54 protein-coding genes are annotated in these 57,671 nt (G+C 56.6%); 22 read left to right on the forward strand and 32 right to left on the reverse strand.

All coding sequences use genetic code 11. The features are described from left to right. Nucleotides 1-362 precede the first annotated feature (362 nt). Nucleotides 363-845 (forward strand): cold-shock protein, encoded by a 483-nt coding sequence (locus ACI2JR_RS16675; protein WP_462479011.1) that lies wholly within the window; start codon nt 363-365, stop codon nt 843-845. 79 nt (nt 846-924) lie between these two features. Then, entirely contained in the window at nt 925-1,170 is a 246-nt protein-coding gene (locus tag ACI2JR_RS16680) for a YmjA family protein (RefSeq protein ID WP_132726743.1), read from the forward strand. Between the two features lie 151 nt (nt 1,171-1,321). On the opposite strand, the gene icd is transcribed toward ACI2JR_RS16680, so the two are convergent. Continuing rightward, a complete protein-coding gene (gene icd / locus ACI2JR_RS16685) occupies nt 1,322-2,572 on the reverse strand; it encodes an NADP-dependent isocitrate dehydrogenase (protein WP_132726746.1) in 1,251 nt (416 codons plus the stop codon). A 264-nt stretch (nt 2,573-2,836) separates the two neighbouring features. Here icd and rluE point away from each other — a divergent pair, with 264 nt between their 5' ends. From rluE to ACI2JR_RS16730, 9 genes are all read left to right on the forward strand, one after another. Then, the gene (rluE, locus tag ACI2JR_RS16690) at nt 2,837-3,472 is read left to right on the forward strand and encodes a 23S rRNA pseudouridine(2457) synthase RluE (protein ID WP_132726748.1); all 636 of its coding nucleotides are present in this window, start codon (nt 2,837-2,839) and stop codon (nt 3,470-3,472) included. Beyond that, on the forward strand, nt 3,469-3,798 hold the full coding sequence (locus ACI2JR_RS16695) for a lysozyme inhibitor LprI family protein (protein ID WP_132726751.1): 330 nt from the start codon (nt 3,469-3,471) through the stop codon (nt 3,796-3,798). The genes rluE and ACI2JR_RS16695 overlap by 4 nt, the downstream gene beginning before the upstream one ends. 11 nt (nt 3,799-3,809) lie before the next feature. Beyond that, entirely contained in the window at nt 3,810-4,268 is a 459-nt protein-coding gene (locus tag ACI2JR_RS16700; protein WP_132726754.1) for an NUDIX hydrolase, read from the forward strand. Nucleotides 4,269-4,324: 56 nt separating this feature from the next. Next, nucleotides 4,325-5,431: a tRNA 2-thiouridine(34) synthase MnmA gene (mnmA, locus tag ACI2JR_RS16705; RefSeq protein ID WP_462479012.1), complete on the forward strand. Its 1,107-nt coding sequence runs from the start codon at nt 4,325-4,327 to the stop codon at nt 5,429-5,431. A gap of 60 nt (nt 5,432-5,491) precedes the next feature. Next, nucleotides 5,492-6,133 (forward strand): high frequency lysogenization protein HflD, encoded by a 642-nt coding sequence (hflD, locus tag ACI2JR_RS16710; protein ID WP_004860640.1) that lies wholly within the window; start codon nt 5,492-5,494, stop codon nt 6,131-6,133. Nucleotides 6,134-6,136: 3 nt separating this feature from the next. Next, nucleotides 6,137-7,507, forward strand: a complete 1,371-nt coding sequence (gene purB, locus ACI2JR_RS16715) for an adenylosuccinate lyase (RefSeq protein WP_462479013.1) — start codon at nt 6,137-6,139, stop codon at nt 7,505-7,507. A gap of 519 nt (nt 7,508-8,026) precedes the next feature. Then, nucleotides 8,027-8,701 (forward strand): two-component system response regulator PhoP, encoded by a 675-nt coding sequence (gene phoP / locus ACI2JR_RS16720; protein ID WP_132726764.1) that lies wholly within the window; start codon nt 8,027-8,029, stop codon nt 8,699-8,701. Then, nucleotides 8,698-10,164: a two-component system sensor histidine kinase PhoQ gene (gene phoQ, locus ACI2JR_RS16725; RefSeq protein ID WP_462479014.1), complete on the forward strand. Its 1,467-nt coding sequence runs from the start codon at nt 8,698-8,700 to the stop codon at nt 10,162-10,164. The genes phoP and phoQ overlap by 4 nt, the downstream gene beginning before the upstream one ends. 122 nt (nt 10,165-10,286) lie before the next feature. Further along, complete coding sequence (locus ACI2JR_RS16730) at nt 10,287-11,408, forward strand: ribosomal protein uL16 3-hydroxylase (protein WP_132726770.1); 1,122 nt, start codon at nt 10,287-10,289, stop codon at nt 11,406-11,408. Between the two features lie 118 nt (nt 11,409-11,526). Here the strand turns inward: ACI2JR_RS16730 and pepT are convergent, their stop codons facing one another. Beyond that, on the reverse strand, nt 11,527-12,756 hold the full coding sequence (pepT, locus tag ACI2JR_RS16735) for a peptidase T (protein WP_132726773.1): 1,230 nt from the start codon (nt 12,754-12,756) through the stop codon (nt 11,527-11,529). A gap of 255 nt (nt 12,757-13,011) precedes the next feature. Here pepT and potA point away from each other — a divergent pair, with 255 nt between their 5' ends. The 4 genes from potA to potD are packed head-to-tail and all read left to right on the forward strand — an operon-like array spanning nt 13,012 to nt 16,814. Beyond that, nucleotides 13,012-14,148 carry a spermidine/putrescine ABC transporter ATP-binding protein PotA gene (gene potA, locus ACI2JR_RS16740; RefSeq protein WP_132726775.1) on the forward strand — a complete coding sequence of 379 codons (1,137 nt, stop codon included), beginning with the start codon at nt 13,012-13,014 and terminating at the stop codon, nt 14,146-14,148. After that, nucleotides 14,132-14,989, forward strand: coding sequence for a spermidine/putrescine ABC transporter permease PotB (gene potB, locus ACI2JR_RS16745; protein ID WP_132726778.1), 858 nt, complete (start codon nt 14,132-14,134; stop codon nt 14,987-14,989). Before potA ends, potB begins: the two co-directional genes overlap by 17 nt. Continuing rightward, nucleotides 14,986-15,771: a spermidine/putrescine ABC transporter permease PotC gene (gene potC, locus ACI2JR_RS16750; protein ID WP_132726781.1), complete on the forward strand. Its 786-nt coding sequence runs from the start codon at nt 14,986-14,988 to the stop codon at nt 15,769-15,771. The genes potB and potC overlap by 4 nt, the downstream gene beginning before the upstream one ends. Then, a complete protein-coding gene (potD, locus tag ACI2JR_RS16755) occupies nt 15,768-16,814 on the forward strand; it encodes a spermidine/putrescine ABC transporter substrate-binding protein PotD (RefSeq protein WP_462479015.1) in 1,047 nt (348 codons plus the stop codon). Before potC ends, potD begins: the two co-directional genes overlap by 4 nt. 87 nt (nt 16,815-16,901) lie before the next feature. Here potD and ACI2JR_RS16760 read toward each other — a convergent pair whose 3' ends face one another. The 6 genes from ACI2JR_RS16760 to lolC all read right to left on the reverse strand — a co-directional run bounded on the left by ACI2JR_RS16760 (nt 16,902) and on the right by lolC (nt 23,779). Further along, the gene (locus ACI2JR_RS16760) at nt 16,902-18,539 is read right to left on the reverse strand and encodes a long-chain fatty acid--CoA ligase (protein ID WP_462479016.1); all 1,638 of its coding nucleotides are present in this window, start codon (nt 18,537-18,539) and stop codon (nt 16,902-16,904) included. A gap of 305 nt (nt 18,540-18,844) precedes the next feature. Beyond that, nucleotides 18,845-19,669, reverse strand: a complete 825-nt coding sequence (gene cobB, locus ACI2JR_RS16765) for a Sir2 family NAD+-dependent deacetylase (protein WP_462479017.1) — start codon at nt 19,667-19,669, stop codon at nt 18,845-18,847. 14 nt (nt 19,670-19,683) lie between these two features. Then, nucleotides 19,684-20,595, reverse strand: a complete 912-nt coding sequence (gene nagK / locus ACI2JR_RS16770; protein ID WP_462479018.1) for an N-acetylglucosamine kinase — start codon at nt 20,593-20,595, stop codon at nt 19,684-19,686. 46 nt (nt 20,596-20,641) lie between these two features. Beyond that, complete coding sequence (lolE, locus tag ACI2JR_RS16775; protein ID WP_132726793.1) at nt 20,642-21,886, reverse strand: lipoprotein-releasing ABC transporter permease subunit LolE; 1,245 nt, start codon at nt 21,884-21,886, stop codon at nt 20,642-20,644. Further along, nucleotides 21,886-22,587 (reverse strand): lipoprotein-releasing ABC transporter ATP-binding protein LolD, encoded by a 702-nt coding sequence (gene lolD, locus ACI2JR_RS16780; RefSeq protein WP_132726796.1) that lies wholly within the window; start codon nt 22,585-22,587, stop codon nt 21,886-21,888. The genes lolE and lolD overlap by 1 nt, the downstream gene beginning before the upstream one ends. Continuing rightward, nucleotides 22,580-23,779: a lipoprotein-releasing ABC transporter permease subunit LolC gene (gene lolC / locus ACI2JR_RS16785; RefSeq protein ID WP_462479019.1), complete on the reverse strand. Its 1,200-nt coding sequence runs from the start codon at nt 23,777-23,779 to the stop codon at nt 22,580-22,582. Before lolC ends, lolD begins: the two co-directional genes overlap by 8 nt. 433 nt (nt 23,780-24,212) lie before the next feature. Between lolC and mfd the strand changes: the two genes are divergently transcribed. Both mfd and ACI2JR_RS16795 read left to right on the forward strand, forming a co-directional pair. After that, on the forward strand, nt 24,213-27,659 hold the full coding sequence (gene mfd / locus ACI2JR_RS16790) for a transcription-repair coupling factor (RefSeq protein ID WP_462479020.1): 3,447 nt from the start codon (nt 24,213-24,215) through the stop codon (nt 27,657-27,659). 172 nt (nt 27,660-27,831) lie between these two features. After that, nucleotides 27,832-28,794, forward strand: a complete 963-nt coding sequence (locus tag ACI2JR_RS16795) for a L,D-transpeptidase family protein (RefSeq protein ID WP_462479021.1) — start codon at nt 27,832-27,834, stop codon at nt 28,792-28,794. Between the two features lie 493 nt (nt 28,795-29,287). On the opposite strand, the gene bhsA is transcribed toward ACI2JR_RS16795, so the two are convergent. Beyond that, complete coding sequence (gene bhsA / locus ACI2JR_RS16800; protein WP_004860548.1) at nt 29,288-29,545, reverse strand: multiple stress resistance protein BhsA; 258 nt, start codon at nt 29,543-29,545, stop codon at nt 29,288-29,290. Between the two features lie 253 nt (nt 29,546-29,798). On the opposite strand from bhsA, the gene ACI2JR_RS16805 reads away from it, so the two are divergent. After that, entirely contained in the window at nt 29,799-30,434 is a 636-nt protein-coding gene (locus ACI2JR_RS16805; protein ID WP_132726804.1) for a TetR/AcrR family transcriptional regulator, read from the forward strand. 259 nt (nt 30,435-30,693) lie between these two features. Then, nucleotides 30,694-32,880 (forward strand): TonB-dependent siderophore receptor, encoded by a 2,187-nt coding sequence (locus ACI2JR_RS16810; RefSeq protein WP_462479022.1) that lies wholly within the window; start codon nt 30,694-30,696, stop codon nt 32,878-32,880. Between the two features lie 48 nt (nt 32,881-32,928). On the opposite strand, the gene ACI2JR_RS16815 is transcribed toward ACI2JR_RS16810, so the two are convergent. From ACI2JR_RS16815 to hinT, 8 genes are all read right to left on the reverse strand, one after another. Beyond that, nucleotides 32,929-33,468, reverse strand: a complete 540-nt coding sequence (locus ACI2JR_RS16815) for a glycine zipper 2TM domain-containing protein (protein WP_132726809.1) — start codon at nt 33,466-33,468, stop codon at nt 32,929-32,931. A gap of 261 nt (nt 33,469-33,729) precedes the next feature. After that, nucleotides 33,730-35,034, reverse strand: a complete 1,305-nt coding sequence (locus ACI2JR_RS16820) for an NAD(P)/FAD-dependent oxidoreductase (protein ID WP_462479023.1) — start codon at nt 35,032-35,034, stop codon at nt 33,730-33,732. 234 nt (nt 35,035-35,268) lie between these two features. Beyond that, complete coding sequence (gene ycfP / locus ACI2JR_RS16825) at nt 35,269-35,811, reverse strand: alpha/beta hydrolase YcfP (RefSeq protein WP_132726818.1); 543 nt, start codon at nt 35,809-35,811, stop codon at nt 35,269-35,271. A gap of 35 nt (nt 35,812-35,846) precedes the next feature. Beyond that, on the reverse strand, nt 35,847-36,857 hold the full coding sequence (nagZ, locus tag ACI2JR_RS16830; protein ID WP_462479025.1) for a beta-N-acetylhexosaminidase: 1,011 nt from the start codon (nt 36,855-36,857) through the stop codon (nt 35,847-35,849). A gap of 23 nt (nt 36,858-36,880) precedes the next feature. After that, complete coding sequence (gene thiK / locus ACI2JR_RS16835; RefSeq protein WP_462479026.1) at nt 36,881-37,708, reverse strand: thiamine kinase; 828 nt, start codon at nt 37,706-37,708, stop codon at nt 36,881-36,883. After that, nucleotides 37,689-38,324, reverse strand: a complete 636-nt coding sequence (gene lpoB / locus ACI2JR_RS16840; protein WP_165905672.1) for a penicillin-binding protein activator LpoB — start codon at nt 38,322-38,324, stop codon at nt 37,689-37,691. The genes thiK and lpoB overlap by 20 nt, the downstream gene beginning before the upstream one ends. 21 nt (nt 38,325-38,345) lie before the next feature. Beyond that, a complete protein-coding gene (locus tag ACI2JR_RS16845; protein ID WP_132726830.1) occupies nt 38,346-38,720 on the reverse strand; it encodes a YcfL family protein in 375 nt (124 codons plus the stop codon). A gap of 3 nt (nt 38,721-38,723) precedes the next feature. Next, nucleotides 38,724-39,080, reverse strand: coding sequence for a purine nucleoside phosphoramidase (gene hinT, locus ACI2JR_RS16850; protein WP_041144975.1), 357 nt, complete (start codon nt 39,078-39,080; stop codon nt 38,724-38,726). 359 nt (nt 39,081-39,439) lie between these two features. Here hinT and fhuE point away from each other — a divergent pair, with 359 nt between their 5' ends. Continuing rightward, complete coding sequence (fhuE, locus tag ACI2JR_RS16855; protein ID WP_462479045.1) at nt 39,440-41,614, forward strand: ferric-rhodotorulic acid/ferric-coprogen receptor FhuE; 2,175 nt, start codon at nt 39,440-39,442, stop codon at nt 41,612-41,614. 132 nt (nt 41,615-41,746) lie between these two features. On the opposite strand, the gene ptsG is transcribed toward fhuE, so the two are convergent. From ptsG to yceD, 14 genes are all read right to left on the reverse strand, one after another. Then, nucleotides 41,747-43,180 (reverse strand): PTS glucose transporter subunit IIBC, encoded by a 1,434-nt coding sequence (gene ptsG / locus ACI2JR_RS16860; RefSeq protein ID WP_132726836.1) that lies wholly within the window; start codon nt 43,178-43,180, stop codon nt 41,747-41,749. Between the two features lie 304 nt (nt 43,181-43,484). After that, the gene (locus ACI2JR_RS16865) at nt 43,485-44,270 is read right to left on the reverse strand and encodes a metal-dependent hydrolase (RefSeq protein ID WP_132726839.1); all 786 of its coding nucleotides are present in this window, start codon (nt 44,268-44,270) and stop codon (nt 43,485-43,487) included. A 10-nt stretch (nt 44,271-44,280) separates the two neighbouring features. Then, entirely contained in the window at nt 44,281-45,285 is a 1,005-nt protein-coding gene (gene holB / locus ACI2JR_RS16870; protein ID WP_132726842.1) for a DNA polymerase III subunit delta', read from the reverse strand. Beyond that, on the reverse strand, nt 45,282-45,923 hold the full coding sequence (gene tmk / locus ACI2JR_RS16875; RefSeq protein ID WP_462479027.1) for a dTMP kinase: 642 nt from the start codon (nt 45,921-45,923) through the stop codon (nt 45,282-45,284). The genes holB and tmk overlap by 4 nt, the downstream gene beginning before the upstream one ends. After that, nucleotides 45,913-46,935 (reverse strand): cell division protein YceG, encoded by a 1,023-nt coding sequence (gene yceG / locus ACI2JR_RS16880; RefSeq protein WP_462479028.1) that lies wholly within the window; start codon nt 46,933-46,935, stop codon nt 45,913-45,915. Before yceG ends, tmk begins: the two co-directional genes overlap by 11 nt. A gap of 2 nt (nt 46,936-46,937) precedes the next feature. Next, nucleotides 46,938-47,747 carry an aminodeoxychorismate lyase gene (gene pabC, locus ACI2JR_RS16885; RefSeq protein WP_462479029.1) on the reverse strand — a complete coding sequence of 270 codons (810 nt, stop codon included), beginning with the start codon at nt 47,745-47,747 and terminating at the stop codon, nt 46,938-46,940. A 132-nt stretch (nt 47,748-47,879) separates the two neighbouring features. After that, nucleotides 47,880-49,121, reverse strand: a complete 1,242-nt coding sequence (fabF, locus tag ACI2JR_RS16890) for a beta-ketoacyl-ACP synthase II (RefSeq protein ID WP_462479030.1) — start codon at nt 49,119-49,121, stop codon at nt 47,880-47,882. 88 nt (nt 49,122-49,209) lie between these two features. Beyond that, nucleotides 49,210-49,446, reverse strand: coding sequence for an acyl carrier protein (gene acpP / locus ACI2JR_RS16895; protein ID WP_000103754.1), 237 nt, complete (start codon nt 49,444-49,446; stop codon nt 49,210-49,212). 210 nt (nt 49,447-49,656) lie between these two features. Further along, the gene (gene fabG, locus ACI2JR_RS16900; protein ID WP_132726856.1) at nt 49,657-50,391 is read right to left on the reverse strand and encodes a 3-oxoacyl-ACP reductase FabG; all 735 of its coding nucleotides are present in this window, start codon (nt 50,389-50,391) and stop codon (nt 49,657-49,659) included. Between the two features lie 12 nt (nt 50,392-50,403). Beyond that, nucleotides 50,404-51,333: an ACP S-malonyltransferase gene (fabD, locus tag ACI2JR_RS16905; RefSeq protein ID WP_462479031.1), complete on the reverse strand. Its 930-nt coding sequence runs from the start codon at nt 51,331-51,333 to the stop codon at nt 50,404-50,406. A 15-nt stretch (nt 51,334-51,348) separates the two neighbouring features. Further along, nucleotides 51,349-52,302 (reverse strand): beta-ketoacyl-ACP synthase III, encoded by a 954-nt coding sequence (locus ACI2JR_RS16910; RefSeq protein ID WP_132726862.1) that lies wholly within the window; start codon nt 52,300-52,302, stop codon nt 51,349-51,351. 53 nt (nt 52,303-52,355) lie between these two features. Further along, on the reverse strand, nt 52,356-53,453 hold the full coding sequence (gene plsX, locus ACI2JR_RS16915; protein ID WP_462479032.1) for a phosphate acyltransferase PlsX: 1,098 nt from the start codon (nt 53,451-53,453) through the stop codon (nt 52,356-52,358). Between the two features lie 204 nt (nt 53,454-53,657). Then, the gene (gene rpmF, locus ACI2JR_RS16920) at nt 53,658-53,831 is read right to left on the reverse strand and encodes a 50S ribosomal protein L32 (protein ID WP_462479033.1); all 174 of its coding nucleotides are present in this window, start codon (nt 53,829-53,831) and stop codon (nt 53,658-53,660) included. Nucleotides 53,832-53,847: 16 nt separating this feature from the next. Further along, nucleotides 53,848-54,369, reverse strand: coding sequence for a 23S rRNA accumulation protein YceD (gene yceD / locus ACI2JR_RS16925; protein ID WP_132726868.1), 522 nt, complete (start codon nt 54,367-54,369; stop codon nt 53,848-53,850). Nucleotides 54,370-54,510: 141 nt separating this feature from the next. Here yceD and ACI2JR_RS16930 point away from each other — a divergent pair, with 141 nt between their 5' ends. Both ACI2JR_RS16930 and ACI2JR_RS16935 read left to right on the forward strand, forming a co-directional pair. Then, nucleotides 54,511-55,095: a Maf family protein gene (locus tag ACI2JR_RS16930; protein WP_462479034.1), complete on the forward strand. Its 585-nt coding sequence runs from the start codon at nt 54,511-54,513 to the stop codon at nt 55,093-55,095. A gap of 114 nt (nt 55,096-55,209) precedes the next feature. After that, nucleotides 55,210-56,445 carry an MFS transporter gene (locus ACI2JR_RS16935; protein WP_462479035.1) on the forward strand — a complete coding sequence of 412 codons (1,236 nt, stop codon included), beginning with the start codon at nt 55,210-55,212 and terminating at the stop codon, nt 56,443-56,445. Nucleotides 56,446-56,479: 34 nt separating this feature from the next. On the opposite strand, the gene rluC is transcribed toward ACI2JR_RS16935, so the two are convergent. After that, nucleotides 56,480-57,433 carry a 23S rRNA pseudouridine(955/2504/2580) synthase RluC gene (rluC, locus tag ACI2JR_RS16940; protein WP_132726874.1) on the reverse strand — a complete coding sequence of 318 codons (954 nt, stop codon included), beginning with the start codon at nt 57,431-57,433 and terminating at the stop codon, nt 56,480-56,482. Nucleotides 57,434-57,671 lie beyond the last annotated feature (238 nt).

Consider the following 57,671-nt stretch of genomic DNA (forward strand, 5'->3'; position numbering starts at 1 on the left):
CTGGTGGGTTACATTAAGTTTTACTTTGCCATGACTCAGGGCTTCCTGGTGGTCGGCCTGATCTCCATCCTCTCCGTCGTGCTGATCCACCACGTTATCCGTATGGTTGAGGCCCGTCGCGAACCGGATTCCATTAACCTTATTGCCGACTGAATTCCGGCGCACGGGATAATCAGCGCCAGCGCTCATCCGAGGTAACGGGATACCTCCCTCCCTGCACCGGGTCCTCCGTTAGAGGATAATCCCTCGCGCATCGGAAATTTATCATCCAGACTTAAGCCAAAGACGTAGTCTGCGCAGGCATTGTGCTTTACACTGCGCGCTGCAAAAAACTGAGTAGATAAACGATTAACCAGGCGGTAATGGCGATGAACGGAACGATCACAACGTGGTTTAAAGATAAAGGTTTTGGATTTATCAAAGATGAAAATGGGGATAACCGTTATTTTCATGTGATTAAGGTTGCCAACCCTGAGCTGATTAAGAAAGAGGCGGCGGTGACTTTCGAGCCCACTACCAATAACAAAGGCTTGTCTGCCTATGCTGTAAAAGTGATACCGGAAAGCAAATATATCTATATCGCGGGCGAGCGCCTTAAGCTCACGTCAATCAAGTCTTACCTGGTTTACCGCGAAGAGGTGCCTGCCAACGCCCGCATTGATAAAGAAAATGCGGTGCTGTCTGTCGGCATACTGATGAGTAGCATCAAGCCGAAAGCTGCTGCTCAGCCGGGTGAAATGCGTTCGTTGAAAAAACTGGCGATCACTACCTTCCAGGGAACGACGTTAATCTTCTCGGAAGATGAGATAGACATCGCTGCTACGGTAAAACTGCTCAAAGTCTGAAATCATGCAGGCAGCGCGCCGTATATATGTCCTTCCCCCGCCGGCAAACTGACGTAAACCTGAATCCCGGAGATGACGAATGAATAATGAAGTACCGCTGAAATATTATGATATTGCCGATGAGTATGCGACGGAAGCCGCAGAGCCGGTGAGCGAGTCAGAACGTTCCCCCCTGGCGCGCTATTTTCAGCTGCTGATTACCCGTTTAATGAATAACGAGGAAATCAGTGAAGATGCGCAGCAAGAAATGGCCCTTGAGGCCGGGATCGACGCGCGACGTATTGATGAGATAGCGACGTTTCTGAATCAATGGGGCAATGAGTAGTTCCTGTTTTGGATACCGCGCAGAATAGCGCGGGAAGCGGTGCCGCGGTCAGGCCTGAGTACGGTTTCGCGAGCAGCATGCTGGCGAACAACGTCGGCGAAAAAAACGGGAACCGATCGGCTCCCGTTTGTGGTTAATCAGCGATCGCTGATTACATGTTTTCGATGATCGCGTCGCCAAACTCGCTACATTTCAGCAGTTTAGCACCTTCCATCAGACGTTCAAAGTCATAGGTCACGGTCTTGGCGGCGATAGCGCCTTCCATGCCTTTAACGATCAGGTCTGCGGCTTCGAACCACTGCATGTGGCGCAGCATCATCTCGGCGGAAAGGATAATGGAACCTGGGTTCACTTTGTCCTGTCCGGCATATTTCGGTGCGGTACCGTGGGTCGCTTCAAACAGCGCACATTCGTCACCGATGTTAGCGCCCGGAGCAATACCGATGCCGCCAACCTGCGCCGCCAGGGCGTCAGAGATGTAGTCGCCGTTCAGGTTCATACAGGCAATAACGTCATATTCCGCCGGACGCAGCAGAATTTGCTGCAGGAAGGCGTCAGCGATAACGTCTTTGATGATGATCTCTTTACCGGTGTTCGGGTTCTTGATCTTCTGCCACGGGCCGCCGTCAATCAGTTCGCCGCCGAACTCTTCGCGAATCAGCTGGTAACCCCAGTCTTTAAACGCGCCTTCGGTGAACTTCATGATGTTGCCTTTGTGTACCAGGGTCAGCGAATCGCGATCGTTGGTGATCACGTATTCGATAGCCGCGCGAACCAGGCGTTTGGTGCCTTCTTCAGAGCACGGCTTGATGCCGATACCGCAATGTTCCGGGAAGCGAATTTTCTTCACGCCCATCTCATCACGCAGGAATTTGATCACTTTTTCTGCATCCGCAGAGTCCGCTTTCCACTCGATACCCGCATAGATATCTTCGGAGTTTTCACGGAAGATAACCATATCGGTCAGTTCAGGGTGTTTAACCGGGCTCGGGGTACCCTGGTAGTAACGCACCGGACGCAGGCAGACATAGAGGTCCAGTTCCTGGCGCAGCGCAACGTTCAGAGAACGGATGCCGCCGCCAACTGGCGTCGTCAGAGGGCCTTTGATAGCAACACGATAGTCACGAATCAGATCAAGCGTTTCGGCTGGCAGCCAGACGTCCTGACCGTAAACCTGGGTCGATTTTTCGCCGGTGTAAATTTCCATCCAGGAAATTTTACGCTCGCCTTTATAGGCTTTCTCAACGGCGGCATCCACCACTTTCAGCATCGCTGGGGTCACGTCAACACCGATACCATCACCCTCGATAAACGGGATGATCGGGTTATTAGGGACGTTCAGTTTGCCATCTTGCAGGGTGATTTTTTGACCTTCCGCCGGAACTACTACTTTGCTTTCCATTAACCTCTCCTTCGAGCGCTTCTGGTTCTGCTCTTCCTTTTCACACTAACCGAGCGTTGGCTTTATCCGCCCACTCCCGCCACCGGGTCATCCCGTTAACCGGAGATTCGCGTCCGTGCCGCCTTCTAGTAGCGCGAATCAGTTTGAGCAATATTTTTGTTAAAAAATTGTGATGAGCATGTCAATACTACCTGAATGTTTGCGTCCATGAAAGGCATTCGTAATTAGGCTATAATGCGGCAATTGCCATGATCTGAAAATACCATGCACAAAACTTCATTTAGAAAACATCGCGTTGAGCGATTCAGCTCACAACAAGTCGCCAGACAACGCAAAGAACACCGGCCAAAACGCGTGATCTTGTTCAATAAACCCTATGATGTGTTGCCGCAATTTACTGACGAAGCCGGGCGCCGCACGCTGAAAGATTTTATTACGGTTGCCGGCGTCTACGCGGCGGGTCGCCTGGATCGCGATAGCGAAGGATTACTGGTGCTGACCAACGATGGCGCGCTGCAGGCGAAACTCACCCAACCGGGTAAGCGTACCGGCAAGATTTACTACGTGCAGGTCGAAGGCGAACCCACGTCGGAGGCGCTGGCCGCGCTGCGTGACGGTATCACCCTCAACGATGGCCCCACCCTGCCCGCCGGGGTTGAACGGGTGGCGGAACCCGACTGGCTATGGCCGCGCCATCCGCCTGTCCGCGAGCGAAAAGCGATTCCCACCAGCTGGCTGAAAATCACCCTTTACGAAGGCCGCAACCGTCAGGTACGGCGCATGACCGCGCACGTGGGCTACCCCACGCTGCGCCTGATCCGTTACGCCATGGGCGGCTATACGCTGGACGGCCTCAACAACGGCCAATGGCGGGAGATCCCGCAGGAGAATAAGCCATGAAGCCCCTGCTCTTGACCCTCGCGCTGCTTATCCCACTCGCCGCCGGCGCGGCGAGCTTTGATTGCCAGAAGGCCCGCGCGGCGGATGAAAAGGCCATTTGCGCCCATCTTTCGCTAAACGATAAAGATGTTGAAATGGCCACCAAATACCAGTTTCTGCAAGGACTGCTCGCCATGGGCGGTCGCGGCGCCATTCAGGACGCGCAGCAAAGCTGGCTCAAGAAACGCCAGCAGTGCGGCGGGAACGTATCCTGCCTGACAACCGCCTATGACCAGCGTCTGAAACAGCTGGATGCGATGTACGCCCACATAAATAAGCCGCTTTAATAAGGATGCCTATGTTTAAACCACACGTCACCGTCGCCTGCGTGGTACAGGCGAAAGGCAAATTTCTGGTCGTTGAGGAAACCATTAACGGCAAAGCGCTGTGGAACCAGCCCGCGGGCCACCTGGAAGCGGATGAAACGTTGGTCGAGGCCGCAGAGCGCGAACTGTGGGAAGAGACCGGCATCCGCGCCACGCCGCAGCACTTTATCCGCCTGCATCAGTGGATCGCCCCGGACCAGACGCCGTTTTTACGTTTCCTGTTCGCCATTGAACTTAACGATATGTGCGCCACACAACCGCACGACAGCGATATCGATCGCTGCCTGTGGCTGACCGCCGATGAGATCCTCAATGCCCCGAACCTGCGTTCGCAACTGGTTGCCGAGAGTATCCGTAGCTACCAACAGGACTCACGTTATCCGCTGTCGTTGATCGGTGCGTTCAACTGGCCGCACCAGGGGGGTGCCTGAGCCGCTAGTGCGTGCTAGAATATGCCGCCTTGAAGTTCAATGTGGTGAATATTCCAATGTCAGAAAGCCAAAAAAAAGTGATCGTCGGCATGTCCGGCGGCGTCGATTCCTCTGTTTCTGCCTGGTTGCTGCTTCAGCAAGGCTATAAGGTAGAAGGCCTGTTCATGAAGAACTGGGAGGAAGACGACGGTGAGGAATACTGCACCGCCGCTGCCGACCTCGCCGACGCGCAAGCCGTCTGCGATAAGCTCGGGATTGAGCTTCACACCGTTAACTTTGCCGCAGAATACTGGGACAACGTGTTTGAACTGTTCCTGGCGGAATATAAAGCCGGGCGCACGCCGAACCCGGATATTCTGTGCAACAAAGAGATCAAATTTAAGGCCTTCCTCGAATTTGCCGCCGAAGATCTCGGCGCTGACTATATCGCCACCGGCCACTACGTGCGCCGTGCCGACGTTGACGGTAAGAGCCGGCTGCTGCGCGGCCTGGATGGCAATAAAGATCAGAGCTACTTCCTGTACACCCTAGGCCATGAGCAGATCGCCCAAAGCCTGTTCCCGGTTGGCGAGCTGGAAAAGCCGCAGGTGCGCAAAATTGCCGAAGAGCTGGACCTTATCACCGCCAGGAAAAAAGATTCCACCGGTATCTGCTTTATCGGTGAACGCAAATTCCGCGAGTTCCTTGGCCGCTACCTCCCGGCTCAGCCTGGCAAAATTGTCACCGTCGACGGCGACGACATCGGCGAGCATCAGGGCCTGATGTACCATACCCTTGGTCAACGCAAGGGCCTCGGCATCGGCGGGACCAAAGAAGGAAGTGAAGACCCATGGTACGTTGTCGATAAAGACGTCGAAAACAATATCCTGGTTGTGGCTCAAGGCCACGATCACCCGCGTCTGATGTCCGCGGGCCTGATTGCTCAGCAGCTGCATTGGGTCGATCGCGAGCCGGTGACAGGCACCCTGCGTTGTACGGTGAAAACCCGCTATCGCCAGACCGATATCCCATGCACCGTGAATGCCCTGGATGATGATCGTATCGAAGTCATCTTTGATGAACCGGTCGCGGCGGTTACGCCGGGCCAGTCAGCGGTCTTCTATAGCGGCGAAGTGTGCCTCGGCGGCGGCGTCATCGAACAGCGCCTGCCGCTGCAGTCCTGACAGACGGTTTTTACCGCCGGCGCGGCTCAGCCCATCGCCGGCGGTCTACAAGGAGTATGTGTGGCGAAGAATTATTATGACATCACGTTGGCGCTGGCAGGTATTTGCCAGGCCGCCCGTCTGGTTCAGCAACTGGCGCATCAGGGACATTGCGATAGCGACGCCCTGCACGTTTCGCTGAACAGCATCATCGATCTCAACCCGGATTCAACGCTGGCGGTGTTCGGTGGCAGTGAAGCCAATCTTCGCCTCGGGCTGGAAACGCTGCTCGGCGTGCTCAATAGCGGCAGTCGTCAGGGCCTCAACGCCGAGCTGACCCGCTACACTTTAAGTCTGATGGTGCTGGAACGTAAGCTTGACGGCAGCAAAGGGGCGATGGATACCCTCGGTAACCGCATCGCCGGCCTGCGTCGTCAGCTGGAGCATTTCGATCTGCAATCAGAAACGCTGCTCAGCGCCATGGCGGGGATCTACGTTGACGTCATCAGTCCGCTGGGCCCGCGTATTCAGGTAACCGGCTCCCCCGCCGTGTTGCAAAGCCCGCAGGTACAGGCGAAAGTGCGCGCCTCGCTGCTGGCAGGCATTCGCGCCGCCGTGCTCTGGCACCAGGTAGGCGGCGGGCGGATGCAGCTCATGTTTTCTCGTAATCGTCTGGTTAACCAGGCCAAACAAATTCTTGCTCATTTAACCCCGGAGTTGTGATCTATGGAATTATCCTCACTGACCGCCGTTTCCCCTGTCGATGGACGCTACGGCGATAAAGTCAGCGCGCTGCGCGGTATTTTCAGCGAATTCGGTTTGCTGAAATTCCGTGTACAGGTTGAAGTACGTTGGCTGCAGAAATTAGCCGCGCACGCAGCGATCAAGGAAGTTCCTGCTTTTGCTGCCGACGCAAACGGTTTCCTTGATAAAATCGTTGCTGACTTCAGCGTTGAAGATGCGCAGCGCATCAAAACCATCGAGCGCACCACCAACCACGATGTGAAAGCGGTAGAATATTTCCTCAAGGAAAAAGTGGTCGATATCGCCGAACTGCACGCGGTCTCCGAGTTCATTCACTTTGCCTGCACCTCCGAGGATATCAACAACCTCTCCCACGCCCTGATGCTGAAAACCGCACGTGATGAAGTGGTGCTGCCTTACTGGCGCCAGCTGATTGACGCGGTGAAAGCGCTGGCGATTCAGTATCGCGACGTTCCGCTGCTGTCCCGTACTCACGGCCAGCCGGCGACGCCGTCGACGATGGGTAAAGAGATGGCAAACGTCGCTTATCGCATGGAGCGTCAGTATCGCCAGCTGAACCAGGTGGAAATTCTGGGCAAAATCAACGGCGCGGTCGGCAACTATAACGCCCACATCGCCGCGTACCCGGAAGTGGACTGGCATCAGTTCAGCGAAGAGTTCGTCACCTCGCTGGGGATCCAGTGGAACCCGTACACCACGCAGATTGAGCCGCATGATTACATCGCCGAGCTGTTCGACTGCATCGCGCGCTTCAACACCATCCTGATCGATTTCGATCGCGACGTCTGGGGTTATATCGCGCTTAACCACTTCAAGCAGAAAACCATCGCCGGTGAAATCGGTTCTTCCACCATGCCGCATAAGGTTAACCCGATCGACTTCGAGAACTCCGAAGGCAACCTGGGCCTGGCCAACGCCGTGATGCAGCACCTCGCCAGCAAACTGCCGGTCTCCCGCTGGCAACGCGACCTGACGGACTCAACCGTCCTGCGTAACCTCGGCGTGGGTATTGGCTATGCGCTGATCGCATACCAGTCCACCCTTAAAGGCGTCAGCAAACTGGAGCTGAATGGCGATCGTCTGCTGGACGAACTGGACCATAACTGGGAAGTGCTGGCGGAGCCGATTCAGACCGTGATGCGCCGCTACGGCATCGAAAAACCGTACGAGAAGCTGAAAGAGCTGACCCGCGGTAAGCGCGTTGATGCCGAAGGTATGCAGCAGTTCATCGACAGCCTGCCGCTGCCGGAAGACGAAAAAGTTCGTCTCAAAACGATGACCCCGGCCAACTACATCGGCCGCGCGGTCACCCTGGTTGACGAACTGAAGTAAGCCTCTCCCGACCCTCTTTCCCCCGGAAAGAGGGTTACTTACCGCCATCAACGGCGAGACTGACGCTGACCATCGCCGACTTCGCATCGCCAATGCCCTATGGGCTATCCGCATAGCCTCGTCCACTCCAGCGCCGCCTGGCGTTCTTTCCCATGTCATCTTTTTTCACGCAGTCTCGGTTTGGCCGGTTCTTAAGCCGCTACGAAGGGGCAAAATACGCAGGTAAAACACGTTGCCAGGGCCAGCCAAAAGCGCTGGCACATATTCCGTCTCATCCCTGACGCCAGGCGCATCTTCGATGGTTTATTCGGCCGGGCGCTCGTATGGCTGGCAACGTGGGGCTAAACTTGCCAATATATCCCCACCGCAGGCATCCCTTTTTTGTTGTCGAATGAAAGGATGACCGAAATGGGGCGGCTGGCTGAGTGACAAAGAAAGCCGTTCATTAACAGCTGTTTAAACTCAGTATAGATAATCAGCGCTACACTACTCAAAACGAAAATGAAAGGGAGAAAAGGCATGCGCGTACTCGTCGTTGAGGATAACGCTTTACTGCGCCATCACCTGAAAGTTCAGCTCCAGGAGTTAGGCCACCAGGTCGATGCCGCAGAAGACGCCAGGGAAGCGGATTATTACCTGGGCGAACACGTGCCGGATATCGCCATTGTCGATCTGGGCCTGCCTGATGAAGATGGCCTGTCACTTATTCGCCGCTGGCGTAGCCACGAGGTCTCGGTTCCGGTGCTGGTGCTGACCGCGCGCGAGGGCTGGCAGGATAAAGTCGAAGTGCTGAGCGCCGGGGCGGACGATTACGTCACCAAGCCGTTCCACATTGAAGAGGTCGCCGCCCGAATGCAGGCGCTGCTGCGTCGTAACAGCGGTCTGGCATCGCAGGTGATCTCCCTTCCCCCTTTCCAGGTCGATTTATCGCGCCGCGAGCTGTCGATCAACGATCGGCCGATTAAGCTGACGGCGTTTGAATACACCATTATGGAAACGCTGATCCGCAACCGCGGCAAAGTGGTCAGTAAAGATTCGCTGATGCTACAGCTGTATCCCGATGCCGAGCTGCGCGAGAGCCACACTATTGACGTGCTGATGGGGCGACTGCGGAAAAAAATCCAGTCCCAACATCCGCATGACGTCATTACTACGGTGCGCGGCCAGGGCTATCTCTTTGAACTGCGCGGATGAAAGGTCCGCTACGGCATATTTTGCCGCTTTCCCTGCGCGTTCGCTTTCTGCTGGCGACGGCTGCCGTGGTGCTGGTGCTTTCGCTGGCCTACGGCATGGTGGCGTTAGTCGGCTACAGCGTCAGCTTTGATAAAACGACATTCCGCCTGCTGCGCGGCGAGAGCAACCTGTTCTATATGCTGGCGAAGTGGGAAAACAACCGCATTGACGTCGATATTCCTGAAAATCTCAACATGCAGAGCCCGACGGTCACGCTGATTTACGATGCCAAAGGCAAACTGCTGTGGATGCAGCACGATGTCGCGTGGCTGGCAAAACGCATTCAACCCGAATGGCTGAAAAGCAACGGCTTTCACGAGATCGAGTCCGACGTCGGCAGCAGCAGCATGCTGCTGCGCAATAACCACCAGGTACAGGAGGAGCTCGACGCCCTCCGCCAGCAGGACGACGGTTCGGAAATGACCCACTCGGTGGCGATCAATATCTATCCGGCAACCGATAAGATGCCGCAGCTGAGTATCGTGGTGGTCGACACCATTCCGGTCGAGCTTAAACGTTCCTACATGGTCTGGAGCTGGTTTGTTTACGTGCTGGTCGCCAATCTGCTGCTGGTGATTCCGCTGCTGTGGGTCGCGGCATGGTGGAGCCTGCGTCCTATTGAATCGCTGGCGAAAGAGGTTCGCGAGCTGGAGGAGCACCATCGTGAAATGCTCAATCCGGACACCACCCGCGAACTGACGCGGCTGGTCAGCAATCTCAACCGGCTGCTGAAAAGCGAGCGTGAACGCTATGACAAGTACCGCACCACGCTGACCGATCTCACTCATAGCCTGAAAACGCCGCTGGCGGTGCTGCAAAGCACGCTACGCTCCTTGCGCAGCGAGAAGATTGGCGTCAATGAGGCGGAGCCGGTGATGCTCGAACAGATCAGCCGCATCTCACAGCAAATCGGCTACTATCTGCACCGCGCCAGCATGCGCGGCGGCGGAACCCTGCTGAGCCGCGAGCTGCACCCGATCGCTCCTCTGCTCGACAAGCTAACGTCGGCGCTGAACAAGGTTTATCAGCGCAAAGGGGTTAACATCACCCTCGATATCTCGCCGGAAATCAGTTTTGTCGGCGAGCAGAATGATTTTATGGAAGTGATGGGTAACGTGCTGGATAACGCCTGTAAATATTGTCTGGAGTTTGTCGAAGTTTCCGTGCGCCAGAGCAACGACAATCATCTGCATATTCTGGTGGAAGATGACGGTCCAGGCATTCCCCGCAGCCAGCGTAGCGCCGTGTTTGACCGCGGGCAACGTGCCGATACGCTACGTCCCGGTCAGGGGGTGGGGCTGGCCGTCGCACGGGATATCGTCGAGCAGTACGATGGCGATATCCTCACCGGAGAAAGCCTGCTTGGCGGAGCCTGTATGGAGGTGATTTTTGGCCACCAGCTGCCGGATGATGCGGAAAGCTAAGCGAGCCGTTCCCATAGCAAGCGGCAACTTGTGAGCGGGGAGCACAATCACCGCCAACAAAGAGGCAGTTTGAAGGATGACGTGTATAATCCCAAACAGACACCTGCTGTGGAATAAAAAAAATGGATTATCAATTAACGCTTAACTGGCCTGACTTTATCGAACGCTACTGGCAAAAACGCCCGGTGGTACTGAAGCGCGGCTTCGCCAATTTCGTCGATCCCATTAGCCCGGACGAACTGGCCGGGCTGGCGATGGAAAGTGAAGTCGACAGCCGCCTGGTCAGCCATCAGGACGGAAAATGGCAGGTCAGCCACGGTCCGTTTGAAAGCTACGATCACCTGAGCGAGAACAACTGGTCGCTGCTGGTACAGGCGGTCAATAACTGGCATGAGCCGACGGCGGCGCTGATGCGCCCCTTCCGCGCCCTGCCGGACTGGCGCATTGACGATCTGATGATCTCCTTCTCCGTGCCCGGCGGCGGCGTGGGGCCTCATCTCGATCAGTACGACGTCTTCATCATCCAGGGTACCGGCCGCCGCCGCTGGCGCGTAGGTGAAAAAGTGCCGATGAAACAGCACTGTCCGCACCCGGACCTGCTGCAGGTCGATCCGTTCGAGGCCATTATCGACGAAGAGATGGAACCGGGCGACATTCTCTATATTCCGCCGGGTTTCCCGCATGAGGGCTATTCGCTGGAAAACTCGCTGAACTATTCGGTGGGCTATCGTTCGCCGAACGCCCGTGAGCTGTTCAGCGGCTTTGCCGATTATATTCTGCAGCGTGAACTGGGCAGCCAGCGCTATGCCGATCCGGACGTACCTGCGCGCGACCATCCGGCGGATATATTACCGGTTGAGCTGGATCGTCTGCGGGACATGATGCTGGGGCTAATTAACCAGCCAGAACATTTTAAGCAATGGTTTGGCGAGTTTATTACCCAGTCCCGGCATGAGCTGGACGTCGCCCCGGCGGAGCCGCCGTATCAGCCCGATGAGATTTACGACGCCCTGCAACAGGGTGACAAGCTGGTACGCCTTGGCGGGCTGCGCGTGCTGCGTATTGACGGCGAAGTGTTCGTCAACGGCGAGCAGATTAACTCGCCGCATCGCCCGGCTCTGGACGCCCTGGCAACGCATCTGTCGCTGAACGCAGATCATTTCGGCGATGCGCTGGAAGACCCGTCGTTCCTCGCGATGCTGGCCGCGCTGGTTAACAGCGGCTACTGGTTCTTCGAAGACTAACCTCCGCCCCCCGGCTTGCGGCGCGCTGCGCCTTAGCCGGGCTACAGGTACAGCGCTATCCGACTGCTTTAATGCCGTTATGTAGCCCGCACAAGCGTAGCGCCACCCGGGAAATCTCTCAGCCACCGCGCTGCGCCGTCAGCTCGGCAATGCGCACAATGACCTGTACCGCCTTCTCCATCCCTTCCAGAGTGATGAACTCATGTTTGCCATGATAGTTATACCCGCCGGTAAACAGGTTCGGGCACGGCAACCCCATAAAGGAAAGCTGGGCTCCGTCGGTACCGCCGCGAATCGGCTTCATCTGCGGCGCAATATCGCAATCCACCATCGCCTGGCGGGCAATCTCCACCACGTGCGGATGCGCCATCACTTTTTCATGCATATTGTAGTAACTGTCCTCAATGGCCAGCTCAATATAGCAATCCGGGTGCAGCCCCTTACCCACCTTTTTAGCAATCTCCATCATTTTGCGTTTGCGGGCTTCAAACTGTTTGCGCTCAAAATCGCGGATGATGTAATGCATCTCGGCGCGGTCGACCGTCCCTTTTATACTCGTCAGATGGTAAAACCCTTCATAGCCGGCGGTGGTTTCCGGGGCTTCATCGGCGGGCACTTCGGCATGAATGCGCGCCGCCAGCGAGAGCGCATTTACCATCACCCCTTTAGCCGTGCCCGGATGGACATTATTCCCTACGATCTTGATAGTCACCGACGCCGCGTTGAAGTTTTCGAACTCCAGTTCCCCCACGCCACCGCCGTCAACGGTGTAGGCCCAGCGGGCATCAAAGGCGGCGACGTCGAAATATTTCGCCCCTTTCCCCACCTCTTCGTCCGGGGTGAAGGCGACGCGGATATCACCATGAGGAATATTTTTCGCCTGCAGCGTCGCCAGCGCGGTCATGATCTCGGCAACACCCGCCTTGTCATCGGCGCCCAGCAGGGTTTTACCGTCAGTGGTAATCAAGGTTTGCCCCAGCAGCTGATGCAGCACCGGGAACATCACCGGCGAAAGTACCTCATCGCCGATCCCGAGGGCGATATCGCCGCCGCGGTAGTTTTCCACGATTTGCGGATTAACGTTCTTACCGCTGAAATCAGGTGCGGTGTCGACGTGGGAAATGAAGCCAATGGCCGGAATATCGCCGGCGACGTTTGCCGGCAGGGTTGCCATCAGCGTTCCTTTGTCACTTAGCGTCACGTTAACCAGACCCATTTCTTTCAGCTGCGCCTGCAGCACGCGTAACAGCTTCCACTGCCCTTCCGTACCAGGAACCTGACGCACGCCTGGTTTCGACTGCGTGTCGAAAGAAACGTACTGTAAAAAACGCTCAAGCAATTTATCCATGTAGCCACCCTCTTCTTTTGTGACAACATTATTCATAAGCCCGAAAAGACAAATATTGCGTCAGGTCATTTTTAACCCGGCAAATAAGAATTTAATCCATAAACTAGCGTAATGTTGTAAAGGTTATGTATCTCTATACAACAAGGATTGGCGATCGTAAGCGTTTGCCGTAGAATGCTGGCCCTTATTAATTATGTGCAACCCGAAGGTGGTTAACCACAAACCCCGCACCGGTCAGTCCTCCGCTGCGTCTACATGGGACAGAGTCAAAAATTGAATATACAACCGCGTTCGCTTTCGCCGCTGGTACAACTGGCGGGAATTCGCAAAAGCTTTGATGGTAAAACGGTCATCGCCGATCTTAATCTGACCATCAACAACGGTGAGTTTCTCACCCTGCTTGGCCCCTCTGGCTGCGGTAAAACCACCGTTCTTCGTCTTATCGCCGGGCTGGAAAATGTCGACAGCGGGCAAATTCATCTCGAAGACCACGATATCACCCATGTTCCGGCGGAAAACCGCCACGTCAACACCGTCTTTCAAAGCTACGCCCTGTTTCCCCACATGAGCGTGTTCGAAAACGTCGCCTTCGGTCTGCGTATGCAGAAAACCCCGGCGGCGGAAATCACCCCGCGCGTCCTCGATGCCCTGCGCATGGTCCAGCTGGAGGAGTTTGCCCAGCGTAAGCCGCATCAGCTGTCAGGCGGCCAGCAGCAGCGCGTCGCTATCGCCCGGGCTGTGGTCAATAAACCGCGTCTGCTGTTGCTGGATGAATCGCTGTCGGCGCTGGATTACAAGCTGCGTAAACAGATGCAAAACGAGCTGAAAGCGCTGCAGCGCAAACTCGGCATCACCTTTGTTTTCGTCACCCACGATCAGGAAGAGGCCCTGACCATGTCTGACCGTATTGTGGTAATGCGCGATGGCAAAATTGAGCAGGACGGCACCCCGCGCGAAATCTACGAAGAACCCAAAAACCTGTTCGTCGCCAGTTTTATTGGCGAGATCAACATTTTCAGCGCCACGGTGATTGAGCGTCTTGACGAGCAGCGCGTTCGCGCCCGCGTCGAAGGCCGCGAATGCAATATCTATGTGAATTTCCCGGTCGCTCCGGGGCAGCGGCTGAACGTTATGCTGCGTCCGGAAGATCTGCGCGTCGATGAGGTCCACGACAGCAGCGATGCCGATGGCCTGATCGGCTATATCCGCGAACGCAACTATAAAGGTATGACCCTGGAATCGGTGGTCGAGCTGGAAAACGGCAAAATGGTGATGGTCAGCGAATTCTTTAATGAAGACGACCCCGATTTTGACCACCCGCTGGACCAGAAGATGGCGATTAACTGGGTAGAAAGCTGGGAGGTTGTGCTGGCTGATGAAGAACACAAGTAAATTCCAGAATGGGGTGATCGCCACCATCGTGGGTTGGCTTGTGCTATTCGTGTTTCTGCCCAACCTGATGATCATCGGCACCAGCTTTTTGACCCGCGACGACGCCAGTTTCGTCAAAATGGTCTTTACGCTGGATAACTACGCGCGTCTGCTGGATCCGCTCTATTACGATGTACTGCTGCACTCGCTGAATATGGCGCTGCTGGCAACTCTCGCCTGCCTGGCGCTCGGCTACCCCTTCGCCTGGTTTCTGGCCCGGCTGCCGGAGAAGGTGCGGCCGTTGCTGCTGTTTCTGCTGATCGTTCCGTTCTGGACCAACTCACTGATCCGCATCTACGGATTGAAAATCTTCCTCAGCACCAAAGGCTATCTCAATGAGTGTCTGCTGTGGCTGGGGATTATCGATACGCCGCTGCGCATCATGTATACCCCGTCGGCGGTGATTATCGGCCTAGTCTATATCTTGCTGCCGTTTATGGTCATGCCGCTGTACTCCAGCATTGAGAAGCTCGATCGCCCGCTGCTGGAAGCGGCAAAAGATCTCGGCGCCAGCAAGCTGCAAACCTTTGTCCGCATCATTCTTCCGCTGACCATGCCGGGCATTATCGCCGGCTGCCTGCTGGTGATGCTCCCGGCAATGGGCCTGTTCTACGTCTCTGACCTGATGGGCGGGGCGAAAAACCTGTTGATCGGTAACGTGATTAAGAGCCAGTTCCTGAATATCCGCGACTGGCCGTTTGGCGCTGCGACCAGCATTACGCTGACGCTGGTGATGGGCCTGATGCTGCTGATTTACTGGCGCGCGGCGCGGTTATTGAACAAGAAGGTGGAGCTCGAATGATCGGTCGACTGCTGCGCGGCGGCTTTATGACCGCCATTTACGCTTATCTCTACATTCCGATTATTATTCTGATCGTTAACTCGTTTAACAGTTCGCGTTTCGGTATTAACTGGCAGGGTTTTACCGGTAAATGGTATGGCCTGTTAATGAACAACGATAGCCTGCTGCAGGCGGCGCAGCACTCGCTGACCATGGCGGTGCTGTCGGCGACCTTTGCGACCCTGATCGGCTCGCTGACCGCCGTGGCCCTCTACCGCTATCGTTTTCGCGGTAAGCCGTTCGTTAGCGGAATGCTGTTCGTCGTGATGATGTCGCCGGATATCGTGATGGCAATTTCCCTGCTGGTGCTGTTTATGCTGATCGGCATTCAGCTGGGGTTCTGGTCGCTGCTGTTTTCGCACATAACTTTCTGCCTGCCCTTCGTGGTGGTGACGGTCTATTCGCGCCTCAAAGGGTTCGACGTACGGATGCTGGAAGCGGCGAAAGATCTTGGCGCCGGCGAGCTGACGATTCTGCGGAAAATTATTCTGCCGCTGGCGCTGCCGGCGGTCGCCGCCGGATGGCTGCTGAGCTTTACGCTGTCGATGGATGATGTGGTGGTCTCGTCGTTCGTGACCGGTCCCGGTTACGAGATCCTGCCGCTGAAGATCTATTCGATGGTCAAAGTGGGAGTATCGCCGGAAGTGAACGCCCTGGCGACCATTCTGTTAGTTCTGTCGCTGGTGATGGTCATCGCCAGTCAGTTGATTGCACGTGATAAAACTCAGGGGACGTTAAAATGAAAAAATGGTCACGCCACCTGCTCGCAGCGGGCGCTCTGGCAGTGGGTATCAGCGCCGCGCATGCGGACGACAGCAAAACGCTCTATTTCTATAACTGGACCGAGTATGTGCCGCCGGGCCTGCTGGAGCAGTTCACCAAAGAGACCGGCATCAAGGTTATCTATTCCACTTACGAGTCGAATGAAACCATGTACGCCAAACTCAAAACCTACAAAGACGGCGCCTACGATCTGGTGGTCCCGTCCACCTATTTCGTCGATAAGATGCGTAAAGAAGGGATGTTGCAGAAGATCGATAAAAGCAAGCTGACGAACTTCAGCAACCTCGATCCGCAGATGCTGAACAAACCGTTCGATCCCGGCAACGATTATTCGATTCCCTATATCTGGGGAGCCACGGCGATTGGCGTCAATAGCGAGGCGATCGATCCGAAAACCGTCACCCGCTGGGCCGACCTGTGGAAGCCGGAATATAAAAGCAGCCTGCTGCTGACCGACGATGCGCGGGAAGTGTTCCAGATTGCATTACGCAAACTGGGCTATTCCGGCAACACCACCGACCCGAAAGAGATTGAAGCGGCCTACAACGAGCTGAAAAAATTGATGCCTAACGTCGCCGCATTCAACTCCGATAACCCGGCGAACCCGTATATGGAAGGCGAAGTGAACCTCGGGATGGTGTGGAACGGTTCTGCCTGGGTCGCCCGGCAGTCCGGCACCCCGCTGGAAGTGGTATGGCCGAAAGAGGGGGGCATCTTCTGGATGGATAGTCTGGCCATTCCGGCGAATGCTAAAAACGTCGACGGTGCGCTGAAGCTAATTAACTTCCTCCTGCGCCCCGAAGTGGCAAAACAGGTAGCTGAGACCATCGGCTACCCGACGCCAAACCTCGCCGCGCGCAAGATGTTAAGCCCGGAAGTCGCCAACGATAAGTCGCTCTATCCGGATGCCGAAACCATCGGGCAAGGCGAATGGCAAAACGATGTCGGTAGCGCCAGCGCCCTGTATGAAGAGTATTACCAGAAGCTGAAAGCCGGACGTTAATCCTTTCAGGCGGAGCTTCGCTCCGCCCTTTTTGACTGATTGCCGCTGGCGCAGGGGGCATAAGGTACGGCACTAACGTCGTGCGATTCAGCCCGCCTCTCCCCCGTCGCCCAGCAAAATCTGGCCAAATTCGGCGCGCAGCCGGTTCTTCAGCACCTTGCCGGTCGCGCTGACCGGTAAACTATCAATGAACAGGATCCGGTCAGGGAGCTGCCATTTCGGCACCCGCTCCTGATACCAGGCCAGCAGCTCCGCTTCTTCGATTTCACCGCCCTCCTCCCGGACGCACAGCAGCACCGGACGCTCGTCCCAGCGCGGATGGCGCGCCGCAATCGCCGCCGCGCTGCGGATCGCCGGATGGGCAATAGCGATATTTTCCAGTTCCACCGTCGAGATCCACTCCCCGCCGGATTTAATGATATCTTTGGCCCGGTCGTGGATCACCAGATAGCCGTTCTCATTCAACGTGCCAATATCACCGGTATCGAACCAGCCATCGGCGGTCAACGCCGTCTCAGCGCGGCCATAGTAATTCGCCACCACCCAATGCCCGCGAACCTGCAGATATCCCTGGCTCTCGCCATCGTTCGCCAGCGGCTGGCCGTCAACATCCACCACCCGCAGCTCGATCCCAAAGATGGCGCGCCCTTGTCCGTGCCCCAGCTGACGCTGCTGCTCCCGGGACAGCGTCTGGTGCTTGCGTAGAGGCGTATTGATGGTGCCAATGGGCGATGTTTCGGTCATCCCCCAGGCATGAATCAACTCGATATCATAATCGCGCCGGAACACCTCAATCATCGAGGGCGGTAGCGCTGAGCCTCCGACGAACGAACGTTTGAAATGCGGCAGACGAATCGGCGATTTACGCAGCGCGGCCAGCAGACCGGCCCAGATCACCGGCACTCCGAAAGCCACACTCACCTGCTCCGCGCTCAGGAGCCGCAACAGGCTGTCGCCGTCCAGGTTCGGCCCGGGTAGCACCAGCCGCGCGCCGACCATCGCCGCAATAAACGGCGTGCCCCACGCGTTAACGTGGAACATCGGCACCACCGGCAGCAGAGTATCGTTGGCTGAAATGCCGGCGCCGTCCGGCTGATTGCCGCTGAGGGCGTGCAGCACCAGCGAACGATGGGTATTCAGCACCCCCTTCGGTTTACCCGTCGTTCCTGAGGTATAGCACAGCGAAGCCGGCGCATGTTCGCTCAGCGCTGGCCAGCGATAGCCCGCCGCCTCTTTGGCGATCAGCTCATCAAACAACAGCAGCGAATCCAGCGCCGTAAGCGCATCCTGATGGCATGATTCCAGCAGCACGAAATGTTTTACCGTCGGCAGCTGCGGCCGTAGCCTGGCGATCAGCGGCAGGAAGGTCGGGTCGAAAAACAGGATCTCATCCGCGGCGTCGTTAATAATAAAGGCGAGGTGTTCAATAGACAGACGCGGATTGATGGTATGCGTCACCCAACCGCCAGCGCTGATGCCAAAATAGATCTCCAGATGGCGGCGGTTATTCCACGCCAGGGTGCCACAGCGGGCTCCCGCGGGGATCGCCAACCGGGTTATGGCCGACGCCAGACGCCGCGCATTTTCAGCTACCTGCCCCCAGCTGCTGGACTCCTTTTCCCCTGATGTTGCGACCGAGACAATCTCCGTATCGCGATGATAGCGCGCGGCGTGTTCGATTAACGCCCGGGTGGTTAAATCCTGATACATCATCGGTTGATGCATGACTGATACTCCGCGACTGGCTGATAGCAGGGTGTCTGAAATGAACTATCCCTAAATCTGGCAGCAAGTCGGGCAATCGACCAAAAAAGAGGGGCAATTTTTTGCGCTCACGCACAACAATCGGCACCTTCTGGCACGGAATGTGATGGCAGATAGCTTTTCTGCAGAAAAGCCGCAGAGACGGGACCGGCGCCGTGGCCGGTAAAACGCGGTTGGGCCCGCAGGCCGAACAACGTCGGATCGCCCCCGCGGGCGGCCCTCCGGCGCTGGTCGGCGTCAGCAGTAAAAAACGCGGCGTTAAGCGATCAGAGATCTTTTAACAGCTGGTCGATGAACGCCGGGACCACCTGGCTTGCCGGACCGTAGTGTTTCTCGGCAAATTCGCTTCCCACCAGGCTGGGTTCAAGGTTTAACTCCACCGTGTGGGCCCCCTGCAGACGAGCCTCGTGCACAAAGCCCGCCGCCGGATAGACATGCCCCGAGGTGCCAATAGCGATAAAAATATCGGCCTCGGCGAGGGCGCTGTAGATGTCATCCATGCCCAGCGGCATCTCACCAAACCAGACCACGTGCGGGCGTAACGGCGACGGGAACTGACAGCAATGGCACTTATCATCCACCGTGACGTCGCCGGTCCATTCCAGCACCTGCCCGCTCCACGCACAGCGCACCTTCAGCAGTTCGCCGTGCATATGAATCACCCGGCGGTTCCCCGCCCGCTCGTGCAGGTTGTCGATATTCTGCGTCACCAGCAGAAAGCGATCGCCCAATATCTCTTCCAGCCGCGCCAGCGCCTGATGCGCCGCATTGGGCGCGATGTCCGGCCCCTGCAGCTGGCGGCGGCGGGCGTTATAAAACGCCTGCACCAGCGCGGGATCGCGTGCGAAACCTTCCGGCGTCGCCACGTCTTCAACCCGATGTTCTTCCCACAGCCCATCGGCGGCGCGGAAGGTTTTGATCCCGGACTCTGCCGAAATACCCGCGCCGGTCAGCACCACTACCCTTGGTTTTTCCATCGTTTGCGGAGCCACCCTATCCTCTTTAAAGAAAATCCGCTGGCGCAGACGTTCACGCAAGCGGCGTTTATTGCGGCGAAAACGGCTCAGTCGATGTAAGCGGCGCGACAACATAGCTACCCCTGTGATTAATGAGTCAAATGAAGGAAGGCCGCACCGCGCATCCCTCCGGCATCGCCGTGACGCGCGCGCTCAATGCGCGGCACCCGGGCAACCGGGAGTAAATGTCGCGGCAGGCGCTGCGCCAGCCCTTCGCTTATGGCAGTAAAGTTAGACAATCCTCCGCCAAGCACCAGCAGATCCGGGTCAACAATGGTTAAAATATTCCCCAGGCACACCGCCAGCAGATCGAGATAGCGTTCGACGTGCTCACGCGCCCGCGCGTCATTCTGCTGCCACAGCGCGACAATGTCAGGGGAGGTTAAGGCGTGTTGATAAAAATGTTGATACAGCCAGGCGAAGCCGCGGCCGGAGAGATAGTTTTCAATGCAGCCCAGTTGGCCGCAGCCGCAGCGGGTAAGCGGGAAATCACGCCCCACCACCTCCAGCGCATCCACCGGCAGGCGGATATGACCAAACTCACCGGTAATATAGCTATGCCCGGTAATCGATTTACCGTTAAGCACAAGCCCCCCGCCGACGCCGGTGCCGAGAATCAGCCCCATCACCAGCGGATATTGCGTAAATTCATCGTCCCACGCTTCGGAGAGGGCAAAACAGTTGGCGTCGTTATCCAGACGGACTTCGCGTCCCAGGCGGGCGCTCAGGTCGGCGCGTAGCGGTCGGCCGCTGGCGGCGGGAACGTTGGCGGCATACAGCGTGCCGTCCGCCGTCTCCGGCATTCCCGGAATGCCTATCCCCACCGTTCCCTGGCCGTCAAAGCGGCTATCCGCTTCAAGCACCAGCGCCTCGACCGCCTGCAGAAACGTTTCATAGCTCTCTTTCGGCGTGGCGACGCGTTTTTCCCACCGTAGTCGCCGTTCGGTATCAAACACGCCCAGCGCGATCTTGCTGCCGCCGATGTCAAATCCGTAGTACATTCAGCAATTCCTCTTGTTAACCGGTAAAGCCGGTTATGACGATAAATTACTGGCCACTCAGCACCCTCGCCGGGTCAATGCGGCTGGCGCGGCGGGCGGGATACCAGCTGGCCAGCAAACTCAGCAACAGTGCCGTCACCAGCACATAAATAACATCCAGCCAGTGCAGTTCAGACGGCAGGAAGTCAATAAAATAGATGTCGCCGGACAGGAATTTGTGCCCAATCAGATATTCGAGGCCGTTAATGATAGCGGTCAGGTTCAGCGCGCACACCACGCCAATCACCACCCCGATCAGGCTACCGACCGAACCGGCAAGTAAGCCATACCAGACGAAAATCGCGCGGATCAGGCCATCTTTCGCCCCCAGGGTCCGCAGCACCGCGATATCGCCGCTCTTATCTTTCACCGCCATCACCAGCGTGGAGACGATGTTAAAGCAGGCCACGCCGATCACCAGCACCATCGCGAGGTACATGATGGCGCGGATCATCTGAATATCACGATACATATACCCGTAAGTGCCGATCCAGCTCTTAATATAAACGTAGCTGTTGGTCACCTCGCCCGCATCGCGCACCAGCGTGTTGGCGTGGAATACATCGGTGACTTTAATCGCAATCCCGGTCACGCTGCTACCCATATCGAGATACTGTTGGGCATCAACCATCGGGATCATGGCAAAACTGTGATCGAGCTGGCCGCTCAGCTGCAAAATCCCGCTCACATGCAGCCTGACGCGCTTCGGCTGCAGGAGCTGATGTTCGGCATCGGAATTGGGGATCATGATGGAAACCCAGTCGCCCTGCTTCACGTGCAGGGCGTCCGCCACCCCTTTCCCCAGAATGACCTGCTGCTCGCCTGCTTTAAAGCCGGCCCAGGCATTATTCTGCACAAAGTCAGGGAGCGAGCTCAGGCGGCTCTCCTGCTGCGGATCGACCCCTTTCACCTGAATCGCCCGCATATTGCTGCCGCTTTCCACCAGACCGGTAAAGTTAATATAAGGCGCGGCGGCAACAATGCCTTTCACCTTTTCAACCTTCGCCAGCGCCTCATTCCAGTTGTTCCACGGCTGCTTGACCGGCTCGATTTCGCCATGTGGAACCACCGCCAGGATGCGGTTATTCAGCTCGCGTTCGAAACCGTTCATCGCGCTGAGGCCGACGATTAACACCGCCACCCCGAGCGCAATGCCGATTGTCGAGATCACCGAAATCAGCGACACCATGCCGCCGCGTCGCCGCCCGCGGCTAAAGCGCAGGGCAATCAATAACGATAACGGAGAAGTCATTACCTGGCCCCCATCAGGGTCAGTTCCGCGTTCAGGTGACCATCACGCATCTCCAGCTGGCGGTTCAGCCGTTGTGCCAGCTGCAGATCGTGGGTGACCACCAGGAAGGCGGTACGCTGGGCAACGTTCAGTTCCCCCAGCAGCTGGAAAATACTGTCGGCATTGCGGGCATCAAGGTTACCGGTCGGCTCATCCGCCAGCACCAGACGCGGCTTGTTCACCAGCGCGCGGGCAATCGCCACGCGCTGCCGCTCACCGCCGGAAAGTTCTGACGGGCGATGGTTGCTGCGGTGTTCAAGTCCCACCGCATGCAGCATCGCTTTCGCCTGACGCTCAATGTCCGAGGCTTTCTGTTTGCCAATCAGCAGCGGCATCGCCACGTTTTCGAGGGCGCTAAAATCGGGCAGCAGGTGGTGGAACTGGTAGATGAACCCCAGCTCACGGTTGCGCAGGTCGGCGCGGGCGGCGGCCGAAAGCTTGCTCATCGACTGCCCGGAGAAGATCACCTCGCCGGAAGTCGGCGTGTCCAGGCCACCGAGCAGATGCAGCAGCGTACTTTTACCGGAACCTGACGTCCCGACAATCGCCATCATCTCCCCTTCTTCAATGCTGAAGCTGACATTGTGCAACACGTCCGTTTGCACGTTGCCTTCCTGATAGCGTTTGCACAGATTGTCGCATTGCAGCAGGATCTTATTCATAACGTAAAGCCTCAGCGGGTTGAGTGGCGGCAGCGCGCCAGGAAGGATACAACGTTGACAACAATGCCAGCACCATCGCCACCAGCGCGATAATCGTCACCTGTAGCGGTTCGATCGCGACCGGCAGCGCGGCGCCGTCAAGGAACGCGCCGATAATCGGCATTAAATTATTTAACTGGCTGGCGAGCAGCACGCCGAGCCCGGTGCCAAGCAGCGCGCCGACTATCCCGGCGCTGGCCCCCTGCACCATAAACACCAGCATAATCTGCCGCGGCGTCAGCCCCAGGGTTTGCAGAATCGCCACCTCGCCCTGTTTTTCCATCACCATCATCCCCAGGGAAGTGATGATGTTAAACGCGGCAACGGCGATGATCAGACTCAGCAGCAGACCCATCATATTTTTTTCCATGCGCACGGCCTGGAACAGTTCGCCTTTGCGTTCGCGCCAGTCCTGCCACTTCGTGCCCTGCGGCAGGGCCTGCTGGCTGAGGGTATCGACCTGCAGCGGCTGATTGAGCCACAGACGCCAGCCGGTAATGTTGCCCAGCGGATAGCGCATCAGGCGCGAAGCGTCATCGATATTGCTCAGCATCTGATAGCCGTCCACTTCGCTATTGGCGGCAAAGGTGCCGATGACGTTAAACAGACGTTGGCTGGGCACGCGGCCCATCGGCGTGAACTGGCTGGCGGAAGGCACCATCACGCGGATCCGATCCCCGCGATTGACCCCTAGCTGGCCGGCCAGCTGCTCGCCAAGAATGACATTATATTTCCCGGCCTGCAGATCGCTTTGTTTGACATTGACAAGGAACGGCGTCAGCGGATCTTTTTGCGCCGGGTCGATCCCCAGCATCACGCCGACCGCCACGCTACGGGCGCTTTGCAGTACCACATCCCCGGTGGTTAAGGGTGCGACCCGGGTGACCCCCTGCAGTTTGACGGCGATTTCCGGCAGCTGCTGCGGGTTAACCGAGCCCTGCTGGGCGCTAAGAATGGCCTGCGGCATCAGCCCCAGGATGTTGTTCTGCAGCTCACGCTCGAAGCCGTTCATGACCGAAAGCACGGTGACCAGCGCCATCACGCCAAGCGTAATGCCGATGGTGGAAAGCCAGGAAACGAAACGACCGAAGCGGTCGGCTGCGCGCCCGCGCATGTAGCGAAGGCCGATAAAGAGTGCGGCAGGTTGATACATGTAATCCATCTGGTTGCTGATAGCCGATGCACGAGTATATATGGCATAGCACAACGCGTAAATCACTGAAACGGTAAGTTTTTGTCGCGAAGGGGTAAAAAAGTAAATATAAATCAATTAGATATTTAATTCACCGGCGCTTATCTATCAGAATCTTTCACCGTGACGGCACATCCCGCCGTCATTGCGGTTGGCGAATTCTGGCCAATCGCGGATAATCATCGACATTGAATATCAGCGATTTGCCCCTATATCGTAGAGCGAATCACCCGGAGCCTATTTAGTAGGCGTACATTGTTGCAGCCAGTTTGGCGCGGGCAACGCTTCGATTCCGGCAGCGACACGCCGTACGAAGGACGTTTCAACACGCCCGGCGCAAATGGCAAATAAAATAGCCTAATGGGATAGGCTCTAAGGGATCCTGACAACCGCTATGCCTCAACAATATCGATACTCACTGCCGGTCAAACCCGGCGATCAGCGGTACCTCGGCGAATTAACCGGCGCGGCTTGCGCCACTTTAGTTGCAGAAATGGCCGAGCGTCACGGCGGACCGGTAATACTCGTCGCCCCTGACATGCAAAATGCCCTGCGCCTGAATGATGAAATCCGCCAGTTTACCGACAGCATGGTGATCGGCCTCGCGGACTGGGAAACGCTGCCGTACGACAGCTTCTCGCCGCATCAGGACATTATCTCTTCCCGCCTGGCGACCCTGTATCAATTACCGACCATGCAGCGCGGCGTCCTGATCGTCCCGGTCAGCACCTTGATGCAGCGCGTCTGCCCGCATAATTTCCTCCACGGCCATGCGCTGGTGATGAAAAAAGGTCAGCGCCTGTCGCGCGACGGCCTGCGCACGCAGCTGGATAGCGCCGGCTATCGTCACGTGGATCAGGTAATGGAGCATGGTGAATATGCTACCCGCGGCGCCCTGCTCGATCTGTTCCCGATGGGCAGCGATCGGCCTTATCGCCTCGATTTCTTTGATGATGAAATCGACAGTCTGCGTCTGTTCGACGTCGACAGCCAGCGCACGCTGGAAGAGGTGGAAGCCATCAACCTGCTGCCCGCGCATGAGTTCCCGACCGATCAGACCGCGATCGAGCTGTTCCGTAGCCAATGGCGCGATCGCTTTGAGGTCAAACGCGACGCCGAACATATTTATCAGCAGGTCAGTAAAGGCACGCTGCCGACCGGTATCGAATACTGGCAGCCGCTGTTTTTCAATGAACCGCTGCCGCCGCTGTTCAGCTACTTCCCGGCGAATGCCCTGATCGTTAATACCGGCGATCTGGAAGCCAGCGCTGAACGTTTCCAGAATGAAACCCGCGCCCGCTTTGAAAGCCGCGGCGTGGACCCAATGCGCCCGCTGCTGCCGCCGGAACAGCTGTGGTTGCGTATCGATGAGCTGTTCGGCGAGCTGAAAAAATGGCCGCGCGTGCAGTTAAAAACCGAGCGGCTGGCTGACAAAGCGGCCAATACTAACCTCGGCTATCAGAAGCTGCCGGATCTCTCGATTCAGGCCCAGAATAAAGCGCCGCTGGACAACCTGCGCCGTTTTCTCGAAGCCTTTACCGGCCCGGTCATCTTCTCGGTCGAGAGTGAAGGCCGCCGCGAAGCGCTGGGGGAGGTGCTGGGGCGGATTAAAATTGCGCCGAAACATATACTGCGGCTGGAAGAGGCAACTGCCGCCGGCCGCTATTTAATGATTGGCGCGGCTGAACACGGGTTTATCGATACTCAGCATAATCTGGCGCTGATTTGTGAAAGCGACCTGCTGGGCGAGCGCGTGGCGCGCCGTCGCCAGGATTCACGCCGGACGATTAACCCCGATACCTTAATTCGCAACCTGGCGGAGCTGCATATCGGCCAGCCGGTGGTGCACCTGGAACACGGCGTCGGCCGCTATGCCGGGATGACCACCCTCGAAGCTGGCGGCATCAAGGGCGAATACCTGATGCTGACCTACGCCAACGACGCCAAACTGTATGTCCCGGTCTCCTCGCTGCACCTGATTAGCCGCTATGCCGGCGGAGCGGAAGAGAGCGCGCCGTTGCATAAACTCGGCGGCGACGCCTGGGCGCGCGCGCGGCAGAAAGCGGCAGAGAAAGTCCGCGACGTGGCGGCGGAACTGCTCGATATTTACGCCCAGCGGGCGGCAAAAGCGGGCTTCGCCTTTAAGCACGATCGCGAACAATATCAGCTATTTTGTGACGGTTTCCCCTTCGAGGCCACCCCGGATCAGGCCCAGGCGATTAACGCCGTGCTCAGCGATATGTGCCAGCCGCTGGCGATGGATCGTCTGGTCTGCGGCGACGTTGGCTTCGGGAAAACCGAAGTGGCGATGCGCGCCGCCTTCCTGGCGGTAGAGAACCATAAACAGGTCGCGGTACTGGTGCCGACCACCCTGCTCGCTCAGCAGCACTTCGACAACTTCTGCGACCGCTTCGCCAACTGGCCGGTACGTATTGAAATGCTGTCGCGTTTTCGTAGCGCCAAAGAGCAGGCGCAGATCCTTGAGCAGGCGGCGGAAGGTAAAATCGATATTCTTATCGGGACCCACAAGCTGCTGCAAAGCGAAGTTAAGCTGCGCGATCTCGGCCTGCTGATCGTCGATGAGGAGCATCGCTTCGGCGTACGTCACAAAGAGCGGATCAAAGCGATGCGCGCCGATGTCGATATCCTGACGCTGACCGCCACGCCGATTCCGCGGACCCTGAATATGGCCATGAGCGGCATGCGCGACCTGTCTATTATCGCCACGCCCCCTGCCCGCCGCCTGGCGGTGAAAACCTTCGTCCGCGAGTACGACTCGCTGGTGGTTCGCGAAGCGATTCTGCGTGAAGTGCTGCGCGGCGGCCAGGTCTACTATCTCTATAATGACGTGGAAAACATCCAGAAAGCGGCGGACCGTCTCGCCGAGCTGGTACCCGAAGCGCGGGTTGCCATCGGGCATGGGCAGATGCGCGAGCGCGAACTGGAACGGGTGATGAACGATTTCCACCACCAGCGCTTTAACGTACTGGTTTGTACCACCATTATTGAGACCGGGATCGATATCCCGACCGCCAATACCATTATCATCGAGCGCGCAGACCATTTCGGTCTTGCCCAGCTGCACCAGCTGCGCGGGCGCGTCGGGCGTTCACACCATCAGGCCTATGCCTGGCTGCTGACCCCGCACCCTAAGGCGATGACCACCGATGCGCAAAAGCGTCTGGAAGCGATCGCCTCGCTGGAAGATCTCGGCGCCGGATTCGCCCTGGCCACCCACGACCTCGAAATCCGCGGTGCCGGGGAGCTGTTGGGCGAGGACCAGAGCGGGCAGATGACCACCATCGGCTTCTCGCTGTATATGGAGCTGCTGGAGAATGCCGTTGATGCCCTGAAAGCCGGGCGCGAGCCTTCGCTGGAGGATCTCTCCAGCCAGCAGACCGAAGTCGAACTGCGAATGCCGTCACTGCTGCCGGACGATTTTATCCCCGATGTGAATACCCGCCTCTCGTTCTATAAGCGGATTGCCAGCGCGAGGAATGAGCACGAGCTGGAGGAGATCAAAGTCGAGCTGATTGACCGCTTCGGCCCGCTGCCGGATGCGGCGAGAAACCTGCTGGATATCGCCCGTCTGCGTCAGCAGGCGCAGAAACTCGGGATTCGTAAGCTGGAAGGCAATGAAAAAGGTGGAGTGATTGAGTTCAACGAGAAGAACAACGTCAACCCGGTGTGGCTGATTGGCCTGCTGCAAAAACAACCGCAGCACTTCCGTCTGGATGGCCCAACGCGGCTGAAGTTTATGCAGGATCTCGGCGAGCGTAAAACGCGGATGGAGTGGGTGCGTCAGTTTATGCGTCAGTTAGAAGAGAACGCCGCCGCATAATCTCCGCGAAGGATACGGCGTTTTCTGCCGTATCCTTTTCTTTCCGCCAGCCCTCCTGCATCGACACATCTGGTAAACTTTACAAATATTTTGCAATTCACCAGGATTTCCCCACATCCTCGCCACGATAATTGATGTCTGTTTCCGCATAAAAAATAATCCCTTACTGATTATGATAATCTCTATATCGCGTATTTCACTCTGGCTGGCGACGATCGCCGTCGCCGCCTTACTGGCGCTCCCCGCGCGCGCCAACACCTGGCCTTTACCGCCCCCCGGTAGCCGGGTTGTCGGGCAAAACCAGTTTCATGTCGTGCAGAATAACGGCGGCTCGCTGGAAGCCATCGCCAAAAAGTACAACGTCGGCTTTCTGGCGTTGCTGCAGGCGAACCCTGGCGTCGACCCCTATGTTCCGCGTGCCGGGAGCGTGCTGACGATTCCGCTCCAGACTCTGCTGCCGGATGCGCCGCGCGAAGGTCTGGTTATTAATCTCGCCGAGCTACGGCTCTATTATTACCCACCGGGCAAAAACGAGGTCACCGTCTACCCTATCGGTATCGGCCAGCTGGGCGGCGACACCCTGACGCCGACGATGGTCACCACCGTCTCCGACAAGCGGGCTAACCCGACGTGGACGCCAACCGCCAATATTCGGGCACGTTATAAAGCAATGGGGATTGAGTTACCCGCCGTGGTGCCTGCCGGGCCGGATAACCCGATGGGCCATCACGCCATTCGTCTCGCGGCTTACGGCGGGGTCTACTTGCTGCACGGCACCAATGCCGACTTCGGCATCGGCATGCGCGTGAGCTCCGGCTGCATCCGCCTGCGCGACGACGACATCAAGACCCTGTTTAATAAAGTTACCTCAGGGACTAAGGTCAATATCATCAACACGCCGGTGAAGGTGTCCGTTGAGCCGGACGGGACGCGGCTGGTCGAGATCCATCAGCCGTTGTCCAAACGCCTGGACGACGATCCGCAGACCTTGCCGATTATCCTGAACAGCGCGATGGAAGCCTTTAAGCAGGCATCGGGGACGAATCAGGAAGTGATGAACCGCGCCATCGAGCTGCGCTCAGGGATGCCGGTTGACGTTACCCGCCACCATCGCGGCAGCGAATATGCGCTGTAAGCGCGTCATGGTGGAAATAAAAAACCGCGCTTGAGGCTAATGCCGGTCGGATGGACAAAAGTTTTTGAACGACGTTGACGTCGCCCCCGAAGGGGTGAGCCCCAGGGTCGGGTGAAACCGGCCCCGGGCCGTTCACCTGCACCGCCGGAAACAGAAATATGCGGGACTCATGGTGAATGGAATATTCCACATCACGAACCACAAATACTATGCTTCGCCCAAACCACCGTTTACCGGCATCACGCAAGCCCACAACAAACCATAAAAATATGCCGGCCATTTTAAGTGGCCAGCATGACCCGTTAAGGCGTTTTTTTATGGGTATAAAACGAACAGGTTAAACGATATGGCGACGCGTCGCGGAGCCCATAAAGGGGTGAGCTCCGCTTCGCGTCTGTGGCATAACAGGGGATAACGTACTGCTTACTTACCGCGCGCTGATAAAGGGGTCAGGGCGCGTTTTGTCAGTGGCATGACAGGGGGACAACGACACTTATTTGTAGATAACCGCGGTCCCGTGCAGGGTGTTAGGACCGGTTACGGAAGTAATACGGAAAGAGGTGGCGCCCATTTCTTCCGCTTTCTGCGCCAGCTGGTCTTCCAGCGAGCCCAGGTTAGTCCCGGCAGAGGCGGAAACGGTACCAATTTTATGTTGGCCAGCCGGAGTGGATTGCACTTCAACGGCAGCAAAACTGGCGAAAGAGAGAGAGCTCAGCACGGCGGCTAGCGTCAGCGTTTTGATGTTTTTCATGATTATTATACCTATGCAGATGATTTTTTTAGTAGGGTCGCAAGAATTAACTTAACGATCGATAGGTAAATAATAATGTGACCTGCATCACACGTCAACAGATTTTTATAACGACCGTTCATTTATTCATAAACAACTTAAAATTCATATATATATGAATTATTTATTTTTGCGGGTTCTGTGCTGGTAGCCAGCAGCGTTTATTTTTATAATGCCCTTTCAACAAACCAACAAAGATAGGTACAGCGGCATCATGACAACTGACGTTCAAAGTTGCACAAAAAAAAGCCGTGGCCGACCTAAAGTGTTCGACAAGGAAGCGGCGCTGGATAAGGCCATGGCACTTTTCTGGCAACACGGCTACGAGGCAACTTCTCTTGCCGATCTGGTGGAGGCGACCGGGGCAAAAGCTCCGACGCTGTACGCTGAGTTCGTCAATAAGGAAGGGCTATTTCGCGCGGTCCTGGATCGCTATATTTCGCGTTTTGCCGCTAAACACGAAGCGCTGCTGTTTGCCGAGGAAAAATCGGTCGACCAGGCCTTGCGGGACTATTTCACCGCCATCGCCACCTGTTTCACCAGCAAAGATACGCCGGCGGGGTGCTTTATGATCAACACCTCGGCGGCGCTGGCTGCCTCTTCTACCGATATCGCCAATACGATTAAGTCCAGACACGCGATGCAGGAACAGACGCTGACCCGGTTCCTGCAGCAGCGGCAGCTGCGCGGCGAGCTGCCGGCAAACGGCGATGTGCGGCAGCTGGCGCAGTTCTTAAGCTGCGTCCTGCAGGGTATGTCTATCAGCGCGCGCGAAGGCGCTGATTTCGCTAAGCTGATGCAAATCGCCGAGACCACGCTGCGGCTGTGGCCCCAAATCCTCCAGCACTAATCTGCTTTGCCACCCGGTGGTAACCGCCATCGGGTTTGTCCCTTTCCTACGCCGTTAACCCCACTTTCTCTAATGTTTTCACATCGTTAGCTACGAATTTTGTTGTAAATGATATTGATAACAATAATCACTGCGTGCAGAATTCGCATTTAAGTTTTTCAGCTTATTTCAGGCTGTAACAATCGATGCCTTCCCGCATCGAGCATTAAAACAATATGACTTAAAACAACAATGCAGTTAACTCATAAAAGGAATGTGCATGAACAAGCGTCTCTGGGTGCTTAACCCACTGCTGCTCGCTACCGCCCTGCCCGTCTTTGGCGCACAGGCGGATGAAGAAAACCTCATCGTTAGCGCCAACCGTACCCACCGTACCGTCGCCGAGATGGCGCAAACGACCTGGGTTATCGAAGGCCAGGAAATTGAACAACAGGTTCAGGGCGGGAAAGAATTTAAAGATGTGCTGGCGCAGTTGATTCCAGGCATCGATGTCAGCAGCCAGGGGCGCACTAACTACGGAATGAACATGCGTGGACGGGCCATCGTGGTACTGATCGACGGCGTGCGCCTCAACTCCTCCCGTACCGATAGCCGCCAGCTCGACGCCATCGACCCGTTCAATATTGAGCATATCGAAGTCATTTCCGGCGCCACCTCGCTGTATGGCGGCGGCAGTACCGGCGGTCTGATTAATATCGTGACCAAAAAAGGCCAGCAGGAGCGCCATGTCGATCTGGAGCTCGGCGCTAAAAGCGGATTTGCCAACAGCAACGATCATGATGAGCGCGTGGCGGCGGCGGTGAGCGGCGGTACCGACCACGCTTCCGGGCGTTTATCGGTGGCTTATCAGCGCTTCGGCGGCTGGTACGATGGCAATAACGATGCGCTGGTCCTTGATAATACCCAAACCGGCCTGCAGCACTCCGACCGTCTGGACGTCATGGGCACCGGCACCATCGATATTGACGAAAACCGCCAGTTGCAGCTGGTCACTCAGTATTATAAAAGCCAGGGTGACGATTACGGCCTGTACCTCGGCAAGAACATGTCGGCAGTCACCGGCGACGGTAAAGCCTACACCACCGACGGTCTGAATTCCGACCGGGTGCCCAGCACCGAACGCCACCTGATTAGCCTGCAATATTCCGATGCCGACTTCTATGGTCAGAATCTGGTCAGCCAGGTCTATTATCGCGACGAATCGCTGACCTTCTATCCTTTCCCGACGCTAAGTAAAGGCGCCGTCAGCAGCTTCTCAGCGTCACAGCAGGATACCGACCAGTATGGCGCGAAAATCACCCTCAATAGCCAACCGCTGAACGGGTGGGACCTGACCTGGGGGCTCGACGCCGATCACGAAACCTTTAACGCTAACCAGATGTTCTTCGACCTCAACACATCGATGGCATCCGGCGGCCTGCACAACGATTCGATCTACACTACCGGCCGCTATCCGGGCTACAGCATCACCAACCTCGCGCCGTTCCTGCAAACCAGCTATGACCTCAACGATATCTTCACCCTCAGCGGCGGCGTGCGCTATCAGTGGACGGAGAACCGGGTGGATGATTTTGTCGGCTACGCGCAGCAGCAGGATGTCGCTAACGGAAAAGTGAACTCTGCCGATGCCATCCCGGGCGGCAAAACGGACTATGACAACTTCCTGTTTAACGCCGGGATTGTCGCCCATCTCACCGATCGTCAGCAGACCTGGTTTAACTTCTCGCAGGGCGTCGAGCTGCCGGATCCGGGGAAATACTACGGGATTGGTCAATACGGCGCGGCGGTCAACGGCAACTACCCTCTGCTGTCGAGCGTCAATGTCGGCGATTCGCCGCTGCAGGGGATCAAAGTTAACTCCTACGAACTGGGCTGGCGTTACACCGGTGATAACCTGCGTACGCAGCTGGCGGCCTATTACTCCACCTCGGATAAGACCATCGTCGTCAACCGCAGCGATATGACCATTGACGTCCAGTCTGACAAGCGGCGGATTTACGGCGTCGAAGGCGCGGTCGATTACTTCTTCGCGGATAGCGACTGGAGTACCGGGGCTAACTTCAACGTGCTGAAATCACAGGTGAAGAGTGACGGAAGCTGGCAGAAATGGGACGTCACCCTCGCCTCGCCATCGAAAGCCACCGCCTGGGTCGGCTGGGCGCCGGAGCCGTGGTCGCTGCGCGTGCAGACTCAGCAGGTCTTCGATATTAGCGATGCGGGCGGCAATAAGCTCGACGGTTACAACACCGTGGACTTTATCGGCAGCTATGCGTTGCCGGTAGGTAAGCTGACCTTTAGCATCGAAAACCTGCTGAATGAAGACTACGTCACCATCTGGGGCCAGCGCGCGCCGCTGCTGTACAGCCCGACCTACGGCAGTCCGTCTTTGTATGAATACAAAGGACGCGGGCGCACCTTTGGTCTGAACTATGCCGTGAGCTTCTGATAAAAAAAGCCCCTCAGCCTGAGGGGCTAATCGCATTCCACGTCTTTTTTACGCTTTGTTATTCAGAATGAGCTGGCCGTTGCTATCCAGCGGAATTTGCGTCCCGGGATCGTGCTCCATGCGGATTTTTCCCTGCTGATCGCCGATTTTATAGGTGACGTCATAACCCAGCATTTTATCCGACTTATCGTACACCGTTTTGCAGCGCTGCTGCGTGGTGGTGTAGGTATCGCCTTCCTGCATCGATCCCTGGATCTGGTTACCGGCGTAACCGCCGCCCAGCGCGCCAACAACGGTGGCCACGCTGCGGCCGCGACCGCCGCCGAACTGGTGACCGATAACCCCACCGGCTACGGCGCCGAGTACGGAACCGGCAATACGGTTTTCATCCTGCACCGGACGACGATGGGTTACCGTGACGTTACGGCATTCCTGACGCGGGGTCTTCACGCTTTCTTTTATCGGCGTGCTGGAGACCACCTGGGCATATTGCGGGCCCCGATCTAACACATTCAGACCAGCGACAGCTGCAACACCCAGCGCGGCAGCCACGCCAATCCCTATACCCGCCAACATTGATTTATTCACGGGGTATCCTCCCTTGTTGCTGATAGAGACAATTTTGCAGCCCACCCGGGAACCTTGCAAATCAGAAAGCGGATGAAAAATGCGAGGAAATGTAGCAAACGGACGGGATTCAGAGGAATCTGAGAGGATACAGCGGAAATAACAGAATGATGTTCTGAAGAAACGCCGGCGTCGCCGCGCTCGGCCGGGCCAGCATTTTACGGATTGTCCGCGAGCCCGGATTCGCCTGACGGCGCAATCCGGGAACGGAACCAACGGCTATCAGTGCAGTTTCAGACGCGGACGAATAATGCGGTTGATACGCCCCACCAGCATCATCAGACCGGTTTTACAATAACCATGCAGCGCAATCTGATGCATACGGTACAGAGAGATGTATACGAAGCGCGCAATACGCCCTTCAACCATCATTGAACCGCGCATCAGGTTGCCCATCAGGCTACCGACGGTCGAGTAGTTTGAGAGTGAAACCAGCGAGCCGTGATCTTTATAAGCATAGGATTTCAGCGGCTTACCTTTCATCTGCGCCAGGATATTATGCAGGGCGCAGGTCGCCATCTGGTGCGCCGCCTGAGCGCGCGGCGGAACAAATCCGCCTTCCGGACGCGCGCAGGAGGCGCAGTCGCCGATGGCGTAAATATCCGCATCGCGGGTCGTTTGCAGCGTCGGCTCCACCACCAGCTGATTGATACGGTTGGTTTCCAGACCGCCAATCTCTTTCATAAAGTCCGGCGCTTTAATCCCGGCGGCCCAGACCATCAGGTCAGCGTTAATAAACTCGCCGTCTTTGGTGTGCAGGCCGTTAGCATCCGCGCTGGTCACCATGGTTTTCGTCAGCACGCGAACGCCAATCTTCGTCAGCTCGCTATGCGCGGCGCTGGAAATACGCGGCGGCAGCGCCGGCAGAATGCGTTCGCCGGCTTCCACCAGGGTGACGTTCAGCGCTTCGTTGGTCAGCCCTTTGTAACCATAGCTGTGCAGCTGTTTCACCGCATTGTGCAACTCAGCGGACAGCTCAACGCCGGTCGCTCCGCCGCCGACGATAGCAATATTCACTTTCCCGTTAGCGCCGAGGTTGGCGGAGTATTTCAGGAACAGGTTGAGCATTTCCTGGTGGAAACGACGAGCCTGGTGCGGGTTGTCAAGGAAAATACAGTTTTCTTTGACGCCCGGGGTGTTGAAGTCATTAGAGGTACTGCCCAGCGCCATAACCAGGGTGTCATACGGCAGCTTACGTTCGGCAACCAGCAGCTCGCCTTTCTCGTCATGCAGCTCGGACAGGGTAATGGTTTTGGCTTCACGGTTGATATCCGCCACAGAGCCAAGCTGGAACTGGAAACCGTGGTTACGGGCATGTGCCAGATAGCTCAGCGCGTCTACACCTTCATCGAGTGAACCGGTCGCCACTTCGTGCAGCAACGGCTTCCACAGGTGGCTATGATTGCGATCCACCAGCGTGATTTTCGCTTTTTTGTTACGGCCCAGCTTTCTACCCAACTGAGTAGCCAGTTCCAGCCCGCCGGCACCACCACCAACGATTACGATTCTTTTCAATGGCGTAGTCACGTGACCCCCTAAAAGTATTAACCAATTGTTAATTAAAAGTTATATAAATAGCTCTTATTTAACAACAAGTTATCGCAGTGAAACCATTCAGCGAATTGAGAATACCATGAACGGGTCATTGGTCATACCAAAATTGATATGCATCAAGTTTTACCGCATATTTTTTGCACGGGCAATCACGGAATGGATAAAAAAAGCCCGTTGTCAGGAGAGACAACGGGCCGGGGGAGGCTATCAGCCAAGCGTCTTAAACGCTTTTATGCGCTGCAGGTGCGGGGAGATGTTTTTGAATTTATGGCTCTGCTCGCTATCCCAGATGATTTCATAATAATGATGCAGCAGATCAGCCGAACGCTGGCTGTTAAGCGCTTCATCCTGGCGGGAGAGGATCACCAGACAACGATCGCGATTCTTTTCACGGAAGTTATTCACGCACTTGGTGGCGATATCGGCATACTCTTCCGGGCGGTCGATCTTGCCTTCCATGTTTTCCGCAGGAAACAGGTTCGGGTTGAAAATGGCCTGGCGAATATCGCAAAGGAAACCAATCCGTTCCGCCCAGTAGCCGCCCAGGCCGACGCCGCAAATCAGCGGCCGATCGTCGGTGTTGAGCTGCAGCATTTTATCGACCTCTTTTAGCAGGTGCTGCATATCATGTTTTGGGTGCCGCGTACTGTAGCTTATCAACCGCACATCGGGATCGATAAACTGCAGCTGCATCACCTTCTCATGGTTACCAGGGCTGTTCGAGTCAAAACCGTGTAAATAAATAATCATCGCATCCTCACCAGACAACAACGCCCTTCAGGTCATTATGCCGACTTCGCCTCTTGCCAACGCGCATGGAGCTGCTCCAGCTGTGTGCTGACCCTCTTCCAACGGGCGGAGTCGCGCAATTCCTGACGGGTAAATGAACCTTTATGATACAATTTCGTAACACGCTCTGCTTTGATCGGCGACAGGTTATCCAGCACGCTGACCGCCCCCTTACGATTATTGCAGACCAGGATCATATCGCAACCCGCATCCAGAGATGCCTGCCCGCGTTCCGCGTAGCTGCCCATGATCGCCGCCCCTTCCATCGACAGGTCGTCAGAGAAAATCACGCCGTCAAAACCCAGCTCACCGCGCAGCACCGTCTTCAGCCAGTGCGCCGAGCCGCTGGCCGGACGCGGATCCACCTCGCTGTAGATAACGTGGGCAGGCATAATCGCATCAAGACGGTTTTCCGCCACCAGCGTGCGGAAGACCGCCATATCCCTGGCGCGGATATCGGCTTCAGGGCGCGGGTCGCGCGGCGTCTCTTTATGCGAATCGGCGCTCACCGCGCCGTGCCCCGGAAAGTGCTTACCGGTGGTTTTCATTCCCGCTTCGTGCATGCCGTCAATAAAGTGGCGGGCGATAGTCAGCGCTTTTGTCGGGTCCTCATGATAAGCCCGCTCGCCAATGGCGGCGCTAATGTGGCCGACATCCAGCACCGGAGCGAAACTGATATCGATGTCCATCGCGATCATTTCGCTGGCCATCAGCCAGCCGGCCTGGGCAGCCAGCGCGCCGCCTTCTTCCATCCCCAACAGCGCCGCAAAAGATTGTGCGGCCGGCAGACGGGTAAATCCTTCGCGGAAACGCTGCACGCGCCCGCCCTCCTGATCGACCGCCACCACCAGATGATTGCGCGAGGCCTCGCGGATCTGGCGAACCAGCTCACGCAGCTGCGCCGGATCGTGATAGTTACGGGTAAATAAAATCAGCCCGCCCACCAACGGATGCGCCAGAATCTCACGCTCTTCCGCATCCAGTTCAAAACCTTCGACATCCAACATTACCGGACCCACACTGACCTCTCTTATCCTTTTCGTTCTTTGTCTAACTGACACCATGTTTCATCTGCCAGCGTGATAAACTGCCGGTCGCCGGTCTGTTGCCAACGACGCTCGTACCAGCCGGCCATCAGCACCCCTACCCACGGACGCCAGCGCTGAATTTGCTGCCACAGCAGTTGCGCATCGAGGTGCGCCAGCCGCGCATATTCTGCCGCCAGCTGGCGCTGTTCTGCCCCTTCGACCCACACTGCCGCCAGCTCCAGCGCGATATCGCCATCACCAGCGTATTCCCAGTCAATCAGCCGCAGCCCGCCCTTCGTATGGACGATATTGCCGGCATGCACATCCATATGTAGCGGCGCCAGGCGTAAGGGGCGGGGCTCGCCGCGCCGTAACAACCGTTTATGCCAGCGTAGCCACAATGGCGTACGGCGCGCGCTATCGCACTGTAGCCAGTACTGCTCAAGCAGCGGAGCCAACGCGATGCGCCAGCCCAGGCGCGGCTGTCGGTGCAGATGATACAATAAGCCTGCCAGCTGCGGGCCGCGCGGAAGGGTGCTTTTCATCTCGCCGTCGCAATATTCCACCACCATCCAGCGGGGGGAATAGAAGTGTGGCGCAGGGACAATCGTCGCCGGCAGACGAGACAACGTACGGTACTGCCGGAGGAATGCGCTGGCGGGCGCCTGAGGATCGTGCGGCTGGCGTAGCACCAGCCGCCGGACACCGTCGCTGATAATACAGCTGCCGCCGCTCAGGCCACCGTGGCCCCGATCGACGACAGGCGAATAGCCGGGGAAAAAGCGCGACAAAACCTCATCGCGCGTTAGCTTATTGTTGCTGAACTGCACCTTTACCTGACCAGATAATCTCGCCAGTTTGTACCAGCATCAGTTGCATTTTCAGCTCAGGCGTATTGACGTTGCCGGTTGCGTTAGAGTACAGCACGTACTGGGCGCCCACGGTGCGGGCAATCCCCATCGCTTTGCTGCGGCTGCCGAGGCTGTCCTGCGGCGACAAACCCAGCTGCTGCTTCGCCACGCTCAGCTGCTGCGCTGACACCAGCGTAAATTTGCCATTTCCGCTCAACGCATTACGCAGCGCCGTGGTTGCTTCACCCGCATTTAGCGTGCCGTTAGTGCGGTTATTCACGCTGTCGACCAGCAGAATGCTCCCGGCGTTCACCCCGCCCGCCTGCAGCATTTGCCCGACCATCGGCTGTACCGCCGCATTCCAGTCATAATGACGCACGCGCGGTACCGGCTGCGCAGGCTGCTGCTCGTGCTCAATCGGCCCCGGCTGCGCGGGCACGGTCGGTACCGCCGGCACGGTCGGAACCGTTGGCTGCGGCTGCGCGGGCTGTTGAGGTTTCGGCTGCGCCTCCTCGACGGGGGCAGGCTCCTGGCGTTGCCCCACGCACCCGGCAAGGAATATCGCCAGTGCCGCGATTAACGCATAGCGACCCATTTTCATCATCACAATTACCCCTTACAGATAAAGATACAGGCGGGCCTTATGCGCCCCCAGAAGATTTGCGCTGCCGTACACGGTGACGGAAGAGTGCGCGGGCACCGTAATGCTGCGGGCCGGCTCCAGCGGATGCATTTCCAGACCTCTCACGTCATACCAGAAGAAGCGGTAATGCACGGTGATCGGCTCCTGTCGTTCATTAAACAGTCTGGAAGTAGCGGTGGCCTGAATCTCGGAAGCGGCCACCGACGGCGCATCGGCGCTGATTCCCGCCGCCAGCACGTTGGATTCCATCACCAGAGTCTGCTGTTCGCCGACGGGGATTTCCGCGCGAGAACCGCAACCGGCCAGGAGCGCTATCGCCAGAAGCGTGCCGAAATGAGCTGCGCGCATCGATTAGCCTTTATGTGCCAGCATGGGACCTAGCGGGCGGCCGCCCAGCAGGTGCATGTGGATATGGTAGACTTCCTGGCCGCCGTGGCGGTTACAGTTGACGATCAGGCGATAGCCATCGTCGGCAAGGCCTTCATCACGAGCGATTTTCGCCGCCACGGTCATCATCCGGCCCAGCGCCAGTTCATGTTCGGTGGTCACATCGTTGACGGTAGGAATCAGGATATTAGGGATAATCAGAATGTGGGTTGGCGCCTGCGGGGAAATGTCGCGAAAAGCGGTCACCAGCTCATCCTGATAAACAATATCCGACGGGATCTCCCGGCGAATGATTTTGCTGAAAATCGTTTCTTCTGCCATGACTGATTCCTTATTAATTTTTATACCGTGCTCTGGCCTGCCTCTGCAGATAAACGCGGATGCACAGGATTCGTTTAAGAGTATGAGCGAGTTACTCCCCCTCTTTCAACCTGAATGCGCTTTTTCTTATGCCGCAGTGGCGTTAGCTGCTGACGGATTAATCATATCGTTGCCTGCTCCTTTCGCCAGGAGGGTAAAATCCCGTTTCTGCCCTCTTCTTACTTCTGTTTACACAATAAATACAAATGCGTATATTTCTCATTTGTATTCATAATGAATGCGGTGCGCTTACAGACAAGGTACGACCGCGGCCATAGAGCCACGGCACATAACAATGACTTTTTGATTAAGGGCTTATGATGTCTCTCATTCTCCATTCCCGGGATCGGCGTATCGCGCCATCCCTGCTGGCCGTTGGTATTGCGCTGGCGCTCTCTTCCGCTCCCGGTTACGCCGCCGAGGATACCATCATTGTAGAAGGTACAACGGAAACGGGTTCTGACGCGCAGCAGCAGGATTACAGCGTCAAAACCACCACCGCCGGGACCCGGATGCCGATGATCCAGCGCGATATTCCGCAGTCGGTCAGTATTATCAGCGAACAACGCATGCAGGATCAGCAATTGCAAACGCTCGGCGACGTAATGGATAACACGCTCGGGATCAGTAAAAGCCAGGCGGACTCCGATCGCAGCAGCTATTTCTCCCGCGGTTTCGAGATAGACAACTATATGGTCGATGGTATTCCGACTTATTTTGAATCCCGCTGGAACCTGGGCGACGCCCTCTCTGATACCGCCCTCTTTGAGCGTGTTGAAGTCGTGCGCGGCGCAAACGGCCTGATGACCGGTACCGGTAACCCTTCGGCCTCCGTCAACATGATTCGCAAACATGCCACCAGCCGGGAGTTCACCGGTAACGTATCAGCGGAGTACGGTAGCTGGAACAAACAGCGCTACGTCGCGGATATGCAAAGTCCGCTGACTGAAGATGGCAACGTACGTGCGCGGATTGTCGCCGGCTACCAGAACAATGACTACTGGCTTGATCGCTACAACAGCGAGAAAACGTTCTTCTCCGGCATCCTGGATGCCGATCTGGGTGAAACCACCAGCCTTTCCGCAGGCTATGAATATCAACGCATTGATGTTAACAGTCCGACCTGGGGTGGGCTGCCGCGCTGGAATACCGATGGCAGCAAAACTCACTATGACCGCGCCCACAGCACGGCGCCGGATTGGGCCTATAACGATAAAGAATTCAATAAAATCTTTGTGACCCTGAAGCAACGCTTTGCGGATACCTGGCAGGCGACCCTGAATGCGACCCACTCCGAGGTCAAGTTCGACAGCAAAACAATGTACGTGGATGCGTATGTCAATAAAGAGACCGGCATGCTGGTCGGTCCATACAGCAGCTATGGCCCAGGCTATGACTACGTTGCCGGGACCGGCTGGAACAGCGGGAAACGTAAAGTCGATGCCGTGGATCTGTTCGCCGATGGCGGCTACGATCTGTTTGGCCGGCAGCATAATCTGATGCTGGGCGGCAGCTACAGCAAGCAAAATAACCGCTACTTCAGCGCATGGGCCAACGTCTTCCCGGATGAAATCGGCAGCTTCTACGCCTACAACGCTGGCGGCTTCCCGGAAACCCATTGGGATGCGCAGAGCCTGGCGCAGGACGATACCACGCGCATGAAATCCTTATATGCCGCAACGCGTATTTCACTGGCCGACCCGCTGTACCTGATTCTTGGCGCTCGCTATACCAACTGGAGTATCGGCACGCTGTCCTACACTTCCGAGAAGAATCACACCACGCCTTATGCCGGACTGGTTTACGACATCAATGATAACTGGTCGGCATACGCGAGCTATACCTCAATCTTCCAGCCGCAGAACGTCCGCGACGGCTCGGGCAAATACCTGACGCCTATCACCGGGAATAACTATGAGGTTGGCCTGAAATCAGACTGGATGGACAGCCGTCTGACGACCACGCTGGCCGTGTTCCGCATCGAACAGGATAACCTGGGTCAGTCTACCGGGACGCCGATTGCCGGCAGCAGCGGCGATATCGCCTATAAAACCGTCAATGGTACGGTGAGTAAAGGCGTCGAGTTCGAAATTAACGGCGCGCTTAGCGATAACTGGCAGATGACGTTTGGCGCAACCCGCTACGTTGCCGAAGACAACGAAGGTAAGGCGGTAAACCCGAACCTGCCGCGTACCAGCGTCAAACTGTTCACCCGCTACCGCCTGCCGGCGATGCCCGAGCTGACCGTTGGCGGCGGCGTCAACTGGCAGAACCGCGTCTATAAAGAGACCGACACGCCGTACGGTACCTTCCGTGCTGAACAGGGCAGCTACGCGCTGGTGGATCTCTTCACCCGTTACCAGGTCAGCAAAAACTTTGCCTTACAGGCCAATCTTAATAACCTGTTCGACAAAACCTACGATACCAACATCGACGGCTCTATTGTTTACGGCGAACCGCGTAACATCAGCATCACCGCCAGCTACCAGTTCTGACAGATCGTCTGCGCGTAAAGGGGTTGCCTTTACGCGCGCCTATTTAGCGGACCAAACCGGCTAACGAAACGCGGCCCTTCCGGACGTAAAAAAGGCAGCCATTCGGCTGCCTTAGTCTCCCCACATCACAACTTAGTTGCTGCGGATGTATTCATCCATTTCAGTTTTCAGGTTATCGGACTTAGTCCCGAAGATAGCCTGAACGCCTGAACCTGCAACGACCACGCCTGCGGCGCCCAGTTTTTTCAGGCCAGCCTGATCAACTTTCGCCACGTCAGCGACGCTCACGCGCAGACGAGTGATGCACGCATCGAGGTTAGTGATGTTGTCTTTACCGCCGAACGCCGCGATCAGTGCCGGAGCCATTTCGCTGGTCGCGCCTGCTTTGCTGTCTTCAGTCGTATCTTCGCGACCCGGAGTTTTCAGGTCCAGCGCTTTAATCAGCACGCGGAAGACGACGTAGTAGACGATCGCATAGCAGATACCGACAATCGGGAACAGCCACAGTTTGCTGCTGTTGCCAGACAGAACGATAAAGTCGATCAGACCGTGAGAGAACGATGTCCCATCACGCATACCCAGCAGGATACAGATCGGGAATGCCAGACCGGCCAGAATGGCGTGGATAACGTACAGAATCGGCGCAACGAACATGAAGGAGAACTCGATCGGCTCGGTGATACCGGTCAGGAACGAGGTCAGCGCTGCGGAGATCATGATACCGCCCACTTTCGCGCGGTTTTCTGGCTTAGCAGAGTGCCAGATGGCGATAGCAGCGGCCGGCAGACCGTACATTTTGAACAGGAAGCCGCCGGACAGTTTACCCGCAGTCGGGTCGCCTGCCATGTAACGTGGGATATCGCCGTGGAAGACCTGACCCGCCGCATTGGTGTATTCACCAATCTGCATCTGGAAAGGTACGTTCCAGATGTGGTGCAGACCAAACGGTACCAGGCAACGTTCAATGAAGCCGTAGATACCGAATGCCACAACCGGGTTCTGGTAAGCCGCCCACTGGGAGAAGGTCTGGATAGCAGAGCCGATCGGCGGCCAGATGAAGGAGAGGATCACACCGGTGAAAATAGCGGCCAGACCGGAGATAATCGGCACAAAACGCTTGCCCGCAAAGAAGCCCAGATACTCAGGCAGCTTGATGCGATAGAAGCGGTTAAACATGTACGCGGCGATAGCACCAGAGATAATACCGCCAAGTACGCCGGTATCCGCCAGATGTTTCGCCGCAATTTCTTCAGCAGGTAAATGCAGAACCAGAGGCGCAACGACCGCCATGGTTTTCACCATGATGCCGTAAGCAACGACCGCAGCCAGTGCGGATACACCGTCGTTATTGGTGAAGCCAAGCGCGACACCGATAGCGAAAATCAACGGCATGTTAGCAAAGACTGAACCGCCCGCTTCTGCCATCACGTGGGAAACTACGGCTGGCAGCCAGCTGAAGTTTGCGGAACCGACGCCCAGCAGGATACCTGCGATAGGCAGTACGGATACCGGCAGCATCAGCGATTTACCGACCTTCTGCAGGTTAGCAAATGCATTCTTAAACATAATTGAGAGTGCTCCTGAGTATTTGGTGCTTTTTTACGTTTTCACGCATTGGCACAGGGGGAGAACCGTGCCGTGGACAGGACATCTAAGCGCCCTTTATTTATTACACAGAGTAAAATAATTGGCGGAATGATTGTTTGACGGCTATCACGTTTCAATCAGTCGGCGTTGAAAAATTTACACCAACTTACATAAGTTGTATCTGGATGTTGCCAAAAACCATTCACCGCCCCTTTTGTGGCGGTGAACTTTACTCGCTTTGGTTATTAATTACGAGCCTTAAAATAATAGGCAGATCGGCAGGTTACAGCCGGGAGGGGTCAATATGGAACAGGCTGGCGAAATTAGCGGTGGTCTGTTGCGCCAGCTGCTCCAGCGAAACGCCCTTCAGTACCGCCATGTACTCGGCAACATCGCGCACCATCGCCGGTTGGTTCTCTTTGCCGCGGTGCGGGACCGGGGCCAGATACGGCGAGTCGGTTTCCACCAGCAGGCGATCGAGTGGAACATAGCGCGCGGCATCGCGCAGCTGTTCGGCGTTACGGAACGTGACAATGCCGGAAAACGAGATATAGAACCCCATATCCAGCAATTTACCTGCTGTCTCCCGATCCTCAGTGAAACAGTGTAGTACGCCACCGCAATCCGTCACTTTTTCTTCGCGCAAAATGGCCAGCGTGTCGGCGCGCGCGTCGCGGGTGTGTACGATGACCGGCTTATTTAATTCTCGGCCAATGCGGATATGATCGCGGAAGGAGGTCTGCTGGCGTGGTTTAGTCTCCGGGGTGTAAAAATAATCCAGCCCGGTTTCGCCCATTGCCACCACCCCTTCCTCCGCCGCCAGCTTGCGCAACTCGTCGACATCGTACGCTTCATCCTGATTAAGCGGGTGGACGCCACAGGAGAACACGACGTTGTCGCGCTGGCCGACCAGTTCACGCATGCCGCGGTATCCCGGCAGCGTCGTGGCCACGGCAAGGAAAAACTTCACGTCACGGGCGGCGGCTTTCGCCAGCACATCGTCCACGTTTTTATGTAGCGTTTGATAATCCAGGCCATCAAGATGGCAGTGGGAGTCGACTAAAAACATAATGTCTCGCTCAGAGGTGGGATACGGGAAGTACCGCCCCAGGTTGCAGGTAATGTTCCCAGCGCAGGAGGCGCTCGGTTAGCAGCAGTTCGCGATTGACGCCAACGACGTTCAGCAGACTGTCGCGGCAGGCGCTGACGTCGCGGGCAATGGTCTGCAAACGGGCAACAGGCAGCGCCTGGGCCAGTTGATTGACCAGCGTCCAGGCGTCAGGGTTACTCACCAGAGTGATCCCCTGCTGCCGTTTTTGAGCATCCAGCAGCAGCGAGGCCAGCCAGTGCAAACGAACCGCCGCCTGTTCATGATTCAGAATCGGCAATAGCGCCAGCCAGTCGCCGCGGGTCAGGACGTTTGCCAGCGTCTGGATAAGCTGCTGCCGGGGAGCCCAGTGGCTCTCCTGCAGCAGATCCAGCGCCGCAGCAGGTGCGTTGGCGCTTAAGCGTAGCGCCGCCAGCAGCGCATCCTGCGGCATCGTCACTTCCCGCTCCAGCCATGCCAGCCCGTAGGATTCTGACGGCGGTGCCAGGTGATAGAGGCGACAGCGGCTACGCAGCGTTGCCAGCAGGCGAGCCGGTTCCTGACAGGCGAGGAAAAACCAGGTGTTTTCCGGGGGCTCTTCGAGGGTCTTTAATAAGGCGTTCGCCGCCGCATCCGTCAGCAGCGCGGCATCACCGATCCACACCACCTTGGCGCCGCCAAGGCGGGAGCGCTCGTAGAGCTTTTCGTTAACGTCGCGCACGGCGTCAATCCCGAGCGCGCTTTTGCCTTTTTCCGGCGCCAGGGTGTAGTAATCGGGGTGGCTACCGGCCTGCATCAGCTGGCAGCTGTGGCAATGGCCACAGCTTTTATGCCCTTCCGGCTGCCGGCACATCAGATAGCGGCACAGGGCATAGATCAACGCGCCCCCCCCCATCCCCGGCAATGCCTGAAGCAGTAACGCATGGTGACCCCGTCCAGCCTGATAGCCGGCGACTAATTGTTCAAATGACGGGCGTAACCACGGGTACCATTTCATGCGCGTTGCTCCGCGACCCACCGGCTGACGACCATACGAATAGCGTTCGCCACGGCCTCCAGCGATTGTGTCGCATCGATGGTATGAATAGTCGGATCCTGCGCCGCCAGCTCAAGATAGCGGGCACGGGTCCGATTGAAGAAGTCCAGCGACTCTTGCTCGATACGATCGAGATCGCCCCGCGCCCGCGCGCGCTTGAGGCCCACCTCCGGCGTCACATCCAGATACAGCGTCAGGTTCGGGCGAAAATCGCCTAATACCGCATCGCGCAGCGTAGCCAGCATGGTCTGGTCGATACCGCGCCCGCCGCCCTGATAGGCCTGGGTCGACAGATCGTGGCGATCGCCGATGACCCACTGCCCGCGAGCCAGCGCTGGCTTAATCACCGTCTCCACCAGCTGGACCCGGGCGGCGTAAAACATCAGCACTTCGGCTTTGTCGTTAATGACTTCATCCCCGGTGGACTGGATATCCAGCACCAGACTGCGCAGCTTCTCGGCAAGGATGGTACCGCCCGGCTCACGGGTAAACACCAGATCGCTGACCCCTGACTGTTCCAGCGCCTCCACCACCAGGTTGCGGGCGGTGGTCTTCCCTGCGCCCTCCAGGCCTTCGATAACAATATAGTTACTGCGCATTTTTTTCCTTAAGTACTTTCAGATAATCCTGCACCGAGCGGTTATGGCTGGCCAGATTGGTGTTAAAGGTATGCCCACCTTTGCCATCGGCAACAAAATAGAGATAAGCCGACTTCGCCGGGTGTGCGGCGGCGTTCAGCGACGCCTCCCCCGGCACGGCGATAGGCCCCGGTGGCAAGCCGCCAATCGCATAGGTATTGTACGGCGTCGGGGTCTCAAGATCTTTACGCGTCAGCTTGCCATTATAGCTCTCCCCCATACCGTAAATCACGGTCGGGTCAGTTTGCAGACGCATGCCGATCCGCAGGCGGTTGATAAACACCGACGCAACGCGATCGCGCTCCTCGGGCACCGCCGTCTCTTTTTCAATGATCGACGCCATGGTCAGCAGCTGGTTCTGATCCTTATACGGCAGATTATCCATCCGCCCCTCCCAGGCTTTCCCGACTTCCGTGACCATTTTCTGATGCGCGCGCTTGAGGATCGCCACATCGCTGGTATTCGCGGTATACATCCAGGTATCCGGCCAGAACCATCCTTCCACCCAGTCAGCATGTTCAAGATCAAGGGCCTTCGCCACCGTCTCGTAGCGATCGTCCGCCAGCGTATGCTTGACGTACGGGGCGTCGCGCAGCTGGCGCAGGTAGTCACTCACCCGCATTCCTTCGACAAAACGCAGCGGGAACTGGGCCTCTTTGCCGCTGCCCAGCAGCAGCAGCATCTCGCGTACCGTCATTTGCGGGCTGAAACGGTAAGTACCGGCTTTAAAGTGGGATAATTCCGGTTCCAGGCGCAGCAGCCACTGGAAGACGCGCGGACGGTTGATCGCCTTGTCGGCATACAGCTGCTCGCCGAGGGCCAGACGCCCGGTACCGGCTTCCAGCGTAAAGATCGTCTCTTCTTTAATCAGCAGCTTGCTGTCGGCAAGCTGACGAACTTTCCACATGCCCGCGCCTGCAGCAATGCCCAGCACCACTAACACCAGCAGGATAAAACGTAACATTTTCTTCATGACTAACCAGACAGCTCACACAGTGGGGCTAAAAAATGATAAAGCTCTCGCGAGGACCAACAGGTGTCGTCCCAGCTGCGAACCGGCACCAGCGGCATCAGCGCGTTGCAAATCAGCACTTCATCGGCATCACGCAACGCAGCACAACCGGTTGTGACTTCGACAACGCGAAATGGCGATGGTGCCAGCTGCGCAAGACAATGCTGGCGCATAATACCGTTCACTCCGGCCTGATCGAGACGCGGCGTAAACACCGTCATTTCTTTGCGCCAGAACAGATTCGCGGCACAGCATTCCGTAAGCCACCCGTCGCTGTCAAGAACCAGCGCCTCATCGGCATCCGTCTGCTCAAGATGAGACCGAATCAGCACCTGTTCCAGCCGGTTCAGGTGCTTCAGCCCTGCCAGCGCCGGATTACGCCCCAGCCGTAGCGGACTGAGCGTCAGCGTAATCCCCTCTTCGCGCCAGCGGGAATAATGCGCCGGAAGAGGTGAAACGCTGAGGATCCGCGTGGGAGCCTGGCACGCCGCGCCGCTATAGCCGCGTCCGCCTGCGCCGCGCGTCAGAATGACTTTAAGCACGCCGTCGTCATGCGCTCGCGCCAGGCGGCGCATTTCCTCCTCCAGCGTTTGCCAGCGGGTGTAGGGAATCATCAGTTTTTCGCAGGCCTGCTGCAAACGGCGAAGGTGGGCTGGCAACATCTGTACTTTACGCCCCGCAACGCGTGCGGTGGTAAAGCACCCATCCCCAAACTGGATGGCCCGGTCGTTAGCGGCCAGGGTGTCCTGTTCAATGCCATTAATCAAGAACATAGTGGCTCCTTATCGGTGGCCCGTCAGTGTCTCAGGATGAAATACGCAGGACAAGCAGAGAAAGCTGAAGAAAAAAGAAGGCCCGCATTTTATGCAGGCCTGAGTCATGACGTTGTAACGAGCTTGACGCGCTTAGACCCTTTTAAAGATCAGCGAACCGTTGGTGCCGCCAAAGCCGAAGGAGTTACACAAGGTGTACTCCATACCGGAGACCTGACGCGCTTCGTGCGGCACGAAGTCGAGGTCACAACCTTCATCCGGATTATCCAGGTTGATGGTTGGCGGAACCACGCCATCGCGCAGCGCCAGGATGGAGTAGATAGACTCTACCGCCCCGGCGGCGCCCAGCAGGTGCCCGGTCATTGATTTGGTCGAACTGACCATCACACGACGGGCGGCATCGCCGAAGACAGACTTAACGGCCTGCGCTTCTGCTTTATCACCTGCCGGCGTCGAAGTGCCGTGGGCATTGACGTAAGCGATCTGCCCTGGTTCAATCCCGGCGTCGCGAATGGCGTTAACCATCGCCAGGGCCGCGCCTGCGCCGTTCTCCGGAGGAGACGTCATATGATAAGCATCGCTGCTCATACCAAAGCCGACGATTTCCGCGTAGATTTTCGCGCCGCGTTTTTTGGCGTGCTCGTACTCTTCCAGCACCACCATACCCGCGCCATCGCCCAGCACAAAGCCGTCGCGATCTTTATCCCACGGACGACTTGCCGCATGTGAATTGTCGTTGCGGGTAGACAGCGCGCGCGCTGCGCCAAAACCGCCCACGCCAAGCGGGGTACTGGCCTTTTCCGCACCGCCGGCCACCATTGCGTCAGCATCGCCATACGCAATCATACGCGCAGCCTGACCAATATTGTGTACGCCAGAAGTACAAGCGGTCGCGATGGAAATGCTCGGTCCACGCAGACCAAACATGATGGTCAGATGCCCGGCCACCATGTTAACAATTGTAGACGGTACAAAGAACGGGCTAATCTTACGGGGTCCGCCGTTCGTTAACGAACTGTGGTTTTCCTCGATCAGGCCGAGCCCGCCAATACCGGAACCAATAGCGGCGCCGATGCGGGTTGCGTTCTCTTCCGTTACTTCAAGACCAGAATCCTGCATGGCCTGAACGCCAGCGACAATTCCATATTGAATGAAGGCATCCATCTTGCGCTGTTCTTTACGCGAGATGATGTCATCACAGTTAAAATCCTTTACTAAGCCAGCAAATTTTGTTGCATAGGCGCTAGTATCGAAATGGTCGATCAGGCTGATGCCACTCTGACCGGCAAGGAGAGCTTTCCAGGTAGACTCTACGGTATTGCCGACAGGAGACAACATGCCCAGTCCGGTCACAACTACACGACGCTTAGACACGGTTGTCCTCCAGGGAGGGAAAATAGATTCTTGTGGGACAAAAAAAGATAAAACTCAGGCGGTCGAATGACCGCCTGGAGATGTTCACTTACGCCTGGTGACCGTTGATGTAATCAATGGCAGCCTGAACAGTGGTGATTTTCTCAGCTTCTTCGTCCGGAATCTCAGTATCAAACTCTTCTTCCAGAGCCATTACCAGCTCAACGGTGTCAAGAGAATCAGCGCCCAGGTCTTCAACGAAGGAAGCATTGTTGGTGACTTCTTCCTGCTTAACGCCCAGCTGTTCGCCGATAATTTTCTTAACGCGTTCTTCGATAGTGCTCATACTCTTAAATTTCCTATCAAAACTCGCTTTCGCGATGGTTTTCGTAGTGTATAAAATGTTGAAAAATTTGCAACTAAATCCCGGCAGGTCTTACCACGATTTTACGCTATTTTGAGGCCGTTTGGCCTCAGAACGCAAATCATTTTGCACAAAACCGTATTCAGGATCGCACAGACTGCGCGGTTCCTGAGCGTTTTGCGCAAATCTCGGTCAGACCATATACATTCCGCCGTTGACGTGCAGGGTTTCACCAGAGATGTAACCTGCTTCGTCAGAAGCTAAGAACGCAACCGCACTGGCGATTTCTTTTGCATCGCCGAGGCGACCCGCTGGAACTTGCGCCAGAATACCCGCACGCTGATCTTCAGACAGCGCACGCGTCATGTCCGTTTCAATAAAGCCCGGAGCAACAACGTTTACGGTAATACCGCGGGACGCGACTTCACGTGCCAGCGACTTACTAAAACCGATCAGACCCGCTTTCGCCGCAGCGTAGTTGGCCTGACCAGCATTTCCCATGGTACCGACCACAGAACCGATAGTAATAATGCGACCGTGACGCTTTTTCATCATAGCGCGCATTACTGCTTTTGACAGACGGAAAACTGATGACAGGTTGGTTTCGATAATATCGTTCCACTCATCATCTTTCATTCGCATTAACAGGTTATCACGAGTAATACCGGCATTATTAACCAGGATATCAACTTCACCAAACTCTGCGCGAATATTTCCCAGAACAGATTCGATAGATGCTGGATCGGTCACATTCAACAGCAGACCTTTACCATTGGCACCTAAATAATCGCTAATCGCCTGCGCACCGCTCTCGCTGGTGGCAGTACCGATAACTTTCGCGCCACGGGCGACGAGTGTTTCAGCGATGGCACGGCCGATACCGCGACTTGCACCGGTAACCAGCGCGATTTTTCCTTCAAAACTCATGGTATTCCTCTTTTATTGCTCAAGCGCCGCAGACAGCGCTGCAGGCTCGTTAAGCGCAGAAGCGGTCAGGGTGTCAACAATACGTTTAGTCAGACCGGTGAGGACTTTACCCGGTCCCACTTCATACAGGTGCTCTACGCCCTGGGCAGCCATGAACTCAACGGTTTTGGTCCACTGAACCGGGCTGAACAGCTGGCGAATCAGCGCGTCGCGAATGGCGTCTGGCGCCGTTTCACATTGCACATCAACGTTGTTCACCACCGAAATCGTCGGCGCGTTAAAGGTGATTTTCTGCAGCTCAACAGCCAGTTTCTCCGCCGCCGGCTTCATCAGCGCGCAGTGGGACGGGACGCTAACCGGCAGCGGCAGCGCACGTTTGGCGCCAGCGGCTTTACAGGCGGCCCCCGCACGTTCAACGGCTTCTTTGTTACCGGCGATCACCACCTGGCCCGGAGAGTTAAAGTTAACCGGAGAAACCACCTGACCTTCAGCGGACTCCTCACAGGCTTTAGCAATAGACGCATCGTCAAGGCCGATAATTGCCGACATGGCGCCGGTACCTTCCGGCACCGCTTCCTGCATAAATTTGCCACGCATTTCAACCAGACGCACGGCGTCGGCGAAATCGATCACTCCGGCACAAACCAGCGCGGAGTATTCCCCCAGGCTATGGCCTGCCAGTAGCGCAGGCGCTTTCCCGCCCTGCTGCTGCCAGACGCGATACAGCGCCACGGAAGCGGTCAGCAGCGCAGGCTGAGTCTGCCAGGTTTTATTCAGTTCTTCCGCCGGGCCCTGCTGGGCAAGCGCCCACAGATCGTAACCCAACGCCGCGGAGGCTTCACGGAAAGTCTCTTCGATAACCGGATAAGCCGCTGCCATATCAGACAACATCCCCACCGCCTGAGATCCCTGTCCCGGGAACACAAAAGCAAATTGCGTCATGTTTAAATCCTTATCCTAAAAACGAACCAGCGCGGAACCCCAGGTGAAACCGCCACCAAAGGCTTCCAGCAGAATCAGCTGACCACGCTGGATGCGGCCATCGCGCACCGCTTCATCCAGCGCACAAGGGACGGAGGCGGCGGAAGTGTTACCGTGACGGTCAAGCGTCACGACCACATTATCCATCGACATCCCCAGTTTCTTCGCCGTCGCGCTGATGATGCGCAGGTTAGCCTGATGCGGCACCAGCCAGTCCAGCGCGCTGCGCTCCAGATTATTCGCCGCCAGCGTCTCATCGACAATATGCGCCAGCTCGGTCACGGCAACTTTAAACACTTCATTGCCCGCCATCGTCAGATAGATCGGGTTTTCCGGTTCGACGCGATCGGCGTTCGGCAGCGTTAACAGCTCGCCATAGCGGCCATCCGCGTGCAGATGTGTAGAGATAATCCCCGGTTCTTCAGAAGCCCCGAGCACGACGGCCCCCGCGCCATCGCCAAAAATAATGATCGTGCCGCGATCGGTCGGATCGCAGGTACGCGCCAGCACGTCAGCGCCAATCACCAGCGCGTAGTCTACCGCGCCGTTCTTCACATATTGGTCGGCGATGCTCAGTGCGTAAGTGAACCCCGCGCACGCAGCGGCCACGTCAAAAGCCGGGCAGCCATTGATACCCAGCATAGACTGAATCTGACAAGCCGAACTTGGAAACGCGTGAGTACCCGAGGTGGTCGCAACGATAATCAGACCAATTTGCTCCGGTTTAACACCCGCCATATCCAGCGCGTTTTTTGCCGCGGCAACCCCCATCGTCGCAACGGTTTCATTCGGTGCCGCAATACGACGCTCACGGATACCCGTACGAGTGACAATCCACTCGTCAGACGTATCTACCATTTTTTCCAGATCGGCGTTAGTACGCACGTGTTCAGGCAGATAACTGCCGGTACCAATAATCTTCGTATACATGTACGCTCAGTCACTCTTGGGTAATATACCCGCCTGTTGGAACCGCCGGGGCGTCACTCTTCTTCGTTCGTCCCGGTTTGCGCTCGGGAGTTCCCGTTTCTGTCGCCCGCGGGCAGTTCGAAACCTGCTGGGTATAAAGATTCCAGGCGAGCGGCGATCCGCTGAGGAATCTGCCGCTGCACCGCCTGCACTGCCTGCTCTATCGCCACGCTGAAGGCGCGCTGATTGGCAGCACCGTGACTCTTAATCACGGAACCGCGCAATCCTAACAGACAGGCGCCATTATACTGGTCGGGGTTGAGGTGACTGAATCGCCTGGCGAGGCTTTTTTGTAACCAACGCTTCAATAACAGCAGCCACCACGACCGTTTTTTGCCCTCACCCTGTGATTTCAGCAGCGAAAGGAACATTCTGACAACACCTTCCATAGTTTTTAATGTGACGTTGCCCGTGAATCCATCACAAACCAGCACATCGGTTTTGCCCGTCAATAATTCGTTGGCTTCAAGATAGCCTATATAGTTAAGGGACGGCAGCGTTTTCAAAACCGCGGCGGCATCGCGAATGCTGCTGAGGCCTTTCATTTCTTCTTCGCCGATATTCAGCAGCGCGACGCGAGGATTCTCAATCCCGAGCACCTCTTCCGCCAGTACCGCTCCCATCACCGCGAACTGCACCAGCATCGTGCTATCGCAGTCGACGTTGGCGCCTAAATCAAGCACCACCGTTTTGCCCTTCTGCTGATGCGGAAGTACCGTCACCAGCGCCGGACGCTCAATCCCCTCAATGGGCTTGAGCAATAATTTCGCCAGTCCCATCAGCGCGCCGGTATTCCCCGCGCTGACGCAGGCTTGCGCCCGCCCCTCTTTCACTAACTCCAGCGCCACGCGCATTGAGCTTCCGCGGCTGCTGCGGATCGCCTGCGAGGGCCGCGCATCACTAGCAATAACTGACTGCGCAGGAATAACCTGCAGACGCGAACGTTGTTCGAAATCAGCTTTGGCAAGTAATGGCGTGATGGTGTCGGGATCGCCGACTAAAAGAAGTGTGAGTTGCGAATTAGAGTTCAGTGCCTGCAGTGCTGCAGGCACTGTCACGGATGGGCCAAAATCGCCCCCCATGACATCTAACGCCAGGGTTAGACGTGTCAAGGTATCGTCGCTGCTCGCTTTGGTTATTCCCCAGTTACCTGGGGAAATCCTCGCTAAGCTTCATCACGCTTTTACTCTTTGTCTTTCACGCGGCAAGTATGTTGACTGCGCTTGTTCACCCCAGTCGCATAGTGATAGCTATGCTGCTGGTGATTCTCTCGCTTGCGCCTTCTTGCCACGTGGAATCCATGGAGTAGTGCGTGATTACTTAACGATAACCTTGCGACCGCGGTAGAAACCGTCGGCAGTGATGTGGTGACGCAGGTGTTTCTCACCAGAAGTTTTGTCTACAGACAGGCTGGTGACTGCGGTCAGAGCGTCATGGGAACGACGCATGCCACGTTTGGAACGGGTTGGTTTATTCTGTTGTACGGCCATGGACCTTACTCCTCAATTACTTATGCTTTAAGCTGGCTAATACGGCAAATGGGTTTGGTTTTTGTGCCTCTTCAGGCAGTTCACCAAAGACCATGTCCGCGTCGGACACTTCACAGTGTTCAGAATCATGCACCGGAACTACAGGCAGGGCGAGAATGATTTCATCCTCAACCAGCGCCTGCAGGTCGATTTCACCGAATTCGTTAACCTCAATCGGCTCATACGCTTCCGGTAGTGCTTCGGCCTGTTCGTCATTTCTGACGGGGCTAAAACAATACGTGGTGTGAACATGATGGGGGAACGGTTTCCCGCAACGCTGACATTCGAGGGTTACTGATACCTTTGCATCGCCGGTAATAACGGCAAGGCGCTGATTATCAATAGCGAACGACATGCTGCATTCCACATCACTGTCCACGCTGACTACAGAATCGGCTACACGTTCAACCTGTTCACGGGCATAAATACCTTCGTAATCGAGGCGTTTTTGAGCCGTGCGGACCGGATCGAGAGTCAGGGGTAATTTTACCTTTTGCATAGGGCGCGCATATTAACTTTGTAATGTCATAGAGTCAAAGAAAAAGGCAGCCTCAGGTTGCCTTTCGCCATTTATTCGCACACATTGCGGCCCATAGTTTAAAATGATGCTCTTCGAAGCGCTATATGTGGATGAAAAAATATGTCTGATCTTATCCTGGCGTCTACATCGCCCTGGCGGCGAATGCTGCTGGAAAAACTGGCCATGCCTTTTGAATGCGCAGCGCCTGATGTGGATGAAACACCCCACCCCGGCGAATCTGCCCGTCAGCTGGTGGTACGCCTGGCGCAGGCGAAGGCGCAAATCCTCGCCGGAATCTACCCTCATCATTTAATTATTGGCTCCGATCAGGTTTGCGTTCTTGATGGCGAAATAACCGGTAAGCCGTTGACAGAAGAAAATGCCCGGCTGCAATTAAGAAAGGCCAGCGGCACGATTGTCACGTTTTACACCGGACTGGCGCTCTATAATTCCGTAAACGGGCATTTACAAACCGAATGCGAACCCTTCGACGTGCATTTCCGTCATTTAAGCGAGCAGGAAATAGAGGCCTACGTGCGCAAAGAAAACCCGCTGCACTGCGCCGGGAGTTTTAAGAGCGAAGGGTTGGGCATTACGTTATTCGACCGACTGGAGGGCCGCGATCCCAACGCGTTGGTGGGCCTGCCGCTGATTGCGCTATGCCAGATGCTACGTCGCGAAGGGTGTAACCCGTTATTGTATTAGCACGGCATTCTCCCGGGCCTGAGCTCCCCGCTCTGGCCCCCGTCGTCGGCATAGCTTTTTTTCACGCCAGCCAGTAATCTCATTTTACTTCTTCTCTACTGATAGATAAGGCCCGTGGACTCACCCGCACCAAAACTTGCTGCCCGTCCGTGGCTGCCCATTGTGCTTGCCAGTCTGATCTTGCTCATCACGATGGGGATCCGCCAGACCGTCGGTCTGTTTGTCCACCCCCTGCTGGGCGAAACGACAATGAATATCGCTGAAGTCAGCATGGCGCTGGCGATCGGCCAATTGATGTGGGGAGCATTTCAGCCGCTGTTCGGCGCCTGGGCCGATAAACGCGGCGCGCTGGGGGTGTTGATCATCGGCGCGCTGCTGATAGCGTTTGGACAACTGCTGACGCTGTGGGCGACCTCCTTCTCCTCACTCACTCTGGCGCAGGGGCTGCTCAGTCCGGCGGGGGCGGCGGCAGGCAGTTTTTCCGTACTGATTGGCATCGTTGCCGGCCGCCTGCCTGCGGATAAAGGATCGATGGCCAGCGGCCTGATTAACGCCGGGGGCTCGCTGGGGCAGTTTATTTTTGCCCCGCTGGTACAGCTCATTGTCAGCCTGCGCGGTATGGCTTCGGGGTTAATTTTTCTCGCCGTCGCCGCGCTGGCGACCCTCTTCCCCTCCTGGCTGCTGTGCCGCGATGGCGTGCAGAAACCGGCGCCCAGAGCCCACGCTGAAGCCGAACCGGGACTGAAGCAGCAGATTCATGCCGCGTTCCGCAATCCCAGCTACCTGTTATTACATATCGGCTTTCTTACCTGCGGTTTCCATGTCGCCTTTTTAACTACCCACCTGCCGGGTGAGGTCACGTTATGCGGTCACGAAGCCTCGGTTTCCGCCGCCAGCCTGTCGCTGATAGGCTTATGCAATATCGCAGGCAGCATCTTCGCCGGCTTGCTCGGCAAACGCTATCGCATGAAATATATCCTTGCCGTGCTCTATGCCTCGCGGGCGGTGCTGATTGGCCTGTTCCTGGCTTCCGACAAAAGCGAACTCGATTTCTATCTCTTCGCTGCCGCCATCGGCTTTACCTGGCTCGCCACCGTGCCGCCGACGGCCGGTATTGTCGGCAAGCTGTTCGGCACCCGCTACCTGGCCACGCTGTTTGGCTTCACGTTGTTCAGCCACCAGATTGGCGCTTTCTTTGGCGCCTGGCTCGGCGGCCTGGCGATGGCGCGCAACGGCAATCTTGATTGGGTATGGTATCTGGATATCGCGCTGGCGCTGCTCGCCGCGCTGGTCAATTTACCCATCAAAGAGAAAAGCGTCGCGCTACGCCTCAGCGAAGCGACGCGTTGAGAGGCAGCGGCGGACATAACGTCCGCCGTGGAGGTTACTTCGTATTGCGCAAAACCTGCAGGCAGCGCTTCAGCTGGTTGTCGAGCGGCGCTTCAACGCGCATCACCTCTCCGGTACCGGGATGAGTGAACTTCAGCGCGGCAGCATGCAGGAACAGGCGATTCAGGCCGGTGCCCGCCAGCTGTTTGTCGAATTCACGATCGCCGTAGCGATCGTCAAAGGCGATCGGATGGCCGGCATGTTGCGTATGGACGCGGATCTGATGGGTACGCCCGGTAACCGGGCTACAGCGCACCAGCGTCGCATGCGGATAGCGCTCTTCTACCTTAAAACGGGTCTCTGACGGTTTCCCTTCCTGACTGACGCGAACGATCCGCTCGCCGCTTTGCAGGATATTTTTCAGCAGCGGCGCCTGCACCACTTTCGTGTGCGACTGCCACTGACCGCGCACCAGCGCCAGGTAATCCTTTTGCATCCCCTTCTCACGCAGTTGCTCATGCAGCGAGCGCAGCGCGGAACGCTTCTTCGCCACCAGCAGTACGCCAGAGGTATCACGGTCCAGGCGGTGCACCAGCTCAAGGAAGCGCGCTTCCGGGCGCAGCGCGCGCAGACCTTCAATAACGCCAAAGCTCAGGCCGCTGCCGCCGTGCACCGCGGTGCCGGAGGGCTTATTCAGCACCAGAATATGGTCGTCTTCATACAGAATCACATCCGCCAGCGCCGCGACCTTCTGCAGATGCGGGGAGACGGCCTCCTCTTCGCGTTCCGCAACCCGAACCGGCGGGATACGAACCTCGTCACCCGCCTCCAGTTTGTATTCCGGCTTGACGCGTTTTTTATTTACCCGCACCTCGCCTTTACGCAGGATGCGATAAATCATGCTCTTCGGTACGCCCTTCAGCTGCGTACGCAAAAAGTTATCGATGCGTTGCCCCGCTTCATCGGCGGTAATGGCAACCATTTTTACGGTGGGAGTCTCAGTTTTCATGGTGCGCGATTCTAAATAGCCCGACGCATTAGCGCCACTCATTTTTATATGCTTATATTTATCATTATCCGGTTTTCATCGAATGCTTCATCGTCGTTTTGTTTGTTATTAGAACAATCTGTATGCGTTGGTGAAAAAACTGTGAGTAACCGGGTGATAAAAGGTAAAAGTCAACTTGCTATAACAAGGTTAGCAATGGAATAATGATGCCGTTTTCCGTGTTGAATCTTGTTAGAAC

The organism is Klebsiella sp. NPDC088457 (assembly GCF_044900465.1).
GTDB lineage: Bacteria > Pseudomonadota > Gammaproteobacteria > Enterobacterales > Enterobacteriaceae > Klebsiella.

Bases quoted from the DNA above. Each gene is read 5' to 3' on its own strand.
- ACI2JR_RS16675 (WP_462479011.1), top strand. From the start codon at position 363: ATGGCGATGAACGGAACGATCACAACGTGGTTTAAAGATAAAGGTTTT.
- ACI2JR_RS16680 (WP_132726743.1), top strand. From the start codon at position 925: ATGAATAATGAAGTACCGCTGAAATATTATGATATTGCCGATGAGTAT.
- icd (WP_132726746.1), bottom strand. From the start codon at position 2,572: ATGGAAAGCAAAGTAGTAGTTCCGGCGGAAGGTCAAAAAATCACCCTG.
- rluE (WP_132726748.1), top strand. From the start codon at position 2,837: ATGCACAAAACTTCATTTAGAAAACATCGCGTTGAGCGATTCAGCTCA.
- ACI2JR_RS16695 (WP_132726751.1), top strand. From the start codon at position 3,469: ATGAAGCCCCTGCTCTTGACCCTCGCGCTGCTTATCCCACTCGCCGCC.
- ACI2JR_RS16700 (WP_132726754.1), top strand. From the start codon at position 3,810: ATGTTTAAACCACACGTCACCGTCGCCTGCGTGGTACAGGCGAAAGGC.
- mnmA (WP_462479012.1), top strand. From the start codon at position 4,325: ATGTCAGAAAGCCAAAAAAAAGTGATCGTCGGCATGTCCGGCGGCGTC.
- purB (WP_462479013.1), top strand. From the start codon at position 6,137: ATGGAATTATCCTCACTGACCGCCGTTTCCCCTGTCGATGGACGCTAC.
- phoP (WP_132726764.1), top strand. From the start codon at position 8,027: ATGCGCGTACTCGTCGTTGAGGATAACGCTTTACTGCGCCATCACCTG.
- phoQ (WP_462479014.1), top strand. From the start codon at position 8,698: ATGAAAGGTCCGCTACGGCATATTTTGCCGCTTTCCCTGCGCGTTCGC.
- ACI2JR_RS16730 (WP_132726770.1), top strand. From the start codon at position 10,287: ATGGATTATCAATTAACGCTTAACTGGCCTGACTTTATCGAACGCTAC.
- pepT (WP_132726773.1), bottom strand. From the start codon at position 12,756: ATGGATAAATTGCTTGAGCGTTTTTTACAGTACGTTTCTTTCGACACG.
- potA (WP_132726775.1), top strand. From the start codon at position 13,012: ATGGGACAGAGTCAAAAATTGAATATACAACCGCGTTCGCTTTCGCCG.
- potB (WP_132726778.1), top strand. From the start codon at position 14,132: ATGAAGAACACAAGTAAATTCCAGAATGGGGTGATCGCCACCATCGTG.
- potC (WP_132726781.1), top strand. From the start codon at position 14,986: ATGATCGGTCGACTGCTGCGCGGCGGCTTTATGACCGCCATTTACGCT.
- potD (WP_462479015.1), top strand. From the start codon at position 15,768: ATGAAAAAATGGTCACGCCACCTGCTCGCAGCGGGCGCTCTGGCAGTG.
- ACI2JR_RS16760 (WP_462479016.1), bottom strand. From the start codon at position 18,539: ATGCATCAACCGATGATGTATCAGGATTTAACCACCCGGGCGTTAATC.
- cobB (WP_462479017.1), bottom strand. From the start codon at position 19,669: ATGTTGTCGCGCCGCTTACATCGACTGAGCCGTTTTCGCCGCAATAAA.
- nagK (WP_462479018.1), bottom strand. From the start codon at position 20,595: ATGTACTACGGATTTGACATCGGCGGCAGCAAGATCGCGCTGGGCGTG.
- lolE (WP_132726793.1), bottom strand. From the start codon at position 21,886: ATGACTTCTCCGTTATCGTTATTGATTGCCCTGCGCTTTAGCCGCGGG.
- lolD (WP_132726796.1), bottom strand. From the start codon at position 22,587: ATGAATAAGATCCTGCTGCAATGCGACAATCTGTGCAAACGCTATCAG.
- lolC (WP_462479019.1), bottom strand. From the start codon at position 23,779: ATGTATCAACCTGCCGCACTCTTTATCGGCCTTCGCTACATGCGCGGG.
- mfd (WP_462479020.1), top strand. From the start codon at position 24,213: ATGCCTCAACAATATCGATACTCACTGCCGGTCAAACCCGGCGATCAG.
- ACI2JR_RS16795 (WP_462479021.1), top strand. From the start codon at position 27,832: ATGATAATCTCTATATCGCGTATTTCACTCTGGCTGGCGACGATCGCC.
- bhsA (WP_004860548.1), bottom strand. From the start codon at position 29,545: ATGAAAAACATCAAAACGCTGACGCTAGCCGCCGTGCTGAGCTCTCTC.
- ACI2JR_RS16805 (WP_132726804.1), top strand. From the start codon at position 29,799: ATGACAACTGACGTTCAAAGTTGCACAAAAAAAAGCCGTGGCCGACCT.
- ACI2JR_RS16810 (WP_462479022.1), top strand. From the start codon at position 30,694: ATGAACAAGCGTCTCTGGGTGCTTAACCCACTGCTGCTCGCTACCGCC.
- ycfP (WP_132726818.1), bottom strand. From the start codon at position 35,811: ATGATTATTTATTTACACGGTTTTGACTCGAACAGCCCTGGTAACCAT.
- nagZ (WP_462479025.1), bottom strand. From the start codon at position 36,857: ATGTTGGATGTCGAAGGTTTTGAACTGGATGCGGAAGAGCGTGAGATT.
- lpoB (WP_165905672.1), bottom strand. From the start codon at position 38,324: ATGGGTCGCTATGCGTTAATCGCGGCACTGGCGATATTCCTTGCCGGG.
- ACI2JR_RS16845 (WP_132726830.1), bottom strand. From the start codon at position 38,720: ATGCGCGCAGCTCATTTCGGCACGCTTCTGGCGATAGCGCTCCTGGCC.
- hinT (WP_041144975.1), bottom strand. From the start codon at position 39,080: ATGGCAGAAGAAACGATTTTCAGCAAAATCATTCGCCGGGAGATCCCG.
- fhuE (WP_462479045.1), top strand. From the start codon at position 39,440: ATGTCTCTCATTCTCCATTCCCGGGATCGGCGTATCGCGCCATCCCTG.
- ptsG (WP_132726836.1), bottom strand. From the start codon at position 43,180: ATGTTTAAGAATGCATTTGCTAACCTGCAGAAGGTCGGTAAATCGCTG.
- ACI2JR_RS16865 (WP_132726839.1), bottom strand. From the start codon at position 44,270: ATGTTTTTAGTCGACTCCCACTGCCATCTTGATGGCCTGGATTATCAA.
- holB (WP_132726842.1), bottom strand. From the start codon at position 45,285: ATGAAATGGTACCCGTGGTTACGCCCGTCATTTGAACAATTAGTCGCC.
- tmk (WP_462479027.1), bottom strand. From the start codon at position 45,923: ATGCGCAGTAACTATATTGTTATCGAAGGCCTGGAGGGCGCAGGGAAG.
- yceG (WP_462479028.1), bottom strand. From the start codon at position 46,935: ATGAAGAAAATGTTACGTTTTATCCTGCTGGTGTTAGTGGTGCTGGGC.
- pabC (WP_462479029.1), bottom strand. From the start codon at position 47,747: ATGTTCTTGATTAATGGCATTGAACAGGACACCCTGGCCGCTAACGAC.
- acpP (WP_000103754.1), bottom strand. From the start codon at position 49,446: ATGAGCACTATCGAAGAACGCGTTAAGAAAATTATCGGCGAACAGCTG.
- fabG (WP_132726856.1), bottom strand. From the start codon at position 50,391: ATGAGTTTTGAAGGAAAAATCGCGCTGGTTACCGGTGCAAGTCGCGGT.
- fabD (WP_462479031.1), bottom strand. From the start codon at position 51,333: ATGACGCAATTTGCTTTTGTGTTCCCGGGACAGGGATCTCAGGCGGTG.
- ACI2JR_RS16910 (WP_132726862.1), bottom strand. From the start codon at position 52,302: ATGTATACGAAGATTATTGGTACCGGCAGTTATCTGCCTGAACACGTG.
- rpmF (WP_462479033.1), bottom strand. From the start codon at position 53,831: ATGGCCGTACAACAGAATAAACCAACCCGTTCCAAACGTGGCATGCGT.
- yceD (WP_132726868.1), bottom strand. From the start codon at position 54,369: ATGCAAAAGGTAAAATTACCCCTGACTCTCGATCCGGTCCGCACGGCT.
- ACI2JR_RS16930 (WP_462479034.1), top strand. From the start codon at position 54,511: ATGTCTGATCTTATCCTGGCGTCTACATCGCCCTGGCGGCGAATGCTG.
- rluC (WP_132726874.1), bottom strand. From the start codon at position 57,433: ATGAAAACTGAGACTCCCACCGTAAAAATGGTTGCCATTACCGCCGAT.